General features: G+C 73.5%; 52 protein-coding genes and 1 other RNA gene (1 of these 53 only partly in view). 23 read left to right on the top strand and 30 right to left on the bottom strand.

Translation table 11 applies throughout. The annotated features are described in order from the left end of the window. A protein-coding gene (gene ctaC, locus ACIQLL_RS06975; protein ID WP_402464752.1) for an aa3-type cytochrome oxidase subunit II crosses the window boundary here: on the bottom strand, positions 1-91 show its 5' portion. Its footprint begins 833 nt before the window's first position; only the first 91 of its 924 coding nucleotides appear in the window; it begins with the start codon at positions 89-91; its stop codon lies off the left edge, out of view. Between the two features lie 275 nt (positions 92-366). Between ctaC and ACIQLL_RS06970 the strand changes: the two genes are divergently transcribed. Then, on the top strand, positions 367-1,536 hold the full coding sequence (locus tag ACIQLL_RS06970) for a cysteine desulfurase family protein (protein ID WP_402464750.1): 1,170 nt from the start codon (positions 367-369) through the stop codon (positions 1,534-1,536). Continuing rightward, on the top strand, positions 1,533-1,796 hold the full coding sequence (locus ACIQLL_RS06965; protein WP_402464748.1) for a sulfurtransferase TusA family protein: 264 nt from the start codon (positions 1,533-1,535) through the stop codon (positions 1,794-1,796). Before ACIQLL_RS06970 ends, ACIQLL_RS06965 begins: the two co-directional genes overlap by 4 nt. A 14-nt stretch (positions 1,797-1,810) precedes the next feature. Here ACIQLL_RS06965 and ACIQLL_RS06960 read toward each other — a convergent pair whose 3' ends face one another. Continuing rightward, positions 1,811-2,161, bottom strand: coding sequence for a HesB/IscA family protein (locus ACIQLL_RS06960; protein WP_402464746.1), 351 nt, complete (start codon positions 2,159-2,161; stop codon positions 1,811-1,813). 87 nt (positions 2,162-2,248) lie between these two features. Continuing rightward, complete coding sequence (locus tag ACIQLL_RS06955; protein WP_402464744.1) at positions 2,249-2,797, bottom strand: hypothetical protein; 549 nt, start codon at positions 2,795-2,797, stop codon at positions 2,249-2,251. An 84-nt stretch (positions 2,798-2,881) separates the two neighbouring features. On the opposite strand from ACIQLL_RS06955, the gene nadA reads away from it, so the two are divergent. The 3 genes from nadA to ACIQLL_RS06940 are packed head-to-tail and all read left to right on the top strand — an operon-like array spanning position 2,882 to position 5,326. Then, positions 2,882-4,087 (top strand): quinolinate synthase NadA, encoded by a 1,206-nt coding sequence (gene nadA, locus ACIQLL_RS06950; protein WP_402464742.1) that lies wholly within the window; start codon positions 2,882-2,884, stop codon positions 4,085-4,087. Positions 4,088-4,135: 48 nt separating this feature from the next. After that, positions 4,136-4,750, top strand: coding sequence for a DJ-1/PfpI family protein (locus ACIQLL_RS06945; protein WP_402464740.1), 615 nt, complete (start codon positions 4,136-4,138; stop codon positions 4,748-4,750). A 30-nt stretch (positions 4,751-4,780) separates the two neighbouring features. Then, positions 4,781-5,326, top strand: coding sequence for an acyl-CoA thioesterase (locus ACIQLL_RS06940; protein WP_402464738.1), 546 nt, complete (start codon positions 4,781-4,783; stop codon positions 5,324-5,326). A 20-nt stretch (positions 5,327-5,346) separates the two neighbouring features. Here ACIQLL_RS06940 and ACIQLL_RS06935 read toward each other — a convergent pair whose 3' ends face one another. Further along, positions 5,347-6,726 (bottom strand): dipeptidase, encoded by a 1,380-nt coding sequence (locus ACIQLL_RS06935; protein ID WP_402464736.1) that lies wholly within the window; start codon positions 6,724-6,726, stop codon positions 5,347-5,349. A gap of 56 nt (positions 6,727-6,782) precedes the next feature. Between ACIQLL_RS06935 and ACIQLL_RS06930 the strand changes: the two genes are divergently transcribed. Together ACIQLL_RS06930 and ACIQLL_RS06925 are read left to right on the top strand one after the other, a co-directional pair. Beyond that, the gene (locus ACIQLL_RS06930) at positions 6,783-7,436 is read left to right on the top strand and encodes a DUF3043 domain-containing protein (RefSeq protein WP_402464734.1); all 654 of its coding nucleotides are present in this window, start codon (positions 6,783-6,785) and stop codon (positions 7,434-7,436) included. Positions 7,437-7,520: 84 nt separating this feature from the next. Further along, positions 7,521-8,534, top strand: coding sequence for an aldo/keto reductase family protein (locus ACIQLL_RS06925; protein ID WP_402464732.1), 1,014 nt, complete (start codon positions 7,521-7,523; stop codon positions 8,532-8,534). A gap of 86 nt (positions 8,535-8,620) precedes the next feature. Here ACIQLL_RS06925 and yczE read toward each other — a convergent pair whose 3' ends face one another. Continuing rightward, positions 8,621-9,433, bottom strand: coding sequence for a membrane protein YczE (gene yczE / locus ACIQLL_RS06920; RefSeq protein ID WP_402464730.1), 813 nt, complete (start codon positions 9,431-9,433; stop codon positions 8,621-8,623). A gap of 61 nt (positions 9,434-9,494) precedes the next feature. Between yczE and yczR the strand changes: the two genes are divergently transcribed. After that, on the top strand, positions 9,495-10,937 hold the full coding sequence (gene yczR, locus ACIQLL_RS06915) for a MocR-like transcription factor YczR (protein WP_402464728.1): 1,443 nt from the start codon (positions 9,495-9,497) through the stop codon (positions 10,935-10,937). Positions 10,938-10,949: 12 nt separating this feature from the next. Here the strand turns inward: yczR and ACIQLL_RS06910 are convergent, their stop codons facing one another. The 4 genes from ACIQLL_RS06910 to ACIQLL_RS06895 are packed head-to-tail and all read right to left on the bottom strand — an operon-like array spanning position 10,950 to position 13,052. Then, the gene (locus ACIQLL_RS06910; RefSeq protein ID WP_402464726.1) at positions 10,950-11,159 is read right to left on the bottom strand and encodes a hypothetical protein; all 210 of its coding nucleotides are present in this window, start codon (positions 11,157-11,159) and stop codon (positions 10,950-10,952) included. Beyond that, positions 11,156-12,235 carry a quinone-dependent dihydroorotate dehydrogenase gene (locus ACIQLL_RS06905; RefSeq protein ID WP_402464724.1) on the bottom strand — a complete coding sequence of 360 codons (1,080 nt, stop codon included), beginning with the start codon at positions 12,233-12,235 and terminating at the stop codon, positions 11,156-11,158. The genes ACIQLL_RS06910 and ACIQLL_RS06905 overlap by 4 nt, the downstream gene beginning before the upstream one ends. Further along, on the bottom strand, positions 12,232-12,696 hold the full coding sequence (locus ACIQLL_RS06900) for a hypothetical protein (RefSeq protein ID WP_402464722.1): 465 nt from the start codon (positions 12,694-12,696) through the stop codon (positions 12,232-12,234). The genes ACIQLL_RS06905 and ACIQLL_RS06900 overlap by 4 nt, the downstream gene beginning before the upstream one ends. After that, positions 12,693-13,052: a hypothetical protein gene (locus tag ACIQLL_RS06895; RefSeq protein WP_402464720.1), complete on the bottom strand. Its 360-nt coding sequence runs from the start codon at positions 13,050-13,052 to the stop codon at positions 12,693-12,695. The genes ACIQLL_RS06900 and ACIQLL_RS06895 overlap by 4 nt, the downstream gene beginning before the upstream one ends. Before the next feature lie 63 nt (positions 13,053-13,115). Between ACIQLL_RS06895 and ACIQLL_RS06890 the strand changes: the two genes are divergently transcribed. Further along, on the top strand, positions 13,116-14,615 hold the full coding sequence (locus ACIQLL_RS06890) for a leucyl aminopeptidase (RefSeq protein WP_402464718.1): 1,500 nt from the start codon (positions 13,116-13,118) through the stop codon (positions 14,613-14,615). A 28-nt stretch (positions 14,616-14,643) separates the two neighbouring features. Here the strand turns inward: ACIQLL_RS06890 and ACIQLL_RS06885 are convergent, their stop codons facing one another. Then, entirely contained in the window at positions 14,644-14,997 is a 354-nt protein-coding gene (locus ACIQLL_RS06885; RefSeq protein WP_402464716.1) for an oxidoreductase, read from the bottom strand. 274 nt (positions 14,998-15,271) lie between these two features. Between ACIQLL_RS06885 and sucB the strand changes: the two genes are divergently transcribed. Continuing rightward, positions 15,272-17,035 carry a 2-oxoglutarate dehydrogenase, E2 component, dihydrolipoamide succinyltransferase gene (gene sucB, locus ACIQLL_RS06880; RefSeq protein ID WP_402464714.1) on the top strand — a complete coding sequence of 588 codons (1,764 nt, stop codon included), beginning with the start codon at positions 15,272-15,274 and terminating at the stop codon, positions 17,033-17,035. 71 nt (positions 17,036-17,106) lie between these two features. On the opposite strand, the gene ACIQLL_RS06875 is transcribed toward sucB, so the two are convergent. From ACIQLL_RS06875 to ACIQLL_RS06865, 3 genes are read right to left on the bottom strand one after another with little or no spacing between them, the layout of a single operon-like run. After that, positions 17,107-18,444 (bottom strand): protein kinase family protein, encoded by a 1,338-nt coding sequence (locus ACIQLL_RS06875; RefSeq protein WP_402464712.1) that lies wholly within the window; start codon positions 18,442-18,444, stop codon positions 17,107-17,109. 55 nt (positions 18,445-18,499) lie between these two features. Beyond that, the gene (locus tag ACIQLL_RS06870; protein ID WP_402464710.1) at positions 18,500-19,594 is read right to left on the bottom strand and encodes a Gfo/Idh/MocA family protein; all 1,095 of its coding nucleotides are present in this window, start codon (positions 19,592-19,594) and stop codon (positions 18,500-18,502) included. A 37-nt stretch (positions 19,595-19,631) separates the two neighbouring features. Beyond that, a complete protein-coding gene (locus ACIQLL_RS06865; RefSeq protein ID WP_402466242.1) occupies positions 19,632-21,911 on the bottom strand; it encodes an MMPL family transporter in 2,280 nt (759 codons plus the stop codon). Between the two features lie 36 nt (positions 21,912-21,947). Here ACIQLL_RS06865 and ACIQLL_RS06860 point away from each other — a divergent pair, with 36 nt between their 5' ends. From ACIQLL_RS06860 to ACIQLL_RS06845, 4 genes are read left to right on the top strand one after another with little or no spacing between them, the layout of a single operon-like run. Beyond that, on the top strand, positions 21,948-22,409 hold the full coding sequence (locus tag ACIQLL_RS06860) for a MarR family winged helix-turn-helix transcriptional regulator (protein WP_402464708.1): 462 nt from the start codon (positions 21,948-21,950) through the stop codon (positions 22,407-22,409). 9 nt (positions 22,410-22,418) lie between these two features. Beyond that, entirely contained in the window at positions 22,419-23,132 is a 714-nt protein-coding gene (gene lipB / locus ACIQLL_RS06855) for a lipoyl(octanoyl) transferase LipB (RefSeq protein WP_402464706.1), read from the top strand. 25 nt (positions 23,133-23,157) lie between these two features. Continuing rightward, complete coding sequence (gene lipA, locus ACIQLL_RS06850; RefSeq protein ID WP_402464704.1) at positions 23,158-24,168, top strand: lipoyl synthase; 1,011 nt, start codon at positions 23,158-23,160, stop codon at positions 24,166-24,168. Positions 24,169-24,179: 11 nt separating this feature from the next. After that, positions 24,180-24,896 (top strand): DUF4191 domain-containing protein, encoded by a 717-nt coding sequence (locus tag ACIQLL_RS06845; RefSeq protein ID WP_402464702.1) that lies wholly within the window; start codon positions 24,180-24,182, stop codon positions 24,894-24,896. A gap of 36 nt (positions 24,897-24,932) precedes the next feature. On the opposite strand, the gene ACIQLL_RS06840 is transcribed toward ACIQLL_RS06845, so the two are convergent. Then, the gene (locus tag ACIQLL_RS06840) at positions 24,933-25,379 is read right to left on the bottom strand and encodes an RDD family protein (protein ID WP_402464700.1); all 447 of its coding nucleotides are present in this window, start codon (positions 25,377-25,379) and stop codon (positions 24,933-24,935) included. A 134-nt stretch (positions 25,380-25,513) separates the two neighbouring features. On the opposite strand from ACIQLL_RS06840, the gene glnA (ACIQLL_RS06835) reads away from it, so the two are divergent. Beyond that, the gene (gene glnA / locus ACIQLL_RS06835) at positions 25,514-26,938 is read left to right on the top strand and encodes a type I glutamate--ammonia ligase (protein ID WP_402464698.1); all 1,425 of its coding nucleotides are present in this window, start codon (positions 25,514-25,516) and stop codon (positions 26,936-26,938) included. Positions 26,939-27,176: 238 nt separating this feature from the next. After that, positions 27,177-27,665, top strand: coding sequence for a hypothetical protein (locus ACIQLL_RS06830; RefSeq protein ID WP_402464696.1), 489 nt, complete (start codon positions 27,177-27,179; stop codon positions 27,663-27,665). 245 nt (positions 27,666-27,910) lie between these two features. Here ACIQLL_RS06830 and ACIQLL_RS06825 read toward each other — a convergent pair whose 3' ends face one another. Further along, a complete protein-coding gene (locus tag ACIQLL_RS06825) occupies positions 27,911-28,612 on the bottom strand; it encodes a haloacid dehalogenase type II (RefSeq protein ID WP_402464694.1) in 702 nt (233 codons plus the stop codon). Positions 28,613-28,743: 131 nt separating this feature from the next. Here ACIQLL_RS06825 and ACIQLL_RS06820 point away from each other — a divergent pair, with 131 nt between their 5' ends. After that, positions 28,744-35,304: a DUF5979 domain-containing protein gene (locus tag ACIQLL_RS06820; protein WP_402464692.1), complete on the top strand. Its 6,561-nt coding sequence runs from the start codon at positions 28,744-28,746 to the stop codon at positions 35,302-35,304. 7 nt (positions 35,305-35,311) lie between these two features. Here the strand turns inward: ACIQLL_RS06820 and ACIQLL_RS06815 are convergent, their stop codons facing one another. Genes ACIQLL_RS06815 through glnA (ACIQLL_RS06805) form a run of 3 tightly spaced genes read right to left on the bottom strand, consistent with a single transcriptional unit; the run spans position 35,312 to position 40,852 of the window. Continuing rightward, a complete protein-coding gene (locus tag ACIQLL_RS06815) occupies positions 35,312-36,325 on the bottom strand; it encodes a DUF808 domain-containing protein (protein ID WP_402464690.1) in 1,014 nt (337 codons plus the stop codon). Positions 36,326-36,336: 11 nt separating this feature from the next. After that, positions 36,337-39,474 carry a bifunctional [glutamine synthetase] adenylyltransferase/[glutamine synthetase]-adenylyl-L-tyrosine phosphorylase gene (locus ACIQLL_RS06810; protein ID WP_402464688.1) on the bottom strand — a complete coding sequence of 1,046 codons (3,138 nt, stop codon included), beginning with the start codon at positions 39,472-39,474 and terminating at the stop codon, positions 36,337-36,339. A 40-nt stretch (positions 39,475-39,514) separates the two neighbouring features. Then, positions 39,515-40,852, bottom strand: coding sequence for a type I glutamate--ammonia ligase (gene glnA, locus ACIQLL_RS06805; RefSeq protein WP_402464686.1), 1,338 nt, complete (start codon positions 40,850-40,852; stop codon positions 39,515-39,517). Positions 40,853-40,961: 109 nt separating this feature from the next. Between glnA (ACIQLL_RS06805) and panB the strand changes: the two genes are divergently transcribed. Further along, positions 40,962-41,861, top strand: coding sequence for a 3-methyl-2-oxobutanoate hydroxymethyltransferase (panB, locus tag ACIQLL_RS06800; protein WP_402464684.1), 900 nt, complete (start codon positions 40,962-40,964; stop codon positions 41,859-41,861). Positions 41,862-41,912: 51 nt separating this feature from the next. Here panB and ACIQLL_RS06795 read toward each other — a convergent pair whose 3' ends face one another. Continuing rightward, on the bottom strand, positions 41,913-42,116 hold the full coding sequence (locus ACIQLL_RS06795; RefSeq protein WP_402464682.1) for an SPOR domain-containing protein: 204 nt from the start codon (positions 42,114-42,116) through the stop codon (positions 41,913-41,915). Positions 42,117-42,144: 28 nt separating this feature from the next. Between ACIQLL_RS06795 and ppgK the strand changes: the two genes are divergently transcribed. Next, a complete protein-coding gene (gene ppgK / locus ACIQLL_RS06790) occupies positions 42,145-42,909 on the top strand; it encodes a polyphosphate--glucose phosphotransferase (protein WP_402464680.1) in 765 nt (254 codons plus the stop codon). Between the two features lie 85 nt (positions 42,910-42,994). Here ppgK and ACIQLL_RS06785 read toward each other — a convergent pair whose 3' ends face one another. The 5 genes from ACIQLL_RS06785 to ACIQLL_RS06765 all read right to left on the bottom strand — a co-directional run bounded on the left by ACIQLL_RS06785 (position 42,995) and on the right by ACIQLL_RS06765 (position 45,537). Next, positions 42,995-43,318: an STAS domain-containing protein gene (locus ACIQLL_RS06785; protein ID WP_402464678.1), complete on the bottom strand. Its 324-nt coding sequence runs from the start codon at positions 43,316-43,318 to the stop codon at positions 42,995-42,997. A 191-nt stretch (positions 43,319-43,509) separates the two neighbouring features. Further along, complete coding sequence (locus tag ACIQLL_RS06780) at positions 43,510-44,106, bottom strand: GNAT family N-acetyltransferase (protein WP_402464676.1); 597 nt, start codon at positions 44,104-44,106, stop codon at positions 43,510-43,512. 9 nt (positions 44,107-44,115) lie between these two features. After that, entirely contained in the window at positions 44,116-44,697 is a 582-nt protein-coding gene (locus ACIQLL_RS06775; RefSeq protein WP_402464674.1) for a pyridoxamine 5'-phosphate oxidase family protein, read from the bottom strand. A gap of 32 nt (positions 44,698-44,729) precedes the next feature. Continuing rightward, an RNA gene (rnpB, locus tag ACIQLL_RS06770) (RNase P RNA component class A) lies at positions 44,730-45,130 on the bottom strand. A gap of 23 nt (positions 45,131-45,153) precedes the next feature. Then, positions 45,154-45,537, bottom strand: coding sequence for a tautomerase family protein (locus ACIQLL_RS06765; RefSeq protein WP_402464672.1), 384 nt, complete (start codon positions 45,535-45,537; stop codon positions 45,154-45,156). Positions 45,538-45,673: 136 nt separating this feature from the next. On the opposite strand from ACIQLL_RS06765, the gene ACIQLL_RS06760 reads away from it, so the two are divergent. Both ACIQLL_RS06760 and ACIQLL_RS06755 read left to right on the top strand, forming a co-directional pair. Next, the gene (locus ACIQLL_RS06760) at positions 45,674-46,507 is read left to right on the top strand and encodes a YaaA family protein (protein WP_402464670.1); all 834 of its coding nucleotides are present in this window, start codon (positions 45,674-45,676) and stop codon (positions 46,505-46,507) included. A 46-nt stretch (positions 46,508-46,553) separates the two neighbouring features. Beyond that, positions 46,554-46,886, top strand: a complete 333-nt coding sequence (locus tag ACIQLL_RS06755; RefSeq protein WP_402464668.1) for a TfoX/Sxy family protein — start codon at positions 46,554-46,556, stop codon at positions 46,884-46,886. A 3-nt stretch (positions 46,887-46,889) separates the two neighbouring features. On the opposite strand, the gene ACIQLL_RS06750 is transcribed toward ACIQLL_RS06755, so the two are convergent. From ACIQLL_RS06750 to ACIQLL_RS06730, 5 genes are all read right to left on the bottom strand, one after another. Further along, on the bottom strand, positions 46,890-47,573 hold the full coding sequence (locus tag ACIQLL_RS06750; protein WP_402464666.1) for a histidine phosphatase family protein: 684 nt from the start codon (positions 47,571-47,573) through the stop codon (positions 46,890-46,892). Next, positions 47,573-48,313, bottom strand: coding sequence for a zinc ribbon domain-containing protein (locus ACIQLL_RS06745; protein ID WP_402464664.1), 741 nt, complete (start codon positions 48,311-48,313; stop codon positions 47,573-47,575). The genes ACIQLL_RS06750 and ACIQLL_RS06745 overlap by 1 nt, the downstream gene beginning before the upstream one ends. A gap of 35 nt (positions 48,314-48,348) precedes the next feature. Next, a complete protein-coding gene (locus ACIQLL_RS06740; RefSeq protein ID WP_402464662.1) occupies positions 48,349-49,215 on the bottom strand; it encodes a Nif3-like dinuclear metal center hexameric protein in 867 nt (288 codons plus the stop codon). Between the two features lie 63 nt (positions 49,216-49,278). Further along, positions 49,279-50,697: a sugar porter family MFS transporter gene (locus ACIQLL_RS06735; RefSeq protein ID WP_402464660.1), complete on the bottom strand. Its 1,419-nt coding sequence runs from the start codon at positions 50,695-50,697 to the stop codon at positions 49,279-49,281. 81 nt (positions 50,698-50,778) lie between these two features. Beyond that, positions 50,779-52,557 (bottom strand): bifunctional 3'-5' exonuclease/DNA polymerase, encoded by a 1,779-nt coding sequence (locus tag ACIQLL_RS06730; protein ID WP_402464658.1) that lies wholly within the window; start codon positions 52,555-52,557, stop codon positions 50,779-50,781. A 297-nt stretch (positions 52,558-52,854) separates the two neighbouring features. On the opposite strand from ACIQLL_RS06730, the gene ACIQLL_RS06725 reads away from it, so the two are divergent. Both ACIQLL_RS06725 and ACIQLL_RS06720 read left to right on the top strand, forming a co-directional pair. Further along, complete coding sequence (locus ACIQLL_RS06725; RefSeq protein WP_402464656.1) at positions 52,855-54,654, top strand: serine/threonine-protein kinase; 1,800 nt, start codon at positions 52,855-52,857, stop codon at positions 54,652-54,654. A 31-nt stretch (positions 54,655-54,685) separates the two neighbouring features. Continuing rightward, a complete protein-coding gene (locus ACIQLL_RS06720; RefSeq protein ID WP_402464654.1) occupies positions 54,686-55,132 on the top strand; it encodes an SRPBCC family protein in 447 nt (148 codons plus the stop codon). A 114-nt stretch (positions 55,133-55,246) separates the two neighbouring features. Here ACIQLL_RS06720 and ACIQLL_RS06715 read toward each other — a convergent pair whose 3' ends face one another. Beyond that, complete coding sequence (locus ACIQLL_RS06715; RefSeq protein WP_402464653.1) at positions 55,247-56,158, bottom strand: hypothetical protein; 912 nt, start codon at positions 56,156-56,158, stop codon at positions 55,247-55,249. Between the last annotated feature and the right edge of the window lie 230 nt (positions 56,159-56,388).

The raw sequence follows: 56,388 nt of genomic DNA, 5'->3' as shown, positions 1-56,388 counted from the left end.
AGCCCGTGGCGAGGGCCGCTACCGCGACCGCCAGCGCCGTCGCGCGCAGCACCGGTGCCCGCCGGGTGCGGGGGGAGCTCTTCGAGTGCAAGGGAGGCCTTTCACGTCTCGTCCGACCGGTCGCCCCGGGGTGGGGGCGCACCTGTAGGACATTCGTCCTCGATGAGAGCAGCCTAGCGTGACCTTCACGCTTTCGACGCCAGAAGCGCCCGCTTCCTACGTGACAGGATGGGCCGGTCATGTCGCCATCCGGCGCGTTGGCGACATGGTCCGGGAGGGTGTCAGATCGGTGGCACGATCAACCGCCCGCCGCCCGCGCGACGCCGCCCGCCGGCCCCCGCCACGCCCCCTGACGAGAGGCTCCGTGTGACAGACACCACCTCCCCCCGCCGGCCCCGTCCCGACCGCGCCTACCTGGACAACGGCGGTGGCGCCCGATGGCACCCGCTCGCCCGGACGGCGTTCCTGCAGGCGATCGACGACGGCTGGGCCGACCCGCGTCGCCTGCACACCGAGGGCCGGCGGGCCGCCGCCCTGCTCGACGGCGCCCGGGAGGGGGTCGCGTCCGTGCTCGGCGCGCGCACCGAGGAGATCCGCTTCACGCCGTCCCACACGGCGAGCCTCCACGGCGCGGTCGCCCAGGTCGCCCGGGCACGACGGCGCCACGGGAGCGACGTCGTCGTCGGTGCGGTCGAGCGGGCCGCGCTCCTCCATGCCGCCGAGCACGTCACCGCACCGCACGGGGGCGCGCGGACCGTCGTCCCGGTCGACCGCGTCGGACGTGTCGACGCAGACGCCTTCGACGCGGCACTGACCGACGGCGTCGGCCTCGCGGCGCTGCAGCACGCCAACGGGGAGGTCGGCACGCTGCAGCCGCTCGAGGCGGTCCACGGGGCGGCCCGGGCACGCGGGATCCCGCTCGTGGTCGATGCGGGCGCGAGCATCGGCCACGCACCCGTGCCGACGGCGTGGGACGTGCTCGCCGCCGACCCCGCGGACTGGGGCGCCCCGGCGGGCACCGGCGTCCTCGCGGTCCGGCAGCGCACCCGGACCGTGCCCGTGGGTCCGGAGGATCCCGAGCCGTGGGCGCCCGGTGGTGTCAGCGTCCCGGCGGCGTTCGCCGCCGCGGTCGCGCTGGAGGCCGTGACCCAGGACCTCGCCGCTCAGGACGCCCGCCGGCGCGCACTGATCGAGCACGTCCGCGAGGCGGTCGCGGCGATCCCCGACGTCGAGGTGGTCGGCGACCCGACCGAGCGGCTCCCCCACGTGGCCACGTTCTCGTTCCTCTACGTGGACGGTGAGGCCCTGCTCACCGAGCTCGACCGGGCCGGCTTCGCCGTGGGGTCCGGGTCCGCGTGCACGGCGAGCTCGCTGGAGCCGTCCCACGTCCTGGCGGCCATGGGAGTCCTCACGCACGGCAACGTCCGCCTCGCCCTGGACCGATCGACCACCGAGCAGGACGTCGAGAGCTTCCTCCAGGTGCTGCCCGGGGCCGTGGAACGCGTCCGGGCGGCGCTGGGCGTGGAGGGACTGTGACCGGCACCGGCGGTACCACCGGCCCCGACGGCGACGTCGTCGACGCCCGGGGCCTGCGCTGCCCCCTGCCCGTCGTCCGCCTCGCGGCGCATGCCGTCGGGCTGCCCTCGGGGTCCGAGGTCACGGTGTGGGCCACCGACCCCGCCGCCCGGCTCGACGTGCCCGCGTGGGCACGGATGCGCGGGCACGCCGTGGTCCGGGAGGAGAAGCACGAGGCGGACGGCGGGCCCTGGTGGGCCCTGACCGTCCGCCTCGGGTAGTGCTGGGGCTCGGCTCAGCCGAAGGACCCGCCGCAGGCGCAGGACTCACCGGCGTTCGGGTTGTCGATCGTGAAGCCCTGCTTCTCGATCGTGTCGGCGAAGTCGATCTTGGCGCCGTCCAGGTAGGGCACGCTCATCCGGTCGACGACGACCTCGACGCCCTCGTAGTCGCGCAGGGCGTCGCCGTCGAGCAGGCGCTCGTCGAAGTAGAGCTGGTAGATGAGCCCGGAGCAGCCGCCGGGCTGGACGGCGACCCGGAGGCGCAAGTCGTCGCGGCCCTCCTGCTCCAGGAGGCTGCGGACCTTGTTCGCGGCGACCTCGGAGAGCTCGACGCCGTGGGTGGCGATCTCGGTGGTGTCGGTCATGCTTCCTCCAACTCACGTGCCGGTGCGGCTGTTCCCGATCCTACGCCGGAATCTCCGGACGTCGATGAGGCAGGTCACGTCGAGCCGTCACCGGCCGTGCCAGGCGGGCGCCCAGGTCCGCGCCACGCGACGCACCGCCTGCGCCTGCCACGGGTCGCCGACGGCGTGCGCCCCGGCGACGCCGGTCGCGGCGAGCTCGCGGCGGGTCGCGGCGCTCCGACCGGCGAGGACCACGACGGGGACGGCGTGCGGCGCGCACGCGCGGGCGGACGCGGCCACCGGTCCGTCGTGCAGCGCCCCGGAGTCCAGCAGCGCGGTGTGCACCACCACCAGGTCGGCCTCGGCCGCCCGCTCGGCCAGCAGCACCTCCCCCGGTGCCGGACCGGCCGGGGGGACGCTCGCGAGCCCGAGCGCGGTGGTGGGGACGAAGACCCCGGTGGACGGTTCCCGCTCCCCCGGCGGTCGGGGCGCCGACGGCGGGTCCCCGGGCAGCGCGAGGGGCTCGACGACGCAGTGCGGCGCGGCCTGCGCCCAGAGCGCGGCCAGGGCGGGCGCCGTCGACCCGGCGTCGTCGGGCCCGCCGTCGTGGCCGTCGGTGGGGTGCGCGGCGACCGCCGCGACGAGGAGCACGTGCACGGCACCGATCCTGGCACAGGGCGGCACCGGGCCGGTCGTGGGACGGCCGGGAGCAGCACCGGAGCATCGTGGGAAGATGGCCGGGTGAGCACTCTGCTGAACGAGACGTCGAACTTCGTCGAGCCGGCATCGTCCCCGCTGCTGCTGCTCGGCCAGGGCCGCGACCTCGCCTCCGAGCGCGGGGTCGAGTGCACGGGATCCCTGCCCGCGCCGTCGGACCCGGACCTGGTGGAACGGGCGCGGGCGGCCCGGGCCGCGCTGGGCGACCGCGCGTTCGTCCTGGGCCACCACTACCAGCGGGACGAGGTCATCGAGTTCGCCGACGTCACCGGCGACTCCTTCAAGCTCGCGCAGTCGGCAGCGGCCCGCCCCGAGGCCGAGTTCGTCATCTTCTGCGGCGTGCACTTCATGGCCGAGTCGGCGGACATCCTGACCTCGGACTCCCAGCAGGTCGTCCTGCCCGACATGGCCGCCGGCTGCTCGATGGCGGACATGGCCGAGATCTCGCAGGTCGAGGAGGCGTGGGCGGTGCTGCAGGACGCCGGCGTCGCGGACGACACGGTACCCGTGACGTACATGAACTCCACCGCCGCCATCAAGGCGTTCACCGGGCGGCACGGCGGCACGGTCTGCACGTCCTCGAACGCGCAGGTGGCGCTGCGCTGGGCGTTCGACCGGGTCGGGGGCACCGAGGGCACCGGCAAGGTCCTGTTCATGCCCGACCAGCACCTCGGCCGCAACACGGCGGTGCTCCAGCTCGGGATGAGCCTCGACGACTGCGTCGTGTTCGACCCGCGCAAGCCCGGCGGCGGCCTGACGGCCCAGGAGCTGCGCGACGCCCGCATGATCCTGTGGCGCGGCCACTGCTCGGTGCACGGCCGGTTCTCGGAGCGCAACGTCGTCGACGTCCGCGCGAAGGTGCCCGGCGTCAACGTCCTGGTGCACCCGGAGTGCCAGCACGAGGTCGTCACGGCGGCCGACATGGTCGGCTCGACGGAGTACATCATCCGGGCCCTCGAGAACGCCGAGCCCGGATCGTCCTGGGCGATCGGCACCGAGCTCAACCTCGTGCGCCGCGTGGCCGCGGCGCACCCGGACAAGCAGGTGCACTACCTGGACTCCACGGTCTGCTTCTGCTCGACGATGAACCGGATCGACCTGCCGCACCTGGTGTGGGCGATGGAGTCGCTCGTCGAGGGGCGCGTGGTGAACCGGATCGTCGTCGACGCCGATGACGCCCACTGGGCCCAGGTGGCCCTCGACCAGATGCTGGCGCTGCCGGGGATCTGACCACGACCCCCGGGGGCGGCGCCCCGACCGGAAGGCGATGACCGTGCGATGAGCACCGACGGCGGGCTCAACGTCGGCATCCTCGTGTTCGACGAGGCCGACGAGCTCGACGTGATCGGTCCGTTCGAGGTCTGCACCGCATGGGCCGAGCACTCCCGGGTCAAGCCGCACCTGAGCACGTTCTCGTGCGACGGCGACGGGGTGCGGCTCGCCGGCGGCCTGCGGATGCTGCCGAACAGGTCGGCCGACGACGTCGGTCCGCTGCACCTGCTGGTGCACCCCGGCGGGTGGGGGGCCATGGCCCTGCTCGAGGACGCCGAGCACCTGGCGTGGCTCCGCGCCGTGCGCGCGCAGACGCCGGTCGTCGCCGGCACCGGGGCGGGCGCCCTGGTGCTGGCCGCCGCCGGACTGCTCGCCGGGCGGCCGGCGACGACGCACCGCGACGGCTACGACGAGCTGGCGCGGATCGACCCGAGCGTGGTGATCGACACCGAGGCCCGGTTCGTCGACGACGGGGACGTGGTGACGGCGGCCGGGGCGGCCACGGGGATCGACATGGCGCTGCACCTGGTGGCGAGGCTCGAGTCGGACACGGTGGCCGACGCGGTGCGCCGGGCGATCCGGTACGACCACGTCCCGCCGTCGGACACCCTGGATACCTGATACCGCGCGTCGCCGGTATACCGTGGCGCCATGACGAGGATGATCCAGCTCACCAAGGCGTCCCTGCTCCCCCGCAGAGCCGTGCCCGGACGGGGCGCGCTGGAGCCCTCGACGACGACGCTCCGCGTGCACCCCGGCGACCTGGACCTGTACTTCCACGTCAACAACGGTTCCTACCTGCAGATGATGGACGTGGCGCGGTCCAACATGATCGCCGACCTCGGCGGGTTCTCCCGGCTGCACGCGAAGGGCTGGTACCCCGTCGTGGCCGCCTCGACGATGACGTACAAGCGGTCGCTGCAGCTCTTCGACAAGGTCACCCTCACCACCCGCCTCCTCGGCTGGGACCGGCGCGTGGTGTACATCGAGCAGGTCTTCACCGTGGCCGACCGGTTCTGCGCCCGCGGCTGGGTGGCGGGCCGGTTCCTCGGCAAGGACGGCTCCCGCATCGACCCCTCCGACGTCGTCGCGCTGCTCGGCGACGACGCGCCGGTCGAGAGCCCCGCGCTGCCCGACGACGTCGCCGCCTGGGCGCGCGCCGTCGACGTGGCGCACCGCGAGGCCGCGGCGGGCTGAGCGCCGCGGCCCCGCCGTCGTCAGGCCGTCCGCAGACCCCGCAGCAGGAGCGCCTCGGCCAGCACGACGTGGCGCAGCTCGCCCAGGTGCACCGACTCGTTCGCGCCGTGGGCCCGCGAGTCGGGGTCCTCGACACCGGTGACCAGGACGGAGGCGTCCGGGAAGGCGCCCAGGAGGTCGGCGATGAACGGGATCGACCCGCCCACGCCGATGTCCACCGGCTCCACGCCCCACGAGGCGGCGAACGCCGACCGGGCGGCGCGCATCGCCGCGGAGTCGGCGGGCGCGCCGAACGCCCGGCCCTGCTCCCCCGGCGTCCAGGTGACCCGCGCACCGAACGGGGCGTGCGCCTGCAGGTGGCGGCGCAGCGCGTCCTCGGCGGCCTGCGGCTCCAGCCCCGGCGGGATCCGCACCGAGAGCTTGGCCGCGGCGCGCGGCGCGAGCGTGTTCGACGCGTGGGCCACGTCGGTCGCGTCCATCCCGATGACGGCGATCGCCGGCTTGGTCCACAGCCGGCCCGCGATCGTCCCCTCGCCGGCCAGCCGGACGCCGTCGAGCACCGAGGAGTCGGCCCGGAAGTCGGCCTCGGCGTAGTCCACCTCCGGCTCCCCCGCGGACACCAGCCCGTCGACGGCGACGTTGCCCGCGTCGTCGTGCAGGGTTGCGATCAGCCGGGAGATCAGGACGTTGGCGTCGAGCACCGGTCCCCCGAACATCCCGGAGTGCACCGCATGGTCGAGCACCTCGACGGAGACGACGCCGTCGACCAGCCCCCGCAGCGAGGTCGTCAGGGCGGGGACCCCGACCTTCCAGTTGGTGGAGTCGGCGACGACGATCACGTCGGCGGCCAGCAGCTCGTGGTGGTCGGCCAGGAAGCGGGCGAAGCTCGGCGAGCCGGACTCCTCCTCGCCCTCGACGAACACGGTGACCCCGACGCCGGGCTCCTCCCCGGCCCGGGCCAGCGCGCGCAGGGCCCCGACGTGGGCCATCACCCCGGCCTTGTCGTCCGCGGCTCCGCGCCCGAACAGCCGCTCGCCGCGCGGCGTGGGCTCGAACGGGTCGCTCGACCACGCCTCGGCGTCACCCGGCGGCTGCACGTCGTGGTGGGCGTACAGCAGGACGGTGGGGGCGCCGTCGGGAGCGGGCCGGCGGGCCACCACGGCCGGGGCGCCGGGGCTGCCGTCGGGGCGCGGCGAGCGCAGGATGCGCACGTCGGGCAGCCCGGCGCCGCGCAGCAGGTCCGCGACGGCGTCGGCCGAGGCATCGACGTGCGCCTGGTCGAAGGCGGCCGCCGACACGCTCGGGATGCGCACCAGCGCCTCGAGGTCGGCCTGGACGGCGGGGAACAGCTCGTCGACGTGGGCGCGCAGCGCGGCCACGTCCGGATCGGAGTGGGTCACGTCCCCACGCTACCCGCGCGTCCCCGACTACTCGCGCGCTCGACTACCCTGGAGGTGTGTTCTCCCGCAAGCGTGACATCGCCGAGGCTCCTTCCACCGGGTCCCCCGACGCCGTCGACCCCGTCGCCGCGGCCGCCGAGGTCGAGGCCGCCGGCCGACCCGCCGGCAAGGGCCGCCCGACGCCGAAGCGCAGCCACTCCGAGGCGCTGAACAAGCGCCCCCTCGTGCCCGACGACCGCAAGGCCGCGCGCAAGGCGTCCAAGGAGAAGCTCCGCGAGGAGCGCAACCGCGAGTACAAGGCGATGCAGACCGGCGACGAGCGCCACATGCCGCCCCGCGACAAGGGCCCCGTGCGGCGCTACGTGCGCGACTACGTCGACGCCCGCTGGAACCTCGGCGAGTTCTTCCTGCCGGTGGCGTTCGTCTTCATCTTCCTCAACATCCTCGTGATGCGGAACCAGACGCTCGGCGCCCTGGTGCTGCTGCTGCTGTACGCCGTCGTCATCGTCACGCTGCTGGACGCCGTGGTCATGTGGCAGCGCCTCAAGCGCAGGCTGCGGGCCAAGTTCGGCAGTGCGGGCCCGGACGGCGCCTCCACCTGGGCGGTACCGCGCGGCACCATGATGTACGCCGTCATGCGCGCCTTCCAGATCCGCCGGTCGCGGCTGCCCAAGCCGATGCACAAGAAGCACGGCGTCTGGCCCGAATGAGCGCGCGGCGGCCGCCCGGCCGCCCGTGGCACGCCTCCCCCGAGCGCGTCGAAACGTTACGACCGACGGCGTAGGGTGAGTCGCATGGTCAACTACCGCTACCTCGGCAACAGTGGTCTCAAGATCTCGGAGATCACCTACGGCAACTGGCTCACCCACGGCTCCCAGGTCGAGAACGACGTCGCCACGCAGTGCGTGCACGCGGCCCTCGACGCCGGCATCACCACGTTCGACACCGCCGACGTGTACGCCAACACCAAGGCCGAGACCGTCCTCGGCGAGGCCCTCAAGGGTCAGCGCCGCGCCTCGGTGGAGATCTTCACCAAGGTCTACTGGCCCACCGGCCCCGGCGGCCCCAACGACACCGGGCTGTCCCGCAAGCACGTCATGGAGTCGATCGAAGGGTCGCTGCAGCGGCTCGGCACCGACTACGTCGACCTGTACCAGGCGCACCGCTACGACGTCGAGACGCCGCTCGAGGAGACGATGCAGGCGTTCGCCGACATCGTCCGCCAGGGCAAGGCGCTCTACATCGGCGTCTCCGAGTGGACCGCCGACCAGATCCGGGCGGGCGCCGAGCTCGCGAAGGACCTCGGGTTCCAGCTCATCTCCTCCCAGCCGCAGTACTCGATGCTGTGGCGTGTCATCGAGGACGAGGTCGTGCCCGCGTCGAAGGAGGCCGGGCTCTCCCAGATCGTCTGGTCCCCCATGGCCCAGGGCGTGCTGTCCGGCAAGTACGTGCCCGGCAAGCCGCTGCCCGAGGGGTCCCGCGCCACGGACGACAAGGGCGGCGCGAAGATGATCCAGCGCTTCATGAACGACGACGTCCTCACCCGCGTCCAGGGCCTCCAGCCCGTCGCGGACGAGCTCGGTCTGTCGATGGCGCAGCTCGCCGTGGCCTGGGTGCTGCAGAACGACAACGTCGCGGCCGCGCTCGTCGGCGCCTCGCGCCCCGAGCAGGTCGCCGAGAACGTCAAGGCCTCCGGCGTCGAGATCCCGACCGAGCTCATGGCACGCATCGACGAGGTGCTCGGTGACGTCGTCGAGCGCGACCCGGGCAAGACCCTCGAGGGGATGCCGAAGACCCGCGTCGCCTGACGCCGGTCCCCGAGCACCGAGGTCCCCGTGCGGGGGAGCCGTCCTGCGGCTCCCCCGCACGGGGACCTCGGTGCGTCCGGGTCCGTTCACCCGGTGCGTCCGGGTCCGCCGAAGGAGTCGAGCGCCCGGGCGATCTCCCGCGCCCGCCGACGGGTGCGGTCCTCGCGCTCGGTCCGCTCGGGTGGTGCCACGGCGGGCGGCACCCGCACCGGCACCCGGGCGCCGAGCCCGTCCGGGACGAGCCACCGCCGCCGCGCGGCCGCCTGCACGACGACGCCCACGCCGAGCGCGTAGGCCACGGTGGCCCAGCCGAGGGTGCCGCCGAGCAGCCACCCGGCGGCGACGACCGCGACCTCGATGCCGGTCTTGACGGCACGGACCGACCACGCGGTGCGCGCGACGAGCCCGGTGAGCAGGCCGTCGCGCGGTCCCGGCCCGAGCCGCACCCCGACGTACGCCGCGGTCGCGACGCCGTTCAGGACGATGCCGCCGACGGCGAGCGCCGCCCCGGTCACGGGCCCGGGTGACGGGGCGACGCGCTCGGTCAGGGCGAGCGCCGGGCCGATGGCGACGGCGATGATCACGACGTTCGCGACCGTGCCGATCCCCGGCCGCTGCCGCAGCGGCACCCACGCGGCCAGGACCACGACCGACGTCAGCGCCACCGTGGTCCCGAAGGACCAGCCGGTGGTCCGCACGATCCCCTGGCTCAGCACGTCCCAGGGCATCGCGCCCTGACCGGCGTGCAGGAGCATCGCCATCGAACCGGTGTAGGCGAGCAGCCCGAGGACGAGCTGGACGGCCCGGCGCCAGGGCGACAGGATGCGCCGACCGGCGGCGGGCCCGGGTGACCCGGGCGCGACGGTCGGAGCGGCGGACGGAGCGAAGGACGTGGCCATGACGGTCACTCTGACGCGGAATGGACTGGCATTCCATAGCCAATACGGCCACAGTGGACCCATGACCCTCGCTGCGACTGCTCCCGTGCACGCCGTCGCCGTCCGGCACCTGTCCGCCGCGGCCGCCACGCGCCTCCTCGGTGCGTGGCAGGGCGCGGGCCCGGCCTACCTCGCCCTGGCGGACGGGCTGCGCTCCGCCGTGCTGGCGGGCTCCCTGACCCCGCTGACGCGGTTGCCCAGCGAGCGCGACCTCGCCGGGGCCCTCGGCGTCTCCCGGACGACGACGTCGGCCGCCTACGCCCGGTTGCGCGAGCTCGGCTTCGCCACCAGCCACGTCGGGTCCGGCACCGTCGCCGTCCTGCCCCGCGGCCAGGCCCGGTCCGCGGCACCCCAGCCGCCCGCCGGGGACGCGCCCCTGCCCGACCTGGGCGACGAGCACGCGGTCGACATGTCCCAGGCGACGCCGTCGGCCACCGACGCGCTGCACGGCGCCTACGCCCGCGCCCTGGAGGCCCTGCCCGCCTACCTGTCCGGAGGCGGGTACGCCCACCTCGGCATCGAACCTCTCCGCGCGGCGATCGCCGCGCGGTACCGTGCGCGCGGCGTGCCCACCACGACCGACCAGATCCTCGTCACGACCGGCGCCCAGCAGGCGATCGCGCTGCTGGCCGGCACGTTCGTCGCCCGCGGGGACCGCGTCCTGGTCGAGTCGCCCACGTACGTCCACGCCGTCGGAGCTCTGCGCTCCGCGGGGGCGCGCGTGGTGGGGGTCCCCGTCGGCGACGTCGAGGCGATCGGATCCGCCGTGCGGCGCACCGGTGCGCGGCTCGTCTACCTGATCCCCGACTTCCACAACCCCACGGGCCGGACCATGACGGCGGACGAGCGCCACGCCCTGGGCCGGCTGACGGCCCGCGGGGTCACCGTGGTCGGCGACGAGACGCTCACCGACCTCGATCTCGACGACGTCGGGGTCCCGGCCCCGTTCGCCGGGGACGGCAGCGACCCGCGCCTCGTCAGCGTCGGCTCGGCGTCCAAGTCGTTCTGGGGCGGTCTGCGCGTCGGCTGGATCCGGACCACGCCGCAGCTCGTGCAGCGCATGGCCCGCACCCGCCAGCAGCTCGACGTCGCGACGCCCGTCCTGGAGCAGCTCGCCGTCGCGGACCTCCTCGCCCGGCGGGACGAGGTGCTGCCGACGCGGCTGGCCGACCTGCGCTCGCGCCGCGACCTCCTGCGCGATCTGGTCCTGGCGCGGTTCCCCTCCTGGGAGGTGCCGGACCCGCCCGGCGGCCTGTGCCTCTGGGTCGGGCTGGGTCGGCCCGCGGGCCAGGCGCTCGCCGCCGCCGCGGTGTCCGAGGGCCTCCGCGTCGCGCCCGGGCCCCAGTTCACCCCGGACGGCTCGTCCGTGGACCGGCTGCGGCTCACGTGGACCCGGCCGCCGGAGGTGCTGGCGGACGCCGTCGACCGCCTCGGACGCGCCTGGGACCGGGTCGCCGGACGCTGAGGGCCGTGGTTCTCAGGGGCGGCGCAGCTCCACGACCGGTGTCGCCTGCGTCCCCTCGTGCAGGAGCCGGGCACGCGCGGCGCCCGCGGCCGCCAGCTCGCGCCAGTGCTCGCCGAGCCACTCCTCGGCGTCGAACTGCGTGGTGAAGACGGGGCTCGGCGGCTGCTCCACGGCCACCCCGGCCTCCGTCTCCAGGGACCAGGCCCAGTGCGGGCGGATCATGCGACCCGCCCCGCGCTCGCCGATCCGGCCGACCGCGTCAGCGCCCGGTTGATCCCCGACGGCCAGAACGGCCCGGAGTAGACGAAGGACGTGTAGCCCTGGACCAGGTCGGCACCGGCGCGCAGGTAGGCGCGCACGTCGTCGGCGCCCGTGACACCGCCGACGCCGATGACCACGGGATCGGGTCCGAGACGCTCGCGCAGCCGGGCCACGACCTCGAGACCTCGCGGCAGCAGCACGGGCCCCGACAGCCCGCCCGGGCCGCGGTCGTGGGCGATCGTGGTGTTGACCGCCACGACGCCGTCCAGCCCGAGCTCGGCGACGAGGTCGGCAGCGGCGTCGACGTCCGCGTCGGCGAGGTCGGGGGCGATCTTGACCAGCAGCGGCGTGCGGCGCACCCCGGCGGTCCGTGTCGCGTCGTCGGCCGCTTGGCGAGCCGCGACGAGGATCGGGCGCAGCTCGGCCGTGGTCTGCAGGTCGCGCAGCCCCGGCGTGTTCGGCGAGGACACGTTGACCACCAGGTAGTCGGCGTGCGGCGCCAGCAGGCGCGCGCACGTCGCGTAGTCGGTCGCGGCGTCCTGCGCGGGAGTGTCCTTGTTCTTGCCGATGTTCACGCCGACGACGGCGGCGCGGCCGGCGGCGGTGGACCGCAGGGAGCGCAGCCGCTCGGCCATCTCCACCGCGCCGTCGTTGTTGAACCCCATGCGGTTGCGCACGCCCTCGACGTCGAGCTCGCGCCACATGCGCGGTGCCTCGTTGCCGGGCTGGGGGCGCGGCGTCACGGTACCGACCTCGACGAACCCGAAGCCGAGCATCGTCAGACCGCGCACCGCGCGGGCGTTCTTGTCGAAGCCACCGGCCAGCCCGAACGGGGCCGGGACCGTCCGGCCCAGGACCTCCACGCTGCCGGGTCCGCCGACACCTCGGCCGAGGTAGGGCGCCAGGGCACCCTGCACGACGTCGCGCAGCACCGGCAGCCGACCGGCCGTCTCGATGGCCCGGAACGCGAGCTCGTGCGCCCGCTCGGGGTCCATCCGGCGCAGGACGGTGTTGAACAGCAGGGCGTAGGCAGTCATCGGGCCTCCGTCGGTCGGGCCGGCGTGGTCGCGGGGACGTCGCCCCGGGGGCGAGTGTGCCAGAGCCACCACAGACCGACGAACGGCAGGACCAGCGGGACGTACCCGTATCCCTGCCCGAACCCGGACCAGACGGTGGCCTCGTGGAACCATCCGGGCTCCAGCAGCGAGAGCGCACCGACGACCAGGACGCCGCATGCCTCGACCACGACGGCGCACCATGCGACGGCGCGCCAGTGCGGGCCGCGTCCGCCACGTGCCAGCGCCACGGTCGCCACGACGTACACCAGCGCCGCCAGCAGGGAGAGCAGGTAGGCCACCGGCGCGTGCTCGAGCTTCGTGGCGACCTGGTAGGCCGACCGCCCCACGGCGGCGAGCGCCAGCACGCCGTAGACGGCCACGAGCAACCGGCCGAAGCCCTGCCCCGTACGCCCCGTCGATGCCGGTGCCGTCCCGCTCATGCGCTCGCCCCCCAGATCGTCCACAACCGCCACTGCAGGAACGCCACCGTCGCCGCGGCACCGGCCAGCACCACCGACGACCACCGGGTGCGCTCGGCGAACGCCCAGGCGGCGGCCAGCGGCAGCACGAGGGACGCCGTCAGCAGGTATCCCCAGAAGAGCACCCCGTCGACGTCGTGGCCGCGGGCCTGCAGGACAGCCGCGACCACGGCCTGCACGAGCAGCACGGCCTCGACGGCGGCGGCCCCGAAGAGCTGGCGCAGGATCACCGCCCGGTCGCGGAGCACGAACCACACCGCCCAGCCGGCGAGTGCCACGCACAGCACCAGCGCGAGGGCGTACAGGGGAAGAACCACGTCGGCAGACTACCCGTCGCCGTCGCGCGCGCCGCGTCCCGCGGCCCGGTTAGGGTGGTTGCCGTGGCTGACCTCACTCTGACGGGCAAGAACCCGACCACCCTGACCGCCGACGCCCTCGTCGTCGGGACCTGCTCCACGTCCGACGGCGTCGCCGTCGTCGCGGATCAGCTCCCCGCGGCCGTCGTCGAGCAGCTCGAGACGCTCGCACCCCGGTTGGGGGTGTCCGGCGCCCTCGGGGAGGTGCGGACCGTGCCGGCGGGCAAGGACGTCGCCGCCGACGTCCTGGTGCTGACGGGCCTCGGCGAGCGGGAGCCCGACGGCACGTTCGCCCACGAGACCCTGCGGTCCGCCGCCGGCAGCGCCGTCCGGTCCCTGGCGGGGTCGGACTCGGCCGTCGTCGCCCTGCCCGCCGTGGACGCCGACGAGCTCGGGGCCGTCGCCGAGGGCGCGCTGCTCGGGGCCTACGCCTACACCGCCTACCGCGCCGACCAGGCCGCGGCGAAGCAGGCGCCGGTGGCCCGGCTGCAGCTCGCGACGTCGTTCGCCCGGTCCGCCGAGGCCAGGACCGCCGCCGCGCGCGCGGAGATCCTCGCGACGGCCGTGCACGGCACGCGCGACCTGGTCAACACCCCGCCGAACGACCTGTTCCCCGCGTCGTTCGCCGACGCCGCCAAGACGGCCGTCAAGGAGCTCGGCGCCAAGGGCGTCAAGGTGACCGTCCTGGACGACAAGCAGCTCGCGGCCGGTGGGTACGGCGGACTGACCGGCGTCGGGCAGGGCTCCACGCGTGGACCCCGGCTGGTCAAGCTCACCTACGCCCCGGCGAAGGCCACGGGCAAGGTGGCGCTCGTCGGCAAGGGCATCACGTTCGACACCGGCGGCATCTCGATCAAGCCCGCCGCGGGCATGGACTCCATGAAGTCCGACATGGCCGGCGCCGCCGCCGTCCTGCACACCGTCGTCGCCGCCGCCCGCCTCGGCCTGCCCGTCGCCGTCACCGGCTACCTGTGCCTGGCCGAGAACATGCCCGGCGGCAACGCCCAGCGTCCCGCCGACGTGGTGCGCATGCGCGGCGGCAAGACGGTCGAGGTGCTCAACACGGACGCCGAGGGCCGCCTCGTGATGGCCGACGGGCTCGTCTCGGCCGTGGAGGACGGGCACGACACCGTGCTCGACATCGCGACGCTCACCGGCGCCCAGATGGTGGCGCTCGGCAAGCGCGTCTCGGCGGTCATGGGCGCCGACTCCGTGCGCGACGAGGTCAAGGTCGCCGCCGACACGGTCGGCGAGCGGTTCTGGCCGATGCCCCTGCCCGAGGAGCTCGCCGAGGGCCTGCGCTCCAAGACGGCCGACATCGCCAACGTCGGTGAGCGCTGGGGCGGCATGCTCTCCGCGGGGCTGTTCCTGCGCGAGTTCGTCGGCGAGACCCCGTGGGCCCACCTGGACATCGCCGGACCGTCCTTCAACGAGTCGGGCGCCTTCGGCTACACGCCCGCCGGCGGCACCGGCGTCGGCGTGCGCACGCTCCTCGGATTCCTCGAGGCCCGCGCGGCCTCCTGATCCCGCGGGCGCAGGGACGGCACGCCGCTCAGCGCGAGCTGCCGTCCTTGCGCCGCTGGGCGCTGGTCCAGTCCCGCATGCGCTGCGGGTAGCCGGTGAACCGGACGTTGTAGACCGGCGTGCCGAGCGACCGGGCCACCTCGAACCCGGTGCGCTCGTCCGGGACCCGGCGTCGGGTCCACTCCCCCGTGGTCGCGACGAGCAGGACCGTCGGTGGCGTCTGGGCGTTGGGCGGTTCCACGTAGGCCTCCACCCCGACGCGCGTCGCGACGAACTCCTGCAGGTGGGCGACCGCGGCAGCGCGACCGCCGGAAGGTGCCACGGCGGACGATTGCGGTGCGGACCGACCCAGCAGGCGGTCCATCGCAGACCTGAACGACATGTCGCGAGACTACCGCCGCACCCTGGGTGTGAGCGCGGCCATGCTGGAGATGACGCTCGGAAGGCGCCTGCCACCAAAGCACCCGCACGGGACGGCAGATGTACCCAGCGTCACACTCCTCCACCCGTCGGCCCGATTGGGGCGGGACCCCAGGAAGTGACAAGATGACAGGCAGTGACCCCAGAACGCGGCAACCGAGCAGGAGGCGGTCGGGTGCGCCCGGCCGTCCTCGGCACGTCGCCTGACCCACTGATCGAAGGAGACTCCACAGGTCATGTCTGAGAACGTGCAGCTGCCTGCACTCGGCGAGTCCGTCACCGAGGGCACCGTCACCCGCTGGCTCAAGGCCGTCGGGGACACCGTCGAGGTCGACGAGCCCTTGCTCGAGGTCTCCACCGACAAGGTCGACACCGAGATCCCCTCGCCCGTCGCCGGCGTGCTCCAGAAGATCCTCGCCGAGGAGGACGAGACCGTCGAGGTCGGCGCCACGCTCGCCGTCATCGGGGACAGCGCCGACGACGGCGGGTCGGACGACGCACCGGCCCAGGAGTCGGCCGCGAGCGAGGCGAGCCCCGAGCCGGAGGCCGAGCCCGAGGCGGAGCCGTCGAAGCCCGCCGAGCAGCCTGCGGCCGAGGAGAAGTCCTCCGGTTCCCCGGCACCGTCGGGCGGCGGCGAGGGCACCGAGGTGACGCTCCCGGCGCTCGGCGAGTCCGTGACCGAGGGCACCGTGACCCGCTGGCTCAAGTCCGTCGGTGACGAGATCGCCGTCGACGAGCCGCTGCTCGAGGTCTCCACCGACAAGGTCGACACCGAGGTCCCCTCCCCGGTGGCCGGCGCGGTCCAGGAGATCCGGGTCGCCGAGGACGAGACCGTCGAGGTCGGCGCCGTGCTCGCCGTCGTCGGGTCCGGCGCGGCCCCGGCGGCCGACGAGCCGACCGAGGACGAGCCGGCCGCGGAGTCCGCTCCGGAGCCCGAGAAGAAGCCCGAGCCCGCCGCGTCGCCCGAGCCCGCCCCGGCCGCCGAGAAGAAGCCCGAGCCCGCCCCGGCACCGGAGAAGAAGCCGGAGCCGAAGAAGCCCGAGCCCGCTCCCGCCCCGTCCGCCCCGAGCGGTGGCCGCGGCTCCTACCTGACGCCGCTGGTGCGCAAGCTCGCCGCCGAGAAGGGCGTCGACACCTCGACGATCCAGGGCACGGGCGTCGGTGGACGGGTCCGCAAGGAGGACGTGCTCGCCGCTGCCGAGAAGGCCGCCGCGCCGTCTGCGCCCGCCGCGCCGTCGTCGGCCCCGAAGAAGCCGACGGTCCCCGAGGTCTCGCCGCTGCGCGGCACCACGGAGAAGATGTCGCGACTGCGCAAGGTCGTCGCCGAGCGCATGCACGAGGCCCTGCACTCGCAGGCGCAGCTCACCACCGCCGTCGAGGTCGACGTCACGAAGGTCTCCCGGCTCCGGCAGCGGGCCAAGGCCGACTTCAAGGCGCGCGAGGGTGCGAACCTGACGTTCCTGCCGTTCTACACGCAGGCGGCCGTCGAGGCGCTCAAGGCGTTCCCCAAGGTCAACGCCTCGATCGACACCGACGCCGGCGAGATCACCTACCACTCCTCGGAGAACGTGGGCATCGCCGTCGACACCGAGCGCGGCCTGGTCGTCCCGGTGATCAAGAACGCGGGCGACCTGAACCTGGCCGGCATCGCCCGCCAGATCGGCGACCTCGCCACCCGCACGCGCGACAACAAGATCGGCCCGGACGACCTGTCCGGCGCCACGTTCACGATCACCAACACCGGCTCCGGCGGTGCGGTGTGGGACACGCCGATCGTCCCCGTCGGTCAGGTCGCCATCCTCGGCACCGGCACGATCACCAAGAAGCCCGTGGTCGTCACCGCCGCGGACGGCGAGGAGACCATCGCGATCCGTCAGATGGCGATGCTGTTCCTGTCCTACGACCACCGCCTGGTCGACGGCGCCGACGCGGCCCGCTTCCTCACCGCGGTGAAGAACCGCATCGAGGAGGCCGCCTTCGAGTCCGAGGTCGGGCTCTGACACCTCGGTGACGCGACGACAGGGCGGGGACCGGCAGGTCCCCGCCCTTCGTCGTGCCGCGGACGGACTTGTCAGGCCACGTCGGTGACCCGCCAGCCGTCGGGGGTCCAGGCGAGGCGCAGGCGGTCGGTCCGCGGTTCCCCCGCCGGCACGGACGCCGTCGTCCCGTCCGCCGCGACCTGGCGGTGCGCCCCGACGACGTACTCGACGACGACCTCGGCCCGGCCGTCCCGTGGGCCCTCGACCGTGCGCGTCGAGCGCACCTCGACCTGGGCACCGACCACCTGCGTGCCGTCCTCGGCGGCTCCGGCGACCAGCTCGGCGTCGGCCCGGTACGCGGCCGAACCCGCCAGCGCCACCTGGTCGACGGGGCGCCCGCCGACCAGGACCTCGACCCGACGCCGCGTGAGCTCGGCCGCCGCACCCTCCGGGTCGTCGAGGTCCTGGACGGGTCCGGGCGCGTCCTCGGCCGATGCCTGGCCGCCGGGCGCTGTGGAGCGCTCCGCCGCAGGCGGGTCCGCGGCGACGGCCGAAGTGGCCGACCCGACCGATCCGTCCGCGGCCCCGGGCCCGTCGGGCGCGACGACCCGCAGCCCGAGCACCACGAGGAGCCCCACGCCGCACGCCACACCGGTGGCACCGAGCACGGCGCGCCACCGGCCACCGAGGGGCCGCCGACCCGCGGACCGACGTGGCCGGCCCCGCCCCTCGGCACGTGAACGCCCCGGCGCGGCGCCGCCACCCCGGGCGGGGCGGTGCCGCGCGCGACCGCTCGGCGTCGTGGCTGCGGCCGCGTCCCGACCACCGCCCAGCGCCGCCGCCGCGAGCGCCGCCGGCTCGGGCAGCCGGATCGGTTCCGGTGCCACGGCGTCGTGCACCTGCGCCGCCAGGGTGCCCGCCTCCGGACGCACCCGGCCGTCGGCGGCCAGCGCCGGAGCGAGCGCCGCCCGCAGGGCGACCGTGGCGTCGTCGTCGGGGTGCGCCACGACCGCGTCGACCAGTGCGGCCACCGCGTGCACGTCGGACGTCTCCCGGGCCTGCGGGCCCGGCACCTCGAGCCGGGGCCGCAGCCGCGCCCGCCCGGCGAGATCGATCACGACGTCGCCGGGACCGAGCTCGCCGTGCACGAGGCCGGAGCTGTGCAGCACGGCCAGCGCCTGGCTCAGGTCGACGGCGAGACCGGCCGCCTCCGCGGCGTCGCAGCGGCCACGGACCGCCAGGACGGTGGGCAGGTCGGTGGCCGTCCCGCTGCCGCGAGGCACCACGAGGCCGCCGTCGGGCCGCGCGACGATGGCTCCCACGGGTTCGACCCGCGGATGATCGAGCTCGGCGATGACCCGCACCCGCTCCAGGAGGGCGTCACGGGCGGCGGCGTCGGCGGGCACGGCGAGCACGGTGTCGGTCTGCACGCGGCCATGCAACACCAGGCGGACGGTCTCCTGCAGGCGTCGTCCACAGGCCCGGTCAGAGCGAGATGCGTCGACCGTCCCGGGCGGAGGCGCGGGCGGCGTCGAGCACCTCGGCGGTGCGGACGGCGTCGGTCGGGTCGACCGGGGCGGGCGCGTCCCCCGCGAGCCACGGGGCGAGCGCACGGTAGAAGTCGGCGTGCCCTCCGTCGGCCGCGGGAACGGCGGTCCGGTCGCGGCCGCGGGTCAGCCAGCCGTGCGTCCCGGCCGGGGCGGCGTCGTCGAACCGTTCCAGCGGCGAGGCGTCCTGCTCGAACGTCGTGACGAGGTAGGCGCCGCCGGTCCCGAGCACGCGGGTGCGCGGGCCGGGCGCCCCGACGACGGACCCGGCCCAGAGCCGGGAGACGACGGCGTGCGGGCCGGCCGCGAGCCCACCGCCCGGCTCGTGCTCCAGGACCAGGAAGACGTCGTCCTCGGTGGGCGTGGTGAGCGCCCGTGTCTGCGCCCACACCGAGGTGACACGTCCGAACAGCTGGGTGGCGGAGTCCACGAGGTGCGGGCCGAGGTCGAGCAGGAGCCCACCCCCGTTCCGGTCGTTCTCCTTCCACCGCTTGCGCGGCACCGGACGCCACCGCTCCCAGTGCCGTTCGAAGGTGTGGACGTCGCCCAGCTCGCCACGCTCGAGCAGGGCGGCGAGCGTGAGCTGCTCCGGGTCCCAGCGGCGGTTCTGGAACACCGTGAACGGGGTGCCGGCCGCGTCGGCCTCGGCGACGACGGCGCGCGCCTCGTGGGCGTCGACGCCGATCGGCTTGTCGAGCACGAACGGGACGCCCGCCCGCGCCAGCCGCGCCGCCTGCTCGGCGTGCAGCGCGGTGGGGCTGGCCACGACCACCACGTCGAACCTCGGGCGCAGCTCGATCAGCTCGTCCAGGTCACCGACGAGCCGCGCACCCGGCCAGTCCCCCGCGGCCTGGTTGCGCCGCCCGGAGTCCCGCGTGAGGACCGCCGTGACCGTGTGCCCGGCCTCGGCCGCGAGCCGGGCGTGGATCTCCCGCCCCGCTCCCCCGTAGCCGACGATCGCGATCCGGAGGGGCGGGTGCACCCGCGCCTCGCCGTCCGCCGTCAGGTCCGTACCGTCCTGGTGTTCCGCCATGGCGTCCATCGTGCCCGACGTCGGGCCGATCAGCCCCTCAGGCGCGATGGGCGGCGTGCCCGCGCCCCAGCCGCGCGGGCCACCAGGTCCGGTCCCCGAGGTCGTGCACGAGCGCGGGCACGAGCAGGCTGCGCACCACGAGCGTGTCGACCAGGACGCCGAACGCCACGATGAACGCGAGCTGGGCGAGGAACAGCAGCGGGATGACCCCCAGGGCGGCGAAGGTGGCGGCGAGCACCACGCCGGCCGAGGTGATGACCGACCCGGTGACGGCGAGCCCGCGCAGCACGCCGCGCCGGGTCCCGATCTTCTGGCTCTCCTCCCGCACGCGGGTCATGAGGAAGATCGAGTAGTCGACCCCCAGCGCGACCAGGAAGCAGAACGCGTAGAGCGGCACGGACGGATCGGCGCCCGGGAAGTCGAACACGTGGTTGAACAGGATCGCCGCGACACCCAGCGCCGACCCGAAGGCGAGCACGTTGGCGGTGATGAGCAGCACGGCCGCCAGGACGGAGCGCAGCAGCAGCATGAGGATCACGAAGATCACCGCGAGCACCACGGGCACGATGACCCGCAGGTCACGCTGCCCGGCGAGCTGGGTGTCCAGCCGTTCGGCGGCCGCACCGCCGACGAGGGCGTCGGGCGAGACCTCGTGGACGGCGTCGCGCAGCGCGGAGACGGTCTCCACGGCCTCCTGGCTGTCCGACGGCGCGTCGGTGGTGACGTCGACGCGGACCCGGTCGTCGACGACCAGCGGGTCGCCCTGCGGGGGTGCGCCGGGTGCGGGTGCCGGCTGGTCGGTCACGGGCTGCGCCGCGGCGACGCCGTCGGTGGCGTCCGCGGCATCCACGACGGCGTCGAGGTCGTCGGCCGGGGCGACGACCGTCACCGGCTGGGCCGAGACCCCCTCGAAGTGCTCGGTGAGCACCTCCTCGCCGTCGACCGAGTCGACCTGCGTCAGGAACACCTCGGAGTCGCCGGTGCCGGACGCGTCCAGCGTCGGCACGAACGCCGCGGCCCCGGCCAGCACCAGGGCCGTCACGATCCACACGGGGCGGTCGTGACGTCCGACGAACCCGGCGACCCTCGACCACAGGCCGTGACCGGCCACCTGGACCGTGCCGTCCTCGGCCACCTCGGTCGCGGCGAGGTCGGCGTCCGCCACCGGGGCGTCACCGGCGTCGGCCGGTGCGTGCGGGATCCGGGGCCAGAACACCCACCGGGCGCGGCGCCCGCCGATCAGCAGCAGGGCGGGCAGCAGGGTGAACGCCGCCAGGAACGCGGCGACGATGCCGATGGCGGCCACGGGGCCGAGGCTGCGGTTGGACGACAGGTCGGACAGCAGCAGGCACAGCAGGCCGACGACGACGGTCCCGGCGCTGGCGGCGATCGGTTCGATCGACGCGCGCACGGCCCGGCGCAGGGCGGTGTAGGTGGAGGCGACCCGCGTGAGCTCCTCGCGGTAGCGGGCCACCACGAGCAGGGCGTAGTCCACCGAGGCCCCGACGACGAGGATCGACAGGATGCCCTGCGACTGGCCGTTGAGCACGAGGACGTCGTTCGCCGCCAGGTGGTAGACGGCCAGGCCTGCCAGGGTCAGGGCCAGGACGGCGTTGAAGATCACCACGAACGGCAGCACGGGCGAGCGGTAGACCAGGGCGAGGATGACGAGCACGGCGCCCAGCGCCACGAGCAGCAGCACGGTGTCGATCGCGCCGAAGGCGCTGGTCAGGTCGGCGACGAACCCGGCCGGACCGGTCACCCACGCCTGCGTCCCGGTGTCGGCCAGGCCCCCGTCCTCGGTGCCCCCGGCGGCGAGGTCACGCAGCGCGGTGACGGACAGCTCCCCGACGCTCGACTCCTCGGGGCCCACGGCCTGGTCGGCGAGCGAGGCGTCGAGGGACACGACGACGAGCGCCGCCAGCCCGTCCTCGGACGGCACCAGGACGGGGTCGGCGACGCTGGCCTGGCCGACGGTGGCGGGCTCGTCACCGGAGGCGCCCTCCAGGGGTGCGTCGGGCAGGGCGTCGACGAACGCCTGGACGTCGGCGAGCTGGTCCTCGGTGAGCTCGGACCCGTCCGAGGACTCGACGACGACCAGCGCCGGCAGCGCCTCGTCGTCAGTGAACTCGGCGGCGAGCTCGGCGGCCTCCGTCGACTCGGCGCTGGCGGGCAGGAAGGCCGCGGCGTCGTTCGTCTGGACGCTGCTGAGCTGCCCCTGCGCCTGGCCGCCGAAGGCGCCGACGGCCAACCACACCCCGAGTGCTGCCAGAATGACGAGACCACGCAGGACGCCCGACCACCTATTACTCAGCATGTTGAGTATTCTGCACGTGAAGGAGGTGCGCAGCAAGTGACCGACCCGACGAGCCCCGACCCCGCGGACTGGCCCACCGGCCGGCTGCTCTTCTCCGTCGTGCGCCAGATCGAGCACGAGTGGAACGACCACCTCGCCGGCTGGGAGCTCAACCACGCCGGGTTCCCCGTCCTGCTGCACCTGCTCGGCACCCCGCACACGCAGCGCGAGCTGGCCGACCTCAACGGCGTCACCGAGCAGACGATGAGCAAGGTCGTCGCGCGGCTCGAACGCTCCGGCTACGTGACGCGCTCCACCGACCCCGCCGACCGACGCCGTCGGACCGTCGTCGTCACCGACGCCGGCCGGGCCGCGGCGCTCGAGGCCGCGGACCGGCGTCCCGCCGAGGACCTGGCCACCCGGGGGCTCGACGAGCAGCAGACGCACGACCTGCGGGAGATCCTGCTGACGATGCTCCGCGCCCAGGAGACGCACCGGTCGCCGTCCGCGCAGGACTAGCCTGGGCCGATGGACGTCGTCACGCTGCCGGGCCGCACGGACTACCACCAGGGGTGGGAGCTGCAGCGCCGCACGCACGAGGCCGTACGCGCCGGCTCACCCGGCGTGACGTTCCTGCTGGAGCACGACAGCGTCTACACCGCGGGCCGCCGCACGCGCCGCGACGAGTACCCCCCGGCCGGCACACCCGTCGTCGACGTCGACCGCGGCGGCAAGATCACGTGGCACGGCCCGGGCCAGATCGTCGCCTACCCGATCGTCGCCCTGCGCTCCCCCGTCGACGTCGTGCGCTACGTCCGCACGCTCGAGTCCGCCGTCATGGACGTCTGCGCCGCGTTCGGCCTGGACACGGTCCGCGTCGAGGGGCGCTCGGGCGTGTGGTTCGCCGCCGACGACGCCGCAGCCGCCGGTCGGGACGCCGTCGCGCGGCGTGCGCGCAAGGTCTGCGCCATCGGGGCTCGCGTGGCCAAGGGCGTGACGATGCACGGGCTCGCGCTCAACTGCGACGCGGACCTCGCCGCCTTCGACGCGATCGTGCCCTGCGGCATCGACGACGCGGACGTGACCTCCCTGTCCGTCGAGACAGGACGGGACGTCACCGTCGCCGAGGTGCGCCCCCTGCTCGCCGACGCGCTGGTGCGGCACCTGGAACCCCTGGTGACGGAACTCACGACCACGCAGCAAGATCCCGATGTCGGCGCCGTCGGCGCCGCCATAGGGTGAGCACGTCTACGGAGGGAACGACGTCGTGACCATCGCACCCGAGGGCCGCCGCATGCTGCGGGTCGAGGCCCGCAACGCCACCACGCCCATCGAGAAGAAGCCCGAGTGGATCAAGACCCGCGCGGTCATGGGTCCCGAGTACTCCGAGCTCAAGGGGCTCGTCAAGAGCGGCGGGCTGCACACCGTCTGCGAGGAAGCCGGCTGCCCCAACATCTTCGAGTGCTGGGAGGACCGCGAGGCCACGTTCCTCATCGGCGGCGACCAGTGCACGCGCCGGTGCGACTTCTGCCAGATCGACACCGGCAAGCCGGCCGACTTCGACGCCGACGAGCCGCGCCGGGTCGCGGAGTCCGTCCAGCAGATGGGGTTGAAGTACTCGACCGTCACCGGCGTCGCCCGCGACGACCTGGCCGACGGCGGCGCATGGCTCTACGCCGAGACCGTGCGGCAGATCCACGCCCTCAACGCAGGGACCGGCGTCGAGCTGCTCATCCCGGACTTCAACGCCATCCCGGAGCTGCTCGACCAGGTCAACGAGTCGCGCCCCGAGGTGCTCGCGCACAACGTCGAGACGGTGCCGCGCATCTTCAAGCAGATCCGCCCCGCGTTCCGCTACGAGCGGTCGCTGTCCGTCCTGACGCGGGCCCGCGACGCCGGGCTGGTGACCAAGTCCAACCTCATCCTGGGCATGGGCGAGACGATCGACGAGGTCAAGGAGGCGCTCGACGACCTGCAGTCCGCCGGGTGCGACCTCATCACCATCACGCAGTACCTGCGCCCCTCCCTGCGCCACCACCCGGTGGAGCGCTGGGTGCGGCCCGAGGAGTTCGTCGAGCTGTCCGACTACGCGCAGGAGATCGGCTTCCTCGGCGTCATGGCGGGCCCGCTGGTGCGGTCCTCCTACCGCGCCGGGCGGCTGTGGGGCCAGGCGATGACCCGGCGCGGACAGGCCGTGCCGGACGCCCTGGCGCACCTCACCGAGCCGACGACGGCCCGGCAGGAGGCGGCGAGCCTGGTCGCCCCCCGCGGACAGTAGACTTGACGACCATGGCCCGCACGAAGTCCGACGCCGGCGAGGCGTCCTCGAAGAAGCCCAAGAAGCAGCGTTGGTACCACCAGGTGTGGGCCGCCTACCAGATGACCAGGCGGCAGGACCCGATGGTCACCTGGATCATGCTCGCCGTGTTCCTCGGGATCCTGGCGATCGCCCTGCTCATCGGGTTCCTGGCCGGTCACTGGATCTACGCGACCGTCGTCGGCCTGCCCTTCGCCCTGCTCGGCTCGATGTTCGTGCTCACCCGCAAGGCGGAGCGCGCGGCGTACACGCAGATCGAGGGGCAGCCGGGCGCCGTCCGCGCGGCCCTCGGCACGGTCCGTGGCGGCTGGAACTTCGAGGACGAGCCGGTGTCCGTCAACCGCCAGCAGGACCTCGTCTTCCGCGGCATCGGACGGCCCGGCGTCGTCCTCGTCTCCGAGGGGCCGTCCCACCGGGTGCAGCGGATGCTCGCCGACGAGCGCAAGCGCACCGTCCGCGTCCTGCCGAACGTCCCGGTGACGACGATCCAGGTCGGCAGCGAGGAGGGCCAGGTCGCCCTGCCCAAGGTGGCCCGCAAGGTGCAGCGGATGAAGAAGCAGCTCACCCGCGCCGAGGCGGCCGAGATCGGCAAGCGTCTCAAGGCGCTCGGCGGCGTCAAGCTGCCCGTGCCCAAGGGCGTGGACCCGCTGAACGCCCGGCCCGACCGCAAGGGGATGCGCGGACGCTGAGCCCGCGCGCTCGGCCCACCCGGCGGCCGGGACCTGTCATCGACGCACGATGACGGTCCCGGCCGCCTTGTCGTGCAGGCCACGACCGTCGGCGTCCCAGACGACGGCGGGGATGACGAGGCAGACCAGGAGGGCCCGCACGGCGGCGCGGCCGAACCCGACCAGGTGCGGACCCTCGACGTCGAGCCGGCGCACCCGCAGACCGAGCAGCCGGTGCCCGATGGTGGAGCCGACCGAGGCGACCAGGACCAGGTTCATGACGGCGAAGACCCCGAGGGTCGCCAGCTCGTCGAAGTCGAGGAGCGCGTAGCTGATCCCGCTCGCGACCGCCCAGTCGAGGCAGAGCGCCACGACCCGGCGTCCCAGCCGGGCCCGCGAACCGGGTCCGGAGGTCGGCAGGCCCAGGCCGTCCCGGCCGTTCGTCTCATCTTTCGGGACGTCGCCACCGGACATCCAGGACCCGATTTCCCCACGCGTCGGCATGGTTCCAGCCTACGCGCGCACGAAAGCCACCCACGTAACGTGGACGAAACATCCGCGCCATGGCAGGGTAACCAGTCGGCTCTAGCGTCAAGGGCGCCGAGCCACCTGGCACCGTCTCATCAAGGAGCGCATGCATGTTCACCAATGCCGAGGAGGCAATCGCCTTCACCCGCAACGAGGGGGTGGAGTTCATCGACGTCCGGTTCATCGACCTGCCGGGTGTCATGCAGCACTTCAACATCCCCGTGGCGCAGTTCGACGAGGACTCGTTCACCGAGGGCCTGATGTTCGACGGCTCCTCGATCCGCGGGTTCCAGGCGATCCACGAGTCGGACATGAAGCTGGTCCCGGACGTCACCACGGCGTACCTCGACCCGTTCCGCAAGCGCAAGACGCTCATCATGAACTTCTCGATCGTGGACCCGTTCACGGACGAGCCGTACGGCCGCGACCCGCGCACCATCGCCGCCAAGGCCGAGGCGTACCTGGCCTCCACCGGCATCGCGGACACCGCGTTCTTCGCCCCCGAGGCGGAGTTCTACATCTTCGACGACGTCCGCTTCAAGACGTCGCAGAACGAGAGCTTCTACAGCATCGACTCCGTCGAGGCGGCCTGGAACACCGGCCGTGAGGAGGAGGGCGGCAACCTCGGGTACAAGACCCGCTACAAGGGCGGCTACTTCCCCGTTCCCCCGAACGACCAGTTCGCCGACCTGCGTGACGAGATCTGCGCCGCGCTGGCCGAGGTCGGTCTCGACGTCGAGCGCGCGCACCACGAGGTCGGCACCGCCGGCCAGCAGGAGATCAACTACAAGTTCAACACCCTGCTGCACTCGGCCGACGACCTGATGAAGTTCAAGTACGTCGTCAAGAACGTCGCCTGGCAGGCCGGCAAGTCCGTCACGTTCATGCCGAAGCCGATCTTCGGCGACAACGGCTCGGGCATGCACTCCCACCAGTCGCTGTGGCTGAACGGCGAGCCGCTCTTCTACGACGAGAAGGGCTACGGCGGCCTGTCCGACACGGCCCGCTGGTACATCGGCGGCCTGCTCAAGCACGCGCCGTCGCTGCTGGCGTTCACGAACCCGTCGGTCAACTCCTACCACCGTCTGGTCCCCGGCTACGAGGCCCCGGTGAACCTGGTCTACTCGGCCCGCAACCGCTCCGCCTGCATCCGCATCCCGGTGACCGGTAGCTCCCCGAAGGCCAAGCGCGTCGAGTTCCGCGTGCCGGACCCGTCGGCCAACCCCTACCTGGCCTTCGCCGCCCAGCTCCTCGCGGGCCTCGACGGCATCAAGAACCGCATCGAGCCGCCGGCGCCGGTCGACAAGGACCTGTACGAGCTGCCCCCCGAGGAGCACGCGGAGATCGCCCAGGTCCCCGCCTCGCTCGGTGAGGCCCTCGACAACCTCGAGGCCGACCACGAGTTCCTCACCCAGGGCGACGTCTTCTCCGAGGACATCATCGCCGCCTGGATCGACTACAAGCGGGCCAACGAGATCGACCCGATCCGCCTGCGCCCGCACCCGCACGAGTTCGAGCTCTACTACGACATCTGACAGTCGAGATTGAGCCACCTCCGTCGGGAGGCGAGAAACGGCGTCTGTACTGCACGAACGCTTCGCAGCGTTTCGCAGCCTCAGACGCCGTTTCTCGCTCTCGTGTGTGATCCGTGTGTGATCTGACGCCACAGGCACCCGCAAGCCGCCAGCCTCCCGCTGCCCCTGAGTGCAGAAAGTGAGCATCATGTTCGTTGGTCGATCTCGCCGGGCTTCGCGAGCATCCGCCATCGCCTTGGTGCTTCTGGCCGCGGCCGGCTGCGACGGCCCCGCGGAGGAGCTGGACCTCAGCCACACCTACTCGTCGCTCCCCGAGGTTCGGGAGGCGAGCTCCGCCGCCGTCCTGTTCACCACGACAAGCGACGGGCAGCGAACCGAGGGTGAACGGGACCTCCCGTTCACGGTGACGACCGCTGTCGTCGTCGCGACGGACGGACGGGACGATCTCGATCCCGGTGAGAAGATCGACATCAGGCAGATGGAAGGCCGCTTCACCAACATCGCACCCGCACTCGACCTCGACGAGTCCTACGTCGCGTACCTCAAACCGTGGACGAGCTCTGTCCCGGACAACATCGACGGCGAAGGCCAGCTCGTCATCGTCGGCGGTCAGAGCGTGTGGCGGGTGCAGGGAAGCACGGGTCGGCGGACCACTCCTGACAGCCAGCTCCCCGACCGGGTCACGGTGGCCTCGGTCGACGGCCTGTTGTCGGTCACGGCCTCGTAGAACCACTTCACGACGCCGGAGACTGCCGCTCGGACCGGGGCGGGTGGACGAACAGCCAGAGCACGCCCTCTACAAGATCCGCTGCTGCAACTGCGGGCGGTAACGGGTCCCGGACATCGTTTCCGGGACCCGTTGCTGGCCTCGAAACTACTGCCAGCATGTCCCCCTGCCGGGGAAGCAGGTCCCCGAACGGTCCCCAGCAGGACGGCAGGGGCGGGGCTCCTGCCGTCTCCGCCGGGCGCCGCTCAGCGCCGCGGGGCCCCGAACGCGGCCGCCAGGTCCACGAACGACGGCGCCTCCAGGTCGGCACGGTCGAAGTACGCGGGGTACTCGCCCCCCACCCTGTTGATCCACGCCGTGCGCAGCCCTGCCCTCCGAGCACCCTCGAGGTCCCACGGGTGCGCGGCCACGAGCATCGCCCGCCCCGGGGCGACCCCGGTGGCCGACAGGGCGTGGCCGTAGGCGCGGGGGTCGGGCTTCCAGGCCGCGCCCGCGACGTCCAGGTAGGCCTCGACGACGTCGTCCGCGCCGGTACCGGCGAGCAGCGTCCGCGCGACGTCGGCGGAGGCGTTGCTCAGCGTCACGATCCGGCATCCGGCGGCGGCGATCGCCCGCAGCCCGGGAACCACGTCGGCATGCGGCTCCAGGTGCGTGAAGCTCTCCAGGACCTGCCGGGCACCGGCCGCCGGGTCGGGTGACCCGGCGGCAGCGAGCCTCACCCGCAGCCCGGCAGCGGCCACCTCGGCGAACGACGGGTTGTCGCCGAGCACCGTGAGCGCGAAGCCGTCCCCCAGCACGTCGGCGAACCACGCCGCGACGTCGTTCTCGTCGAGGCCCACCTGGGCAAAGACCGCGCCCAGCGGGGCGAGGTCGGACAGCGTCTCGTTGACGTCGAGGACGATCAGATCGGGTCGCACCGGGTCGATCTGGGGAGGTGTGTCTGACATGTCGCCACCCTCACCCGGCGCGGAGCGCGCGGCAAGCCGGGTGGAGTTCGGCTCTCTGGTCGCCCATCGACCGTCGCGCCGTTATCTTCATCACAGTTGCTCCCTGCGATCAGACGTGGAGGTGAGCCTCCATGGTGGAGCGAACCCGCACCAGGCCCGGTCGCCTCGTCGCTGCCGTCGTCGCCCTCACGTTCCTCGCGGTGGGCCTTCCCGCGGTGGTGGCTCCGCCCGCCGAGGCCGCGACCCTGCAGATCGGTCCGATCACCGCCCAGCTGCGCGACCACGGCGGCGAGGCGAACAACAACGGGCCGCGCGGTGACTGCATCCACTACTCTCCAGGGTCGGGCATCGGCGCGACGACGACCAGCTCGGCCTTCGTCGGCGCGAGCGGCACCACCGAGGCGCGAACGTCCCACGGCACCTACGGCGTCAGGGACCGGCGCCGCACGACGTACGTCTGCCCGGACCAGCTCGACACCGACAAGCAGAGCGCGGTCGGGTTCAAGCCGGCGCCGGTCGTCACGGCGCAGGACGGCGAGACGTTCCTCATCGGCCGTCTGACGCACTACAACAACCCCATCACCGCCCCCTCGAAGCACTTCACCGGAGAGCTGCGGGTCCAGCTCGGCGGCCTGACCCCGCTCACGCCGACCACGTTCCCGTGGGAGCTCTGGGAAACCCCCAACCTGCGCCCTGGTGAGTACCGCAACTGCGCGTTCACCGGCAACGACGCCCCCAACGACCGCGGATGTGCCGACGAGATCAAGTTCTCCAACCAGATCGCCAGCCAGGTCTACGACCAGGACGGTTTCGAGTACAAGCTGGTGGTCACCGGGTTCGTCCCGACCGACGGCGCCTGTCCTGCCACGCCGTCGGGCTCGGCCCAGAACCGGTTCCTCACCCGGGAGAGCGCGACGTCGTCGGCATGCCTGTACGCGTCGCTCGTCCAGCTGCGCGCCCTGACCGTCATCAAGCGGACCGTGGTGCCCGACGGGGTGACCATCACGCCGCCGGCCTTCGGATTCACCGGGACCAGCAGCCTGGACGGATCCCCGTGGGCCACCCGCAAGTTCTCCCTCGATCCCACCGATCCCGGCAACGCCGAGACGGACCAGCTGCTGCGCGGGGAGTCGGTCTCGATCACCGAGGAGCAGCCGAGCGGCGACCAGTGGTCGGTGACCGGGATGGAGTGCCTGGACAGCGCCGGAGGTGCCGTCCCCGAGGCGAGGTACGACATCGGGGCAGGCCGGATCACGCTGGAGGACGTCGGACCGCCGCCGACCACCGACGCCCTGGGGATCGTCTGCACCGTCACCAACACGTATGTCCCGAAAGCTACCCTCACGCTGGTCAAGCAGGTCGACGGCGGACCGGCGCAGGCCTCCGATTTCACGCTCAGTGCCCGTGGCCCGGCGTCGATCGGCGGACCGGGCGGGAGCGCCGCCGTCACCTCGCAGCGGGTGCCGGCCGGGACCTACCAGCTCACCGAGACCGGCCCCGACGGCTACGCGTCGGGGCCGTGGCAGTGCGTCGGCGCGGCCGACGGCGACGGCACGTCGGTCACGGTCGCCGACGGCCAGGACGTGACCTGCACCGTCACCAACACGTTCGCCACCGCGACGTTCACGGTCACGAAGCAGGTGGACGGTCCCGCCGGCGGGTACACGGGTGACGGCAGCACCGCGTTCACCGGGACGTACACCTGCGGCTCGGACGCGCCGCAGCCGTTCAGCGTCAGCACCGGGACACCCTTCGTCTCCCCGCCCCTGCCCGTGGGCACGAGCTGCACGGTCACCGAGGACCTACCCGACGGCGATCTCGCGAACGCCTCGTACGAGTGGCTCGCCCCCGTCTACTCGACAGCGGGCGGACGGGTCACCGTGCCCGACTCCGGCACCTCGACGGTTGCGATCGTCAACACCTACCGCCAGCGCACGGGCAGCATCGCACTGTCCAAGGCGGTCGAGGCCCGGCCGGGGACGCCGTCCACCGGGTACACCGCCGCGGCGGGTCGCGCCTTCCCGGTCGACTACACCTGCACGCTCGACAACACCGCCGTCGCGTCGGGCACCGTCGACCTCACGGCCGGTGCCACGACCACCGTGAACGACTTGCCGGCCGGGGCGACGTGCAGCCTCGCCGAGGCCACCGTCACGAGCACTCCCGGTGACTTCGCGGACACCTCGTACGCGTGGGACGGCTCAGCGTGGTCACCGGCGGCGACCGTCACGGTGCCCGACGGCGGCAGCCCGGCATCGGCGACGGTCACCAACTACTTCGCCCGCCAGACCGGCGATCTGGTGCTCTCGAAGGCCGTGAACGGAGCCGGGTTCACCGGCGGTGTGGGATTCACGGTCGACTACGACTGCGGCGCCGGCTTCGCCGGCAGCGAGACCTTGACGAACGGTGCCACTGCCACGATCACGGGCGTCCCGATCGGCACCCGCTGCGAGGTGATCGAGCGGGCGCCCCAGGGCGGTCTCGAGACCGGGTTCGTCTGGGGGGCTCCCACCTACGACGGCGTCCTGGGCGGTGGTGTCGCGATCGTTCCCCCGGCAGACTCGGCGAACGTCGCGATCGGCAACCCGACCGAGCAGCTCTACCGCCCGTTGACGGTCCGGAAGTCGGTGCAGCCCGCGGACCTCGCTGCGAGCGGGCTGCTGGGATCGGCCACGTTCAGCATCACCGTCGCATGCGACGCCCCGACGCAGGGCGGCGGCAGCACCTACACCCAGACCTTCAGCGTGACGGCGGGTGGGTCCGCCACGACGCCGCCGCTGCCCGTGGGGTCCACCTGCAACGTCTCGGAGCTCGCGCCGGACGGCTCCGAGCTCGTCGACGCCAGCTACTCCTGGGCCGGGACTCCCGCGCCGCAGGACGTGATCGTCGGGACCACGAACGACCCGGTGACGGTGACCAACACGATCCAGCGCGAGTACGGCAGCCTGGCCCTGGCCAAGGTGGTCGAGGGGACGGGGGGTGCCGACGGCTCCGGCACGACGTTCACGGGGACGTGGAGCTGCGCCTACGGCTCGACGATGCTGGACGGGACCTGGTCGGTGACCGGTCCGGGGAACGCGGCCCTCACGGGCCCCGCGGACCAGCTGCCGTTGGGATCACGGTGCACGATCACCGAGGACCCGATCGGCACCGAGCCGATCCCGGACGAGCCATCGCTGGTCTGGGGCGGAACCACGCTGCCCCCACCGATCACGCTCACGGCCGACGACCGGGATGTCACCGGCACCGTCACCAACCGGGTGGTCGAGGTCGACGGCGACCTGGTGATCGGCAAGGTGGTCGTCGGTGGCGCCGCCGGCGACGCCTACGTGGACGCCGACTTCTCGTTCGACTTCAGCTGCACCCCCGCCGGCGGCGGCGTCGCCGTCGAGGGCACGATCACGCTGTCCGACGGCGAGTCGGACCACACCGCCCCGGCCGACCCGATCCCCGTCGGCAGCACGTGCACCGTCGTCGAGACCGGTGTCCCCGCGGCCCTGGACCCGTACGCCTGGACCGGCACGGTCCAGCTCGACGTGACAGGTGAGGCCACCGTGCTGGAGCGCACCGACACCTCGGTCACGTTCACCACCCCCGTCCCGAACAAGAGGGTCGTCGTCCGCGCGACCAACACCCTGGTCGAGCGCTTCGCGGAGGTCGCGGTCAGCAAGGCCGTCACGGGCATCGACCCGGCTGACGTCGACCCCGGCGTCGAGTTCCCCCTGAGCCTCGTGTGCACGGACGCGACCTACGGGCCTGCCTACACCGGCGTCGGGGGGACCGTACGGTTCCAGGTGCCCGTCGGCCAGGAGTGCCGCGCGGTCGAGGGTGCGATCGACCCAGGGCTCGGGCTGCCCGACGCCTCCTACTCCTGGGGAACCCCGGTCGCGGCACCGGCGGGAACTGTCGAGGTGGCCGACGAGTCCGGTCAGTACGCCTTCACCATGACCAATCCTGCCGAGCGGGTGACGACGGACATCGGCCTGGTCAAGGTCGTCGACGAGTCCGCGGTCGGGGCGAACGTCGTCAACCTGCCGCTCACCTACACCGGCACCTGGACGTGCACGCACGACGGCGACCCGGACGTCACCGGGACCTGGAGCGTCGACGACGGCGGGTCCGCCACGCTCACCGGCCCGGCCGACCAGGTGCTGCTGGCATCGACCTGCACCGCGACCGAGCAGACCCCGGGCGCCCCGTCGAGCGACCCGTCCTACTCCTGGGCCGCACCGCAGCTCACCCCGGTGACGGTCACGGCCGCGGGCCCCAACACGCTGACCGCCACGAACGCCGTCGTCCGCGACACGGGGGTGCTGCGGGCCGCCAAGACGGTCACGGGCGAGGTCGACGGGTACGTCGGCACCGGTCCGCAGTTCCCCGTCGACTACGCGTGCAGCTTTGCGGGCAACACCGGCGGCGAGATCGTCGGGAGCGCGCAGGTCCCCACCGACGGCAACCCCGTGGTGCTCGCCGACGCGGTCCCGCTCGGCTGGACCTGCCAGGTCTCCGAGGGGCGCCTCCCCGAGGGGCTCCTGCGGGACGCCTCCTACGCCTGGGGCACCCCCACCGTCCTGCCGTCGGAGGTGACCGTCCAGTCGGTCGGCCAGGAGCTCGACGTCGCGGTGACCAACCCGGTCGAGCGACGGACGGGCCGGTTCGCGATCACCAAGCGGATCCTCCACGGCGACCCCGTGCTGCCGGGGTCGACGTTCACCGGCGGCTACGAGTGCGTGTACGCGCAGGGCGAGCCGTTCGAGGAGGCGTTCACCGGCACCTGGTCGGTCACCGGTGCCGGGCAGGCGACCCTGTCCCCCGATCCCGAGCTACCGATCGGGACCGTCTGCTCGGCCACCGAGGACACGCCCGACGCCTCCTCGACCCTGCTGCCCGGTTTCGACTGGACCACGCCGGACGTGACCGACCCGGTCACCGTCGCCGGAGGCAGCGCGCCCCCCGCGATCGGTGTGACGAACACGCCGCGGCAGGTCTCCGGGGCTCTGCGCCTGATCAAGGAGTACGTCGGTGTCGACGGGGCGCTCGTGCCCGGCACCACGGTCACCGGCACGTGGGAGTGCATCGACCCGCAGGGCGTCGAGCACGACGGCACGTGGGAGCTGCCCACCAGCGGGGGCGAGGTGCAGCTGTTCGGCATCACCGACCCCGACGGGGCTCCCGTCGGGTCGGAGTGCACCGTCGCGGAGGACACGCTCGTCGACGGCGACCTCGCCGACCCCTCCTTCACCTGGGAGCAGCCGTCCTACAGCCCCGGGGTGACGCTCGCGGCCGGCGAGGAGGAGACGCTCGGTGTCGTCAACTCCGTGTCGAGAGTCTTCACCCCGATCGAGATCACCAAGTCGATCGACGCTCCTGACGGCCTGGCGATCGAGCCCGGGCAGACGTTCGGCGGGAACTACACCTGCCGCTTCGGAGACGACGGACCGGCCACGACCGGGCACTGGGAGGTCACCGGGACCGGGACGTACGAGGTCCCCGGGATCCTCGTCGGCTCGCGGTGCACGGTCACGGAGGACCAGCCCACCACGGCTCCGACCCTCATCGACCCCTCGTACGTGTGGGGTGAACCGTCCGTCGCCGCGCTGGGCACGGTCACCCGCCCGACAGCGGGCCCGAACCGGGTGTCCGTGACCAACACCGTGGAGCGCGTGCTGACCGGTTTCGACATCGCCAAGTCGCTCCGCGCCCCGGACGGCGCGCTCCCGGAGGGTACTGCCTACGACGTCTCGTGGAGCTGCACGGCGGGCGACGGCGAGCGGTTCGGCGGCGACGCCAGGATCCGGGCCGGCGCCACCTCACGGACGCCGATGACGATCCCGATCGGCAGCCGCTGCACCGTGATCGAGGGCGCGCTGCCCGACCCGGCGGGTGTCACGGTCTGGCGGCCCGTCTCGTTCGCCGTCGCCGGCATCGCCGCGGGCTCGGGCGTGGACGCCGTGGACCAGATGGTCTCGTTCTCCCTGCCGGTGCCGCTGGCCGACCATCGCCAGGTCGACGTGGACGTCACCGTCCGCAACCGGGCGGTCCGCGGCCCGGGCTCCTACACGTTCGCCAAGACCGCCGACGCGCCGTCCGGATCGACCGTGCGACCCGGTCAGGTCATCACCTACACCGTGACCGTGCGCGGCAACGGGGGCCGGGGCGTCCCCGGCGTCGAGGTCGTGGACGCGCTGCAGCGCGTCACCCGCCACGCGACGCTGGTCCCGGGCAGCCTCACCGCGAGCCAGGGCAGCGCGACGCTCCGACCTGACGGGACGCTGCGCTGGGTGGTCGGGACCGTGTCCGGGACCGGGGCGATCACGCTGACCTACGCCGTCCGCGTGGACGACGACGCCGCCGGCGTGACCTTGCGCAACGCGATCACGGTCTCGGGCGACGTCCCGCCGGCATGCGCCACGGTGGACGCCTCCGCCCGCGCGGTCGCGGCCTCGCGGGCAGCGGTCCGGGCCGCGGCGACCTGCGTCACCACCACGACTCATCACGTGCCCCCGACCACGACGACCGGCACGCCGCCCGACCAAGGGGTTCCCCCGATCAACGACGTGCCGCCGCTGGCCCACACCGGCGTCTCCCCCGTGCTGTTCGCGCTGCTCGTCGCCGGGCTGCTCCTGATCGCGCTCGGTGCTCTCCTGGTCGTCCGGCACCGTCGCGGCCGGGCCGCCGGCCCGCAGGCCTGAGGGTCCGTCAGGAGCTCGGGACGCCCGGAGGCACGGAACCCGCGTCGTCGCCGGCACCCGACTCCGACCGGTCGTGCGCAGCGTTCGTGTCGTGGTCCTCGCCGAACGGCAGCACGTGCACCACGGCCACGACGACGGCACCGACGACCAGTCCGACGAGCGCCGAGCACAGCGTGTTGAAGCACCAGGCGAGGAACCCGCCGATGCCGGGCACGGCGGCGGCGATCGCCTCCTCGCCGTGGTGGACCAGGTCGTACAGACCGTGCCACCCCAGCTCGTCGACGCCCACCAGCAGGATGTGCCCGCCGACCCACAGCATCGCCACGGTGCCGACCACGGAGATCACTCCGAGCACCTTCGGCATGCCGGTCACCAACGACCGTCCGACGCGCTGCGCGGCCGCCGAGCTGCGCTGCGCGAGGGCGAGACCGACGTCGTCCATCTTGACGATGAGCGCCACCACGCCGTAGACGAGCACGGTGATGACCAGCGCCACCACGAGCAGGATCGCGAGCCGGGCCCAGAACCCCTCGTCGGCGACCTCGTCGAGGGCGATGACCATGATCTCGGCCGAGAGGATGAGGTCGGTCCGCACGGCACCGGCGACGAGCTTCTTCTCGGCGTCCGGGCCGCTCGCGGCGGCCGGCTCGGCGTGCGCCGTGTGCCCGCGCAGGCGGCCCCAGATCTTCTCCGCACCCTCGAAGGCGAGGTAGGTCCCGCCCACCATGAGGATCGGCGTGAGCAGCCACGGCAGCCACTCGGACAGCACCAGGGCGATCGGCAGGATGATGAGGACCTTGTTACGGATCGAGCCCCACGCGATCTTCTTGACGATCGGCAGCTCCCGGTCGGCCGCCACCCCGTGCACGTACTGCGGGGTCACCGCCGTGTCGTCGACCACGACCCCGGCGGCCTTGGCGGTGGCACGACCGGCCGCGGCGCCGACGTCGTCCAGCGAGGCCGCCGCCAGCTTCGCGATGGCGGCCACGTCGTCGAGCAGCCCCAGCAGACCCGCACTCATCCCGTCTCTCCTCAGTCCTCGCCGTAGACGACGCGCTCCACCACGGTCCGCGCACGGCGGGTCGTGCGCAGGTAGAGCTCCTCGAGCTCGACGCCGGAGCCGACGTCGCCCAGCAGGCTCGCCAGCCCGGACAGCGCCCAGGCGTCGTGAGGAAGGATATCCGCCCGCGGCCCCCCGACCTTCCCGGAGAACAGCACCAGCGCCGAGCGCAGCCGGGAGGCGAGCAGCCACGCCTCGCGCAGGCAGTAGGCCTCCTCCTCGCCGAGCAGACCCGCCTCCTCGGCGGCGGCGAGCGCCGCGACCGTCTCGGTGGTGCGCAGGCCCGGGACCTCGTGGGCGTGCTGGAGCTGCAGCACCTGGGCGGCCCACTCGACGTCCGAGACTCCCCCGCGGCCCAGCTTGAGGTGCCGGGTGGGCTCGACCCCCCGGGGAAGCCGTTCGGCCTCCACGCGCGCCTTGATCCGCCGGACCTCGCGCAGGGACGCCTCCGCCAGTCCCCCGACCGGGTAGCGCAGCGGGTCCACCATCGCGGTGAACCGCGCGGCGACGTCGGCGTCGCCCCCGAGCTGCCCCGCCACGGGCCGCGCGCGCAGCAGCGCCTGCTGCTCCCAGACGCTCACCCAACGCTCGTAGTACTCGGCGTAGGAGTCGAGGGTGCGCACGAGGGCCCCCTGGCGGCCCTCGGGGCGCAGGTCGGCGTCGATCGGCAGGTTCGGTTCGGGCCCGACGGCGGAGAGCAGCTTCTGCAGGCGCCGCGCGGTGGCCAGGGCGAAGTCCTGCGCGAGCTTCGGCTCGGCCCCGTCCACGGGCTCGTGGGCGAACATGACGTCCGCGTCGGAGCCGTAGCCCATCTCCCGGCCGCCCATGCGCCCCATGGCGACGACGAGCATCCGGGTGGGGTTCGCCGTCCGGTCGGGTCCCAGTCCGAGGTCGATGCGGGCCGCGTACTCGGCGGACCGCAGCGCACCGGCGACGACCATGTCGGCGGCGTCGGAGATCGCCGCCTGGGCCTGCACCGGATCCAGCACACCGAGCACCTCGCCGGCCGCGGTGCGGGCCAGCTCCCGACGGCGGATCGCCCGCAGCCGGTTCGCGGCGGTGTCCGAGGCGTCCGCGCGCGTCACGATGGCGTGCGCCTCCTCGGTGAGCCGCTCCGCGCCGCGCCGCTCGAGCCGCGAGGTGTCGGCGAGCCACTGCACCGACTCCGGGGAGCGGGCGAGGGCATCGGCGAGGTAGCGCGACGAGGACAGCAGCTGGGCGAGGTGGTAAGCCGCGTTGCCGGAGTCGCGCAGCAGCCGCAGGTACCAGGGCGTCGCGCCGAGATTCTCCGAGAGCTTGCGGAACGCCAGCAGCCCGGCGTCGGGGTCGGCGCCCTCCGCGAACCAGCCGAGCATCACCGGCAGGAGCTGGCGCTGCAGCTTGGCGCGCCGCGAGGTGCCCTCGGTGAGCGCGACGACGTGCCGCATCGCGCCGTCGGGGTCGCGGTAGCCGATCGCGGCGAACCGGGCCCGGGCCGCCTCGGGCGCGAGCGACAGCTCGTCCTCGGACAGCTGCGCCCAGGCGGGCAGCAGCGGTCGGTAGAAGACGGCCTCGTGCAGCGCGCGGACCTCGCGGCGGGTGTCGCGCCAGCGCCGCAGCAGACCGTCCGCGCCGTCGGCGCGCATGCCCAGGGAGCGGGCGAGCCGGCGCAGGTCCTCCTCACCCGTGGGCAGCAGGTGCGTGCGCTTGAGCCGGAAGAGCTGCACGCGGTGCTCCAGCGACCGCAGGAACCGGTAGCACGCCCCCATGCGGACCGCGTGCTCGCGGCCCACGAACCCCTCCTGGGCCAGGGCCGACAGCGCGGCCAGGGTGGTCGGGGAGCGGATGTCGTCGGCGGTGCGCCCGTGCACGAGCTGGAGCAGCTGCACGGTGAACTCCACGTCACGCAGCCCGCCCTTGCCGAGCTTGATCTGCCGGTCGGCCTCCGCACCGGGCACGTTGTCCTCGACGCGTCGGCGCATCGCCCGTGCGTCCTCGACGAAGTGGTCCCGGTTGACGGCGGACCACACGAACGGGTCGACCGCCGCACGGTAGTCGGCGGCCAGGGCGGCGTCCCCCGCCACGTGCCGGGCCTTCAGCAGGGCCTGGAACTCCCAGGTCTCGGCCCATCGCTCGTAGTAGGCGACGTGGCTGGCCAGGGTGCGGACCAGGGGCCCCTGCTTGCCCTCCGGCCGCAGCGCGGCGTCGACCTCCCACAGGGCGGGTTCCAGCGAGGTCCCGCCGCACACTTTCTGCAGACCGGAGGCGAGCCGGGTGCCGACGCGCATCGCCGTCGGCTCGTCCGACACCGGTTCGCCGTCGGGGCCGACGGCCGGCTCCCCGACGTAGACCACGTCGACGTCGGAGACGTAGTTGAGCTCGCGCCCGCCGGCCTTGCCCATGCCGATGACGGCGAGCCGCACCCCGGCGCCGTGGTCCGGGAGCCAGGACCTCGAGACGGCGAGCGCCGCCTCCAGCGCCGCCGAGGCGAGGTCGGCCAGCGCCGCGGCGACGCCGGGCAGCACCGTCAGCGGGTCCTCGGCCGTCAGGTCGGTGGCGGCGATCCGCAGCAGCCGGGAACGGTAGGCGCGTCGCAGGGCGTCCGTGGCGGTGCGCGCCCCCGCGTCGGACCACGCCGGGGCGTCGTCGCCGGTCGGGTTCTCCGCGGCCACCGGCGCCCCGTCGGTGGGGTCGGCACCCACGGCGCGCAACAGCTCGTCGCGCACGAGCGTCGCGTCGGTCCCGAGGCCGTGGTCCTCGTCGGCCAGCACGTCCAGCAGTTCGGGGCGGCGCACCAGGTCGTCGCCGAGCGCTGCGGAGGAGCCCAGGACGGCGAGGGTGCGCGCCCGGGTGACGCCGTCGGGACTCCTCGGGTCCGCCGCGAGCAGGGTCCGCAGGGTGCCCTGCGCCGTCGGCGCGGCAGCCAGGCGCACGAGGTGCAGCAGTGCCAGGTCCGGATCGGCCGTGGCACCCAGGGCGGCCACGACGGCGTCGCCGTCCTCGGGCAGCAGCGCCTGCAGCGCGTCGTCCTGCCAGAGCTGGGCGGAGCGGGTGAGGTCCGCGAACCCTGCCCGCAGGAACCTGCGGGTCGGGGTCTCGCGTCTGCCGGTGCCGGACGTCGTCGAGCTCACGCTGCGACCCTACCGGCCGGTCCCGCTCCCGGGGCTCGGCTCAGAGGAACTGCAGCGAGGTGCGCAGCTCGTGCGGGGTGACCTGGGCACGGTAGGCCGCCCACTCGTTGCGCTTGTTGCGCAGCACGTAGTCGAACACGTGCTCGCCCAGCGTCTCGGCGACCAGCTCGGAGGACTCCATGAGCTCGATAGCCTCGTCCAGGGACTCCGGCAGCTCGGCGATGCCCAGCGCGCGGCGCTCGGCTCCCGTCAGCTCCCAGACGTCGTCCTCGGTGGCCTCCGGCAGCTCGTAGCCCTCCTCGATGCCCTTCATCCCGGCGGCGAGCAGGACGGCGAAGGCGAGGTACGGGTTGGCGGCCGAGTCGAGCGCACGGTACTCCACGCGCGAGGAGTTGCCCTTGCCCGGCTTGTACATCGGCACCCGCACCAGCGCGGAGCGGTTGTTGTGACCCCAGCAGATGTAGCTCGGCGCCTCGGCCCCGCCCCACAGGCGCTTGTAGGAGTTGACGTACTGGTTCGTGACCGCCGTGATCTCCCCGGCGTGCACGAGCAGGCCGGCGATGAACTGGCGTCCCGTCTTGGACAGCTCGAACTGCGCCCCCGGCTCGTGGAAGGCGTTGTGGTCCTCCTCGAACAGGGACATGTGCGTGTGCATGCCCGAGCCCGGCTGGTCCGCGAACGGCTTCGGCATGAAGGAGGCGAACACGCCCTGCTCGAGCGCGACCTCCTTGACCACCGTGCGGAACGTCATGAGGTTGTCCGCCGTGGTCAGCGCGTCGGCGTACCGCAGGTCGATCTCGTTCTGGCCGGGGCCGGCCTCGTGGTGGGAGAACTCCACCGAGATGCCCATCGACTCCAGCATCGTGATCGCGGCGCGCCGGAAGTCGTGCGTGCTGCCGCGGGCGAGGTGGTCGAAGTACCCGCCGTCGTCCACGGGGACCAGCGGGGCGTCGGCCGAGGCCATCTGGTTGAAGAGGTAGAACTCCACCTCGGGGTGCGTGTAGAAGGTGAAGCCCTTGTCGCTCGCCTTCGTCAGCGCGCGCTTGAGCACGTTGCGGGAGTCGGCCAGCGACGGCTCGCCCTCCGGGGTGAGGATGTCGCAGAACATCCGGCCGGTGCCGTGCCGCTCCCCGCGCCAGGGCAGCACCTGGAAGGTCGTCGGGTCGGGCTTGGCGATCATGTCCGCCTCGTAGACCCGCGTCAGGCCCTCGATGGCGCTGCCGTCGAACCCGATGCCCTCCACGAAGGCCTGCTCGAGCTCCGCGGGCGCGACCGCGACCGACTTGAGCACACCGAGCACGTCGGTGAACCAGAGCCGGATGAAGCGGATGTCGCGCTCCTCGACCGTGCGGAGCACGAACTCCTGCTGCCTGTCCATGAGCCCCATCCTGCCCGATACGTGTGAACCATGAGTGAACTGCCGCGCCGGGCGGAGCCCTGTGGGCCTGAGACCGGAGTCCCGGTGGCCGTCGCCTACGCTATCGATCATGGCAGCAACGGGCCAGAACCCCTCCCCCCAGGCCGCATCCGACGCCGGTGTGAGTTCAGTCACCGCGACCGACCAGCCGCCGGGCATCGCCGCCGGGGCGCGCCGCGTCCGCGTGCACCACCTGCAGCACGCCAAGGAGCGTGGCGAGAAGATCACCATGCTCACCGCCTACGACGCGCCGACGGCGGCGCTGTTCGACGCCGCCGGGATCGACACGCTGCTGGTGGGCGACTCCATCGGCAACACGATGCTCGGGCACGCCACGACCCTGCCCGTCACCCTCGACGACATGGTCCGGGCCGGGCGCGCCGTCGCCTCCGCCGCCCCGCACGCGTTCGTCGTCGTCGACCTGCCGTTCGGCAGCTACGAGGCCGGCGCCGAGCAGGCGCTGGCCTCGGCCGTGCGGGTCATGAAGGAGACCGGCGCCGCTGCCGTCAAGCTGGAGGGCGGCCGCCGGTCGGCCGACGCGATCCGGGCCATCACGACGGCCGGGATCCCCGTCGTCGGGCACCTCGGGTACACCCCGCAGTCCGAGAACGCGCTCGGTGGTCCGCGGGTGCAGGGCCGCGGGGACGACTCCGCCGAGGAGCTGAGCCAGGACGCCCTCGCCGTCCAGGAGGCCGGCGCGTGCGCCGTCGTGCTGGAGATGGTCCCCACCGAGCTCACGGCGCGGATCACCGAGTTCCTCACCATCCCCACGATCGGCATCGGCGCCGGCCCCGACGCCGACGGCCAGGTGCTCGTGTGGACGGACATGGCGGGGATGACCGACTGGTCACCCCGGTTCGCCCGACGGTTCGCCGAGATCGGGCAGATGCTCCGGACGGCGGCGGCGGACTACGCCGCCGAGGTGCGCTCCGGTGCGTTCCCGGCCCCGGAGCACTCGTTCGACCACTGAGGCTGCTGCCCGGGCGGGACGGACGGATCCGGTGACCCCGCCCGGGAGACCTCAGCCCTGACCGCGCCAGTCGGCGTCGTCGTCCTCCCACGCCTCGTTGCGGCGCGACGCCTGCTCGAGGGCGTGCTCGGCAGCGTCCCGGGTCGGGTACGGGCCCAGGACGTGCGTCCAGCTCGACCGCTGGACGCCCTCCTCGACCTGCCCGGTCTCGGTGTTGTACCAATACTGCTTCTCATCCGCGCTCTTGTCGCTCATGCCTCGATCCTGCACCAGGATGGTGGCCATGGCTGAGCAGAACGAGCACGGACTGGCCTTCGGCATCGACGTCGGCGGCTCCGGGATCAAGGGCGCACCGGTCGACCTCGCCACCGGTGAGTTCGCCGCGGACCGCCGGCGGATCCCCACCCCGCACAAGTCGACGCCGGAAGCGGTCGCCGACGTCCTGGCCGAGCTGGTCGACGGGTTCGACCTGCCCGACGACGCGCCCATCGGCGTGGCCTTCCCCGCACCGCTGGACCACGGCGTCGTGCGCTTCATCGCCAACCTGCACAAGTCGTGGAAGGGCGTCGACCTGCCGGCGCTGGTCCAGGAGGCGACCGGGCGCAAGGCCGTGGCGGTCAACGACGCCGATGCCGCGGGGGTCGGGGAGCAGCGCTACGGCGCCGCCAAGGGGCACGACGGCGTGGTCCTCGTGGCGACCCTCGGCACCGGCATCGGGTCCGCCCTGCTGGTGGACGGCATCCTGGTGCCCAACACCGAGCTCGGTCACCTCGAGATCGACGGCCACGACGCCGAGCACCGGGCGGCCGAGTCGGCCCGCGACCGTGACGACCTGTCGTGGGAGAAGTGGGCGAAGCGCCTGCAACGCTATTTCGAGACGGTCGAGATGCTCCTCTCCCCCGACCTGATCGTCGTCGGCGGCGGCGTGAGCAAGCACCACGAGAAGTACCTGCCGCTGCTGGACCTGCGGGCCGAGATCATCCCGGCCGAGCTGCGCAACCGCGCCGGCATCGTCGGGGCCGCGTCCATGGCGGCGCGGCCGCACTGAGCCCGGGCCACCGCCCCGGACGCGACGACGGCGCCGACCCCCCAGTGAGTCGGCGCCGTCGCTGCGTGTGTCGGCGCTGCGTCCGTCAGCCGGCGACCAGCGGGTCGAGCTGGAGCGTCCGCAACGCCTCGCGGACAGCGCTCGGCGGGTCGTGCAACGAGACCGTCAGGCCCTCGTCCTGCCCGATGCGGCAGAGCTGGACGAGGAAGGCGATCCCCGCCGAGTCGATGAACGTCACCCGGGAGGCGTCCACGACGACGGGTTGGTCTCGCTGGAACGCCCCGGCCAGTGCGGCCGAGGCCTCGTTGCGCAGGGCGGAGTCGATCTCGCCCCACAGAGTCACCACGCTGGCCCGCGGGGTCTCGCTCAAGGAGATCCCGCCGGCACGCACCTCGCTGGTGAGGGTCACTGTCACACCTTCGTCCCTGAGTGTCGAACGCCCCCTGCGTACCGCGGCGCGGTACCGGCGTCCAGGACACGCGACCTCGTCGTCGCGTCGCGGACCAACCTACCTCACGACGGCGTCGGTGTGGAACCCGTCACAGGGCGAATCTTGACCGAACATTCACCAATCATGGCCCGAAGCAGCCTTCTGGTGGGTCACAGATCCCGTCGGACGACGCGACGGCGCGCCGTCGGGGCCGAGACCTGGTCGAACCCTGCCGCGGCGAAGACCTGCGGCGTCCCGACGCTCGCCTCGTCCCAGACGACCTCACCGCCGTCCCGGGCCACGATGGGATAGCCCTCCAGCGCCGTCGCGCCCCGCTCCCGGGCGAAGTCCACCGCGGCCCGCGCCAGCTCGTACATCAGGCCCTGCCCGCGGCTGCCGGCCCGCACCACGAAGCACGCGACGGCCCACACCTGCGGGTCCTCCCGGTCCTCGTGCCGTCCCGACCAGACCACCGGGCTGCGGCCGTAGTAGCGGCGGTAGGTGGGGCGCGGTGCGACGGCGACCCACCCGACCGGCTCGCCGTCGTCGTAGGCGACCAGGCCGCTCGTGGTCGGGGCGTCCGGATCGTCGGCGCAGGTCAGCTCGGCCAGCCGCAGCCGGCGCTCCTCGACGGGCATGTGCCACCACAGCCTGTCCCCCAGGACCTGTCGCTGGCACTGGCACCGGCCCGCCTGCGAGGCGCCCAGCACCGCCTGGAGGTCCTCGAACGGGACCTCGTTGGCCGGCCGGAACACGAGGGTGTCCATGCGGGCACGCTACTCGGCGTCACCGACCGCGGCGCGGGGTGCGGGCGCGGCGTCGAAGGCGGGCAGCCCGTCGATGCTCGTGGCGTTCTTGCGACGCCGGTACTCCTCCTGCCCGGCCTCGCCCTTGCGCGCGAAGAACGGACCGAGCAGGTCGCGCTCGCCCTCGTAGGACATCAGCGGCACACCCCAGCCGCAGCTGTCGGAGACGCGTTCGACGTCGACCACGACGACGGCGCGCGCGCCGGGAACGTCGGCGAACCTGCCCGCCAGGGCCGGGTACCCGTCGTCGTGCCGCGTCACGACGCGGCCGACGCCATGGAACCGCACGATGTTCGGCGCGCCGTCGAACGCGCAGAACATCACGGTGACGCGGCCGTTCTCGCGCAGGTGCGCCACCGTCTCGCTCCCGCTCCCCGTGGCGTCCAGCCACGCGAACGTGTGGTCGTCCAGCACGGCGAACGTGCCGGGCAGTCCCCGGGGCGAGACGTTGACGTGGCCGTCCGCCGCGAGCGGCGCCGTCGCCACGAAGAAGACGTGCTGACGCTCGACGAACTGGCGCAGGCGGTCGTCGATCCGCTCGTGCAGGTTCATGCCTGCATCATGCCAAGCGCACGGCTCGGAGGCGGACGAGCCGGTCTGTACGCCGGGTTCTGTTCCCGCACCGGGTTGCCCCGGTGCGGGCGACGGTCATCCATCTAGGCCCTGCGTCGCCGCAGGGCTCGAGCGGTCTACCCGGCTGTGCTTCTCCGGAGAGAATCGGGCGGGCCGCCCTCGAACACAACCTGTCTGACCTTGCTCCAGGTGGGGTTTACCGAGCCGTGCCCGTCACCGGGCACGCTGGTGGTCTCTTACACCACCGTTTCACCCTCACCCGTACGCCGAGGCGCACGGGCGGTCTGCTTTCTGTGGCACTGTCCCGCGGGTCACCCCGGGTGGCTGTTGGCCACCACCTTGCCCTTCGGAGCCCGGACGTTCCTCGGCGGTGCTCCCGCAGGAGCACCGACGCGACCGTCCGACCGACTCGTCCGCCCGGCCAGGATACCGGGATCAGACCTCTACCCGGTACGGCAGGGCGAGCTCGTCACCCGATCGGCCCCGGATCCCCCAGTTCTCGCGCGGGGACTCGAGGATCACCACCTCCAGGTCGTCGGCCGGCAGGCCGAGCGCGGGGGCGACGTCGTCGTACAGGGCGGCGATCAGCGCTTTCTTCGCGGTGACGGACCGACCCGCGAAGCACACGATCTCGACCACCAGGTAGGCCGGCGACCGCGGCGCGACGAGGTCGCCGTCGTCCAGCAGCAGGAACCGGTGGAAGCGCTTGTCCTCCGGGAGGCCCCAGGCCCCGACCAACGCCGCGTGCACGGCGTCGGAGACCTCCGCGCGCCGCGCGCCCCAGACGGACCTGTTGCCGTAGACCTTCACCTGCGCCATGGCGCGCCCTCCCGTGTCAGTGGTGCGTGCGGTCGTCCTGCGCGACCCGGCCGCTGCGCGTGTCCGAAGGGACGCGTGAGCGATCGCACGTCGACCGTCGTGCCCCGATCCTGCCACCGCTGCATAGGGTGTCCCGGTGCTGCTCTGCCTGCCGCCCTCCGAGGGCAAGACGCCCGCGCCCGACGACGGCGCACCGATCGACCTCGCCACGCTCACCGCACCAGGGCTCACGGCGCGGCGGGAGCAGGTCCTGGACGCCCTGGCCGCGGTGAGCGCACGCGACGACGCGACGGCCGTCCTCAAGGTCGGGGCGAGCCTGGCCGGTGAGGTCGCCCGCAACACCGCGCTGCGCGCCGCACCGGCGGCGCCCGCGAGCACCGTCTACACCGGGGTGCTCTTCGCCGCCGCAGGTCTCGCGGACCTCGACGCCACGGCCGCCGCACGCGCCGCGGCGTCCGTCCGCATCTTCTCCGGCCTGTGGGGCGTGGTGTCACCGCAGGACCGCATCCCCGCCTACCGGCTGTCCATGGGGGTCACCCTGCCCGGCCTCGGCGGCCTGGCCGCCGCCTGGCGCCCCGCGCTGTCCGCCGCGCTCACCGGGCGCACCGCGGGCGACGTCGTCGTCGACTGCCGGTCGGGCATCTACCAGTCGGCGTGGAGACCGGTCACGACCGGCGACGACGCCGCGGAGTGGGTCACGGTCCGGGTCGTGCGCGAGGCAGACGGCGCGCGGGCCGTCGTCTCGCACAACGCCAAGCACACCCGGGGCGTCCTGGCCGGTCACCTGCTGCGCCGGGACGGCGCACCGCCGACGTCGGCGCAGGAGCTGCTCGGCGCCGCCCGGGAGCTGGACGGCGAGATCATCGGCACCGAGGTGGGCACCGGGCTGAGCTACCGGATGATCGAGGCCGCGCTGCACGACCCGGCCACGCGGCGTGGGCCGCGCACCCTGGAGCTCGTCATCGCCTGAGCCGGGTCGGCGGGCGGGCGCCGCAGCACCGGCGCACACTGGCTCCGTGGCCTACGACGACGAGCTGGCCGACCGGGTGCGTGCCGTGCTTTCCCGGTACCCCGGTCTGACCGAGCGCAGGATGTTCGGCGGCATCGCCTTCATGCTGGGGGGCCACATGGCTGCCGGGGTCGTCCGGGACCAGGTGATGGTCCGTGTCGGGGTGGACGGCCACGAGACGGCGCTCGCCGACGGCGCGACGGCCATGACGATGGGCGATCGGACGATGCGCGGCACGGTCGCCGTCGGGCCGGACCTGTGGGGCGACCAGGAGGTCCTGGACGCCTGGCTCACGCGCGGCGCCGAGCATGCCGGGAGCCTCGAGCCGAAGGGCGGCTGACCCTCAGTCCGCGGCGGGGAAGCCGGTCGCCGTCACCTCGCGCACGCCGTCGGGCCACTCCCGCACCACCGTGAGCGAGCAGGGCGGGACCCGGATCCGGCCCCACGCCGTCGGCGGGGCGTCCAGGGCCTGCCCGACGACGGAACGGATGACGGCCGCGTGCGCGACGAGCACGGTGGTCGCCCCGAAGGATCGACCCACCACGTCCTCGATCGCCGGGGCGACGCGGTCCCCGAGGTCGGCGTACGACTCGCCGCCGGGTGGCGCGACCGTACCTCCGGTCACCCAGTCGAGCAGGCCACCGGGCCACCCCTCCTCGACCTCGGCGGGCCCGAGGCCTTCCCACGCGCCGAACCGGCACTCGGCCAAGCGTTCGTCGACCGCCACGGGCAGACCGAGCCGACGGCCGATCGCGGCGGCGGTCTCCTGGGTGCGGATCATCGGCGAGGCGACGAGCGCACCGGGCCGCGGCAGGTCGGGCCACCGGTCCTTGCCGAGGCGGAAGACGGCGTCGGCCGCCTGGGCCGCCTGCCGCCGGCCTGCCGTGGTCAGGGACGGGCCCGGCACGTCCCCGCCGGACAGCGCCCCCACCTCCGTCATCGGCGTCACGCCGTGACGCACCAGCACCACGGTGGCGGACACCGCGCCGTCGTACCGCGCGAGCGCCCCGGGAGCGGGCCGTGCCATCAGGCGGCGTCGGGGTCCCGCACGAGGATGCGCCCGCACTCCTCGCACCGGACCACCTGCTCGGGGGCCGCGTTCCGGGCGGTCGCCAGGTCGCCGGGGTTGAGCTCCAGCCGGCAGCCCTCGCACCGGTTCCCCCGCAGCGCGGCGGCTCCCAGTCCGCCGAGCTGGGTGCGCAGCCGGTCGTACAGCGTGACGAGTGCCGGGTCGAGGCCGTCGACGGCGGCAGCCCGGTCGGCCGTGACGCCTCGTGCCGCGCCGTCGATCTCGGCGAACGCGGCGTCCCGCTCGGCGGCGGCCTTCTCCTTCGCGGCGACGAGCTCGCCGTGCGCGGCCTCGACCTCGGCCAGCGACTTCTGGTGCGCCTCGAGCCGTTCCATGACCTCCAGCTCGGCGTCCTCCAGCACGCCCTGGCGGCGCGCGAGCGCCTCCAGCTCGCTGAGCACCGCCGTGGAGTCCTTCGCGTTCAACGCTCCGGAGTCGAGCTTCTGCTGGTCGCGGGCGGCGCGTTGACGCACCTGCTCGACGTCGGCCTCGGCCTTGGCCACCTCGCGCTCCAGGTCCGCGACGGCCGTGCGGGAGTCCACCAGGGAGCCGTGCAGGTCGCCGAGGCGACCCTCCAGCTCGGCGACGGCGGCGAGCGACGGGTGGTTGCGCCGCTGGTGGGCGAGCTGCTGCAGCCAGGTGTCGAGAGCCTGGACCTCGAGCAGGCGACGCTGGTCCTCGACGGGTGCGGTGGCCATGGGTGGGTCCTCTCGTCCGGCTGTTCAGATGGGGGTCAGCGGCCTGAGCTCGCGAGGCGCGCGCTCCAGGGGTCCGTCACGCGGGTGCTCACCCTGGTGGTCACCGTACCCTCTTCGAACCGGGCGGCCAGGTCCGCCGCCGCGTAGGCCAGCCAGGGCCACTCCGAGGCGAAGTGGGCGACGTCGACGAGGTAGGGCGTGCCCGTGTCGGTGGCCGTGGCGCCGGCGGACTCGAACGCGGCCCGCTCGCGCAGCTCCGAGGCGGGATGGTGGCGCAGGTCGGCGGTGAGGTAGACGTCGGCGCGGGCCGCGCGGACGGCGTCGAACAGGGAGTCGCCCGACCCGCCGACCACGGCGGCCGTGCTCACCAGCGCGTCCAGGTCGCCCGCCACCCGGACGCCCTGCGCGGTGGACGGCAGCACGGCGGCCACGTGCTCGGCGAACTCGCGCAGCGTCACCGGACGTTCCAGGGTCCCCGTGCGGCCGATGCCGCGCTCGGCGTCGTCGGTGCGCGCCACCAGGGGTTCCCGGTCCACGAGCCCGACGAGGTCGGCGAGCGCGTCGGCGACCCCGCGCGGCGCGGCGTCGGCGTTGGTGTGCGCGACGTGCAGGGCACAGCCCGCCAGGAGCAGCCGGTGCACCACGGCGCCCTTGAAGGTGGTGGCCGCCACCGAGGTGACCGGCTTGAGGTAGAGCGGGTGGTGCGTGACGAGCAGGTCGGCACCCCACTCGATCGCCTCGTCGACGACGGCGGCCACCGGGTCCACGGCGAGCAGCACCTTGTGCACGGGGCGGGTCGGGTCACCGGCGACCAGCCCGACGGCGTCCCATCCCTCCGCCGTCCGCGGCGGGTAGAGGTCCTCCAGGACCGTGACGACGTCGGCCAGCGTGGGTGCGCTCATGCGCCCGACGATACCGACGTCCGCGCCGGCACCGGGCGCCGTCGGGCGTCGGGGCCGGTGACGCTAGGCCATGTCCTCGAGCTCTTTGTCCCTCGTCTCCGGGACGAACCTGAGCACGAAGAACAGCGACGCGAGCGCGGCGATCGTGTAGAAGCCGTAGGCGAACCACAGCCCGACCTCGGCCATGGAAGGGAAGGAGCTGGAGATCGCGAAGTTCGCCAGCCACTGGGCGGCCGCGGCGATCCCCAGCGCGGTCCCTCGGATCTTGTTGTTGAACATCTCCCCCAGCAGCACCCACACCGCCGGTCCCCACGACATGCCGAAGAACACGACGAACAGGTTGGCGGCGACGAGCGCGATGATGCCGGCCGACCCGTCGAGGACCGGTTCGAGCTCGCCGTCGGCGTTCGCCACGAGAGGCGCCTGGCTGAACACCACGGTCATGGTGCCCAGAGAGACGAACATGCCCGCCGAGCCGATGGTGAGCAGGCGGCGTCGCCCGATCTTGTCGATGAGCAGGATGGCCACGACCGTCACCACGATGTTGGTCACCGAGGTGATGACGGTCTGCTGCAGGGCGTCCTCCTCGGAGAAGCCGACGGCCTGCCACAGCGTGGACGAGTAGTAGAAGATGACGTTGATCCCGACGAACTGCTGGAACACGCTCAGGGCGATGCCGATCCACACGATCGGAAGCAGCCCGCCGGTGGGCTTGAGCAGGTCCCGCAGCGACGTGGTGTGGTCCCGCACGATGGTGCGACGGATCTCCGAGATGCGGGTGTCGATCCCCTCGGTCAGGACGCTGCCGAGGACCTCGCGCGCCTCGTCCTCGCGTCCCTGGTGGACCAGGAACCGTGGCGACTCGGGGATGGAGAGCGCGAGCGCGCCGTAGAGGACCGCGGGGATCACCTCCGCGAAGAACATCCACCGCCAGGCCGCGAGCCCGAACCACAGCTCGTCGCCCGCACCCCCGGCGGCCGCGGCGATCGCGTAGTCGGACAGCAACGCGATGAAGATGCCGGTGACGATCGCCATCTGCTGCAGCGAGCCGAGCCGGCCCCGGATGTGCGCCGGCGAGATCTCGGCGATGTAGGCCGGGGCGATGACCGAGGCGGCCCCGACACCCAGGCCGCCGATGAGTCGCCACAGGATCATGTCGACCGGGCCGACCGCGAAGGTGGAACCGACCGCGGAGACGGTGAACAGCACCGAGGCGATCACCATGACCCGCACGCGCCCGACGCGGTCCGCCAGACGACCGGCGAAGTACGCACCGGCCATGCACCCCAGCAGCGCCGAGGACACCACGAACCCGGTCAGCCCGGCACCCATGCCGAAGTCCTCCTGCATGGGTGTCACGGCGCCGTTGATGACCGCCGTGTCGAAGCCGAAGAGGAACCCGCCGAGCGCCGCCGTCACCGCCAGCTGGATCACTCGTCCCGCATGAAAGCCCTGCTCATGAGTCTGCGCCGTATCGGACATGCTGTCCTCCCACCCGCCGTCGTCGCCAGGTGCTGTCAGCGTAGGCCGGTGCCCCCGTCGCTGCACCCCAGGGTCGAGCGGCTACTTCGCGTCCGCGTAGGAGTCGACCGTCGCGACCGTGAGCGGGAACGACACCGGGAAGTCGCCGAACAGCAACCGACCCGCCTCGTCGGCCGCGGCACGGACCTCGCGGGCGACGTCGTCCGCGAGCGCCGCGGGAGCGTGCACCACGACCTCGTCGTGCAGGAAGAACACCAGGTGGGGGCGGTCCGCGAACGGTGCCGGCGCCAGCCCCGGGTCCTGCGCCCGGGGCAGCTCCCACAACCGGCGCCGGATGGAGGCGAGCCAGCACAGGGCCCACTCCGCGGCCGTGCCCTGGACCACGAAGTTGCGGGTGAACCGGCCCCAGGAGCGGGCGGAGGACCGCGCGAGGCTTGCGGCGTCGGGCGGGGCGCCGTCACCGAGCGCACCGGACTGCGCGGCGTCCCACTCCTGACCGGGCGGCGGCGAGGTGCGGCCGAGCCGGGTGGTGACGACCCCGCCGCGCTCCCCCGTGCGGGCGGCGTCCTCGACGAGGCCCATCGAGCGGGGGAAGGCGCGCGACAGCCGCGGCAGCACCTGGCCGCTGGCGCCCGTGGTGCCGCCGTACATGGCGCCGAGCATGCCGACCTTGGCCTGCTCGCGCGTCTCCACGGCGCCGGAGGCGACGATCCCCGCGTACAGGTCCCCGCCCCGGCCCGCCGCCGCCATCGCCTCGTCCGCGGCCATCCCGGCCAGCACACGTGGTTCGAGCTGGGCGGCGTCCGCGACCACGAGGACCCACCCGGGGTCGGCCCGGACAGCGCTGCGCACCCCCTTCGGCAGCTGCAGCGCTCCCCCGCCGGTGGACGACCAGCGGCCGGTCACGACACCACCGACCACGTAGTCGGAGCGGAACCGGCCGTCGCGGACCCACTGGTCCAACCACGACCAGCCGTTGGCCGTGTAGAGCCGGTACAGGTTCTTGTACGCCAGCAGCGGGGCGATCACCGGGTGGTCGAGCGACTCCAGCTCCCCCTTGCGCAGGCTGCGCGCGCCGACTCCTGCGTACTCCATCGCGCGCAGCAGGTCCGGGTGGGAGTCGGGATTCAGAGTGGGCGGGGCGTCCAGCGCGGCCCGGATCCGCACCGCGAGCGCCTCGAGCTTCTGGGGTCGGCGGCCCTCGGCCGGGCGGGGTCCGAGGGCGTCGGCGAGGATGGCGTCGTGCACGTCGGCCCGCCAGGGCAGCCCGGCGTGGTGCATCTCGGTGGCGACGAGCGCTCCCGCGGACTCCGCGGCCAGCAGCAGCCGCAACCGACCGGGCGTCTGCGACCCGGCGACGGCGTCGCGCTGGGCGGACAGCTCGGCCAGCGGGTCGGGAGCGTCCGACGACGGCGTGCCCCCGTGCGCAGGACGCTCGGCGACGTCGAGGTCGAAGAGTGACTCGGCCTGCGGACGCCGGCCCGGCACCGGGACGCTCCCGCCCACCGGCACCGCCGTCAGGGTGTCCCAGGGCGACGGCGGAGCCGTCGCCAGCGCGGAGGCGGCGCTGGCCGTGGAGTACCGCAGCACCCGATGGGCCAGGCGCAGGTCGTGCGCTCGCTCGACGCGGACGCCGGCGGTGAGCAGCGCGGGGTACCAGCAGTTCGTGTCGTCCCACGTCCAGCGTGGGGGCCCCGCCGCGCCCGGGTCGCGGCGCTCGAGGCGCTGCACCACGGAGGGAAGGTCGTCCCCCGTGGCCTCCTGCGGGACGGACGGTGCGTCGTCGCCGGCGGTGGCGCCGTCGGGCACGCCGACCACACGGACGGTTCCCGCGGGCCGGCGGGCCAGGACGACGTGCACGCACGCATCATCCCCCGCGGGACCGACACCTGCGGCCCGCTCGCGCGCAGCCCGCCCGCCGGTCACCATGATGGCCGGTCGAGGGCGCCCGCCCAGGGCACCGGGCCCCGCGCGTCCCGGCCGGACGTCCCCGGTCGGCCAGATCACACCCCGTCGCCGTGCCCTGGTCCCGCCGATCGGCGGGCCGTCACATATCCTGTGCTGGCCGATGACTGAGATGACCGAGACCACCGCACCGACCGCGCCGCGGCGCACGAGCACCCGCCTCGACGTCACGCCCCGACCGCGGAGGACGGCGTGACTCCGACAGGTCCCGCCGAGGGGTCGGCGAGCGGGCACGTGGTGCTGGGCGGCGCGTACGTGCTGGGTGACGTCCTCGGCACCGGCGGCACGTACACCGTCTACGAGGCCTCGCGGCTGCCGGCGCCCGGAGCCGCTTCCGACGGTGCGGCGGACTCCGCCGGGGCGGGTTCCGACACCGCCGCCGCGGACGAGCCGCCGCTCCTCGTCAAGGTCCTGCACCCGCACCTGGTCGACGACGAGGCGGCCCGCGCCGCCCTGGCCCGCGAGATCGCCGCTTCCGAGCAGATCGACCACCCGGGCGTGGCGAAGGTCCTCGACACCGGGGAGGACGCCGTCGCCGGCTCGACCGTCCCTTGGATCCTGACCCGGCGGCTTCCCGGCGTGCCGCTGTCAGACGTCGTCGGCAGCGACGGCCTGCCGTGGCCGGAGGCGCTCGTCGTGGTGGACGGGCTGCTCGTGGCGCTCGGCGCGGTGCACGCCGCCGGTCTGGTGCACCGCGACGTCGGGCCACGCAACGTGGTGGTCGCGCGGCGCGACGACGGCGGGTTCGACGTCGGGCTGATCGACCTCGGTCTGACCGCCCCCGCCGGCGGTGAGGGTGACGGCGGGCTCGTCGCCGGCTCGGTGGTCTGCATGTCACCGGAGCAGGCCCAGGGCAGGCCGCTCGACGCCCGCAGCGACCTCTACTCGGTCGGTGCGCTGACGTACTTCGCCCTGACCGGGCACGCGCCGTACGAGCGGGCACGGCCCGACGACGTGGCGCGCGCGCACGTCGAGGCACCGGTCCCTGCGCCGTCGGCACGGCAGGCCGCCGTCCCGGTCTCGGTGGACCGCTTCGTGGCGCAGTCGATGGCCAAGGACCCGGCGCGCCGGTTCGACTCCGCACCGGCGATGCGCGCGGCCGCAGCGCCGCTGCTGGGAGTCGCCGCGGCGGCGTCCGGGGGCGAGGCGACCGGTTCCGAGGCCACGATGACGCTCGACCAGATCGCCGCGGACGACCCCCACCGGACGGCGGTGGTGGCCGCTGCCGGTGCTGCGGCCGCGGCCGCGGCCGCTGCTGCTGCCGCCGGCGACGACGCCGAGCTGCAGCGCACGCGGCAGCTCGGTGCTGTCGGGGCGGCGGGTGCGGCCGGTGCCGCTGCTGCGGCGGGTGCCGCTGGTGCGGCGGGTGCCGCTGGTGCGGCGGAACCGACCGGCGCCGCCGGAGGGCCCCCGACGCCCGTCGAGGGCGTGCCGGTGGCGGACGGCGCGGCGCCTCCTCCTGGCGGCACACCGACCGAGTCCGGCACCGGGACCGTGCTCAAGCCGTGGCTGATCGCCGCCCTCGTGCTCGTCCTGGTGGCGGCAGCGGTCGCGGCGGTCGTCCTGTGGCCGCGGGACAGCGGCGATCCCGCACCCGTCCCGGCGGTCACGACGAGTGCGTCGCCGACCCCGTCGCCGACGGCCTCGCCGTCCGAGTCCCGCGAACCGTCCTCCGCGCCCACCACGGCGCCGACCACACGCTCTTCCGCCTCGCCGACGCCGTCGTCCACCCCGTCCCCGAGCCCTTCGCCGACCCCCAGCGACGAGCCGTCCGAGGACCCGACACCCACGGACGAGCCCACCGAGGACCCGACGTCGACGCCGGACCCGACACCGACCAGCGACCCGACGCCGACCGCGACGCCGGACCCGACCCCGACGAGCGACCCGACGCCCACAGCGGACGCGACACCACCGAGCAGCCCGGCGCCGTCGGCAGCGCCGAGCTCAGGTGCCGGCTCGGGCTCGGGCGGCGCCGTGACCTCGCCCTGACGGGCCGAACCGGTGTGACAGGGTGTCGGGTGTGACCACGGCCTTCGAGATCGTCTCCCACCACGACGCCGACGTCGACGCGCTCTTCGACGCCTCGCTGAGCATCGACGCGCACGTCGACTCCATGGCCGCCTCCCACGAGCGCGCCGTCGGCGGCGTCACGGGCGGGCAGATCGGTCTGGGCGAGACCGTCACGTGGCGGGCACGGCACCTCGGCGTCTGGTTCACCATGACCTCGCAGATCACCGAGCTGCAGCGACCCGCACGCTTCGTCGACCAGCAGGTGCGGGGGCCGTTCCGCAGCTTCGTCCACGTCCACGAGTTCCACCGGGTCGACGGCGGGACACGCATGGTGGACACGATCACCGTGGCCTCGCCGGTGCTCGGGCAGCCGGCCGAACGGCTCGTGCTGGTGCCCTACCTGCGCCGGTTGATCCGGCAACGCAATGCGCACCTGGCGGCGATCACCGCGCCGTGATCCGTCGCGGACCTCCGTGTTGTCGTCAGGAACCGGAAGGCGGCGGCGGATGAGGCGCAGAACTTGCGTCCACGCCCCATCCGCCGACGACGACATCCCGCCGCGTGCCTGGTGTCAGCAGGTGATGATGAGGCCGGTGAGGCTGCCGCAGTGGGCGGTGGAGGTGTCGTTGGCCGGGTTGGGGTCGTCGGGGCTGGACGAGACGCGGGTGGCGGTCGCGTTCAGTGAGCCGATGGCCAGCAGGGCGATGTTGGCCTTGAACGACAGCGAGCTGGTGTCGCCGTTGGTGATTGCTCCGGTGTCGCAGGTGACGACGTCGGTGGACGAGTCGTAGGCGCACGCCGCGGGCAGGTTCGCCACCGAGTACACCTTCTGCGGCAGGTCGATCTCCACGCCGGAGGCTGACGCGTCGCCCGGACCCGCGTTCGACACGTCCAGGTCGTAGGTGATCTGCGAACCCAGCAACGGACCAGCCGTCGCCGACAGATCCACACCCAGATCCGCCTCCGCCGGCGCCGTGACGGTGAAGAGCCTCGTTGGCGTCAGCTGGTACGGAGTTCCGTTGAATCTCCCGACTCCGGACAAGTTGTAGGAACTCGGCGCGGCGTCGGGGTTGACCGTGAGATTGATGGTCGCCTTGACCGTTGCTCCCGGCGCGACGGGGGCGCTCACGACGTTGAGGCCGGTGCCCGGTACGCGCTGACATTCGGTGACTGCGGGATCCACGTCAGTGCAGGGCTCGAAGTTGTGGAGGTAGCCGCCGGCCGGGATCGTCGGGCTGAAGAGTCGGGCCTCTGCCGTGAATGTCGACGAGGTCGTGCTGACGAACGTCACCTCGGCCGTGATGGCATCCCCGGGTGCCGCGGTCGTGTCCGAAAGTGCGATCGAGATCGAACCCTGATTGGTGTTCGCCGTGTAGGTCCACGGGTCGGACGCCTGGGCAGGCAGCGCTGTAGCGGCAAGGCTTGCCGAGGCAAGGGCCGCGGCACCGACGCTGGCAGCCAGTCTTCTGACAATGGTGCGCATGGTTGCTCCTCGATGAGTAATGGGTGCTTGACGGCCGGACGACCGTTTCGAGCGGATTGTTTGATATGGCGGATCTACCTCCGATCCGGGATCCCGGGGGCCGCGCTCCCGCCCTCTCGGACGAGCGGTACGGGAGCGCGGCGGCTCAGGGTCAGCAGGTGATGATGAGTCCGGTGAGGCTGCCGCAGTGTGCGGTCGACGTGTCGTTGGCCGCGTTGGGGTCGTCCGGG

Source organism: Isoptericola aurantiacus (assembly GCF_044769875.1).
Classification (GTDB): Bacteria; Actinomycetota; Actinomycetes; order Actinomycetales; family Cellulomonadaceae; genus Isoptericola; species Isoptericola aurantiacus.
Note: the sequence above shows the minus strand (reverse complement) of the source record. Positions and strands in the feature narration are given on the sequence as shown.

Excerpts from the sequence above, each read along its gene's own strand:
- lipB (WP_402464706.1), top strand. The coding sequence starts at position 22,419 with ATGGACGTCGTCACGCTGCCGGGCCGCACGGACTACCACCAGGGGTGG.
- ACIQLL_RS06715 (WP_402464653.1), bottom strand. The coding sequence starts at position 56,158 with ATGCGCACCATTGTCAGAAGACTGGCTGCCAGCGTCGGTGCCGCGGCC.
- ACIQLL_RS06780 (WP_402464676.1), bottom strand. The coding sequence starts at position 44,106 with ATGGACACCCTCGTGTTCCGGCCGGCCAACGAGGTCCCGTTCGAGGAC.
- sucB (WP_402464714.1), top strand. The coding sequence starts at position 15,272 with ATGTCTGAGAACGTGCAGCTGCCTGCACTCGGCGAGTCCGTCACCGAG.
- ACIQLL_RS06885 (WP_402464716.1), bottom strand. The coding sequence starts at position 14,997 with ATGTCGTTCAGGTCTGCGATGGACCGCCTGCTGGGTCGGTCCGCACCG.
- yczR (WP_402464728.1), top strand. The coding sequence starts at position 9,495 with ATGACCCTCGCTGCGACTGCTCCCGTGCACGCCGTCGCCGTCCGGCAC.
- ACIQLL_RS06910 (WP_402464726.1), bottom strand. The coding sequence starts at position 11,159 with ATGATCCGCCCGCACTGGGCCTGGTCCCTGGAGACGGAGGCCGGGGTG.
- ACIQLL_RS06900 (WP_402464722.1), bottom strand. The coding sequence starts at position 12,696 with ATGAGCGGGACGGCACCGGCATCGACGGGGCGTACGGGGCAGGGCTTC.
- ACIQLL_RS06735 (WP_402464660.1), bottom strand. The coding sequence starts at position 50,697 with ATGTCCGATACGGCGCAGACTCATGAGCAGGGCTTTCATGCGGGACGA.
- ACIQLL_RS06905 (WP_402464724.1), bottom strand. The coding sequence starts at position 12,235 with ATGACTGCCTACGCCCTGCTGTTCAACACCGTCCTGCGCCGGATGGAC.
- ACIQLL_RS06845 (WP_402464702.1), top strand. The coding sequence starts at position 24,180 with ATGGCCCGCACGAAGTCCGACGCCGGCGAGGCGTCCTCGAAGAAGCCC.
- ACIQLL_RS06740 (WP_402464662.1), bottom strand. The coding sequence starts at position 49,215 with ATGAGCGCACCCACGCTGGCCGACGTCGTCACGGTCCTGGAGGACCTC.
- panB (WP_402464684.1), top strand. The coding sequence starts at position 40,962 with ATGGCAGCAACGGGCCAGAACCCCTCCCCCCAGGCCGCATCCGACGCC.
- ACIQLL_RS06815 (WP_402464690.1), bottom strand. The coding sequence starts at position 36,325 with ATGAGTGCGGGTCTGCTGGGGCTGCTCGACGACGTGGCCGCCATCGCG.
- ACIQLL_RS06745 (WP_402464664.1), bottom strand. The coding sequence starts at position 48,313 with ATGGCCACCGCACCCGTCGAGGACCAGCGTCGCCTGCTCGAGGTCCAG.
- glnA (WP_402464686.1), bottom strand. The coding sequence starts at position 40,852 with ATGGACAGGCAGCAGGAGTTCGTGCTCCGCACGGTCGAGGAGCGCGAC.
- ppgK (WP_402464680.1), top strand. The coding sequence starts at position 42,145 with ATGGCTGAGCAGAACGAGCACGGACTGGCCTTCGGCATCGACGTCGGC.
- ACIQLL_RS06750 (WP_402464666.1), bottom strand. The coding sequence starts at position 47,573 with ATGGCACGGCCCGCTCCCGGGGCGCTCGCGCGGTACGACGGCGCGGTG.
- ACIQLL_RS06795 (WP_402464682.1), bottom strand. The coding sequence starts at position 42,116 with ATGAGCGACAAGAGCGCGGATGAGAAGCAGTATTGGTACAACACCGAG.
- ACIQLL_RS06825 (WP_402464694.1), bottom strand. The coding sequence starts at position 28,612 with ATGTCAGACACACCTCCCCAGATCGACCCGGTGCGACCCGATCTGATC.
- glnA (WP_402464698.1), top strand. The coding sequence starts at position 25,514 with ATGTTCACCAATGCCGAGGAGGCAATCGCCTTCACCCGCAACGAGGGG.
- ACIQLL_RS06765 (WP_402464672.1), bottom strand. The coding sequence starts at position 45,537 with ATGGCGCAGGTGAAGGTCTACGGCAACAGGTCCGTCTGGGGCGCGCGG.
- ACIQLL_RS06925 (WP_402464732.1), top strand. The coding sequence starts at position 7,521 with ATGGTCAACTACCGCTACCTCGGCAACAGTGGTCTCAAGATCTCGGAG.
- ACIQLL_RS06820 (WP_402464692.1), top strand. The coding sequence starts at position 28,744 with ATGGTGGAGCGAACCCGCACCAGGCCCGGTCGCCTCGTCGCTGCCGTC.
- ACIQLL_RS06960 (WP_402464746.1), bottom strand. The coding sequence starts at position 2,161 with ATGACCGACACCACCGAGATCGCCACCCACGGCGTCGAGCTCTCCGAG.
- ACIQLL_RS06865 (WP_402466242.1), bottom strand. The coding sequence starts at position 21,911 with ATGCTGAGTAATAGGTGGTCGGGCGTCCTGCGTGGTCTCGTCATTCTG.
- ACIQLL_RS06775 (WP_402464674.1), bottom strand. The coding sequence starts at position 44,697 with ATGAACCTGCACGAGCGGATCGACGACCGCCTGCGCCAGTTCGTCGAG.
- ACIQLL_RS06840 (WP_402464700.1), bottom strand. The coding sequence starts at position 25,379 with ATGCCGACGCGTGGGGAAATCGGGTCCTGGATGTCCGGTGGCGACGTC.
- yczE (WP_402464730.1), bottom strand. The coding sequence starts at position 9,433 with ATGGCCACGTCCTTCGCTCCGTCCGCCGCTCCGACCGTCGCGCCCGGG.
- ACIQLL_RS06945 (WP_402464740.1), top strand. The coding sequence starts at position 4,136 with ATGAGCACCGACGGCGGGCTCAACGTCGGCATCCTCGTGTTCGACGAG.
- ACIQLL_RS06940 (WP_402464738.1), top strand. The coding sequence starts at position 4,781 with ATGACGAGGATGATCCAGCTCACCAAGGCGTCCCTGCTCCCCCGCAGA.
- ACIQLL_RS06870 (WP_402464710.1), bottom strand. The coding sequence starts at position 19,594 with ATGGCGGAACACCAGGACGGTACGGACCTGACGGCGGACGGCGAGGCG.